47 protein-coding genes and 3 pseudogenes (2 of these 50 cut by a window edge) are annotated in these 56,920 nt (G+C 64.3%); 33 read left to right on the top strand and 17 right to left on the bottom strand.

The window, feature by feature from the left end:
• A protein-coding gene (locus ACIPZ5_RS13190; RefSeq protein WP_343600261.1) for a cation transporter crosses the window boundary here: on the bottom strand, nucleotides 1-40 show its 5' portion. The gene continues 158 nt to the left of window position 1, outside the view; 40 of the gene's 198 nt are visible here — the first part of the coding sequence; it begins with the start codon at nucleotides 38-40; its stop codon lies beyond the left edge, outside the window.
• A 146-nt stretch (nucleotides 41-186) separates the two neighbouring features.
• Between ACIPZ5_RS13190 and ACIPZ5_RS13185 the strand changes: the two genes are divergently transcribed.
• The 5 genes and pseudogenes from ACIPZ5_RS13185 (at nucleotide 187) to ACIPZ5_RS13165 (ending at nucleotide 5,579) form a co-directional block, all read left to right on the top strand.
• On the top strand, nucleotides 187-573 hold the full coding sequence (locus tag ACIPZ5_RS13185; RefSeq protein WP_343600259.1) for a hypothetical protein: 387 nt from the start codon (nucleotides 187-189) through the stop codon (nucleotides 571-573).
• A 57-nt stretch (nucleotides 574-630) separates the two neighbouring features.
• Complete coding sequence (locus ACIPZ5_RS13180; protein WP_343600257.1) at nucleotides 631-3,030, top strand: heavy metal translocating P-type ATPase; 2,400 nt, start codon at nucleotides 631-633, stop codon at nucleotides 3,028-3,030.
• Nucleotides 3,027-3,431: a Cu(I)-responsive transcriptional regulator gene (gene cueR, locus ACIPZ5_RS13175; protein WP_343600255.1), complete on the top strand. Its 405-nt coding sequence runs from the start codon at nucleotides 3,027-3,029 to the stop codon at nucleotides 3,429-3,431. The genes ACIPZ5_RS13180 and cueR overlap by 4 nt, the downstream gene beginning before the upstream one ends.
• Before the next feature lie 204 nt (nucleotides 3,432-3,635).
• Nucleotides 3,636-4,721, top strand: a pseudogene (locus tag ACIPZ5_RS13170) (cache domain-containing protein); the annotation flags it as partial.
• A 90-nt stretch (nucleotides 4,722-4,811) separates the two neighbouring features.
• A complete protein-coding gene (locus ACIPZ5_RS13165) occupies nucleotides 4,812-5,579 on the top strand; it encodes a methyl-accepting chemotaxis protein (protein ID WP_400809058.1) in 768 nt (255 codons plus the stop codon).
• Between the two features lie 150 nt (nucleotides 5,580-5,729).
• Here ACIPZ5_RS13165 and ACIPZ5_RS13160 read toward each other — a convergent pair whose 3' ends face one another.
• Both ACIPZ5_RS13160 and ACIPZ5_RS13155 read right to left on the bottom strand, forming a co-directional pair.
• Entirely contained in the window at nucleotides 5,730-6,509 is a 780-nt protein-coding gene (locus ACIPZ5_RS13160; RefSeq protein WP_400809031.1) for an AraC family transcriptional regulator, read from the bottom strand.
• 122 nt (nucleotides 6,510-6,631) lie between these two features.
• On the bottom strand, nucleotides 6,632-7,909 hold the full coding sequence (locus ACIPZ5_RS13155) for an acetyl-CoA C-acetyltransferase (RefSeq protein WP_343598328.1): 1,278 nt from the start codon (nucleotides 7,907-7,909) through the stop codon (nucleotides 6,632-6,634).
• A gap of 118 nt (nucleotides 7,910-8,027) precedes the next feature.
• Between ACIPZ5_RS13155 and ACIPZ5_RS13150 the strand changes: the two are divergent.
• The 8 genes and pseudogenes from ACIPZ5_RS13150 (at nucleotide 8,028) to ACIPZ5_RS13115 (ending at nucleotide 14,126) form a co-directional block, all read left to right on the top strand.
• Nucleotides 8,028-9,378: pseudogene (locus ACIPZ5_RS13150) on the top strand (3-oxoacyl-ACP reductase).
• Nucleotides 9,379-9,380: 2 nt separating this feature from the next.
• Nucleotides 9,381-10,232: a MaoC family dehydratase gene (locus tag ACIPZ5_RS13145; protein ID WP_400809028.1), complete on the top strand. Its 852-nt coding sequence runs from the start codon at nucleotides 9,381-9,383 to the stop codon at nucleotides 10,230-10,232.
• Between the two features lie 64 nt (nucleotides 10,233-10,296).
• On the top strand, nucleotides 10,297-10,602 hold the full coding sequence (locus tag ACIPZ5_RS13140; RefSeq protein WP_343598322.1) for a MazG-like family protein: 306 nt from the start codon (nucleotides 10,297-10,299) through the stop codon (nucleotides 10,600-10,602).
• Entirely contained in the window at nucleotides 10,599-11,348 is a 750-nt protein-coding gene (locus ACIPZ5_RS13135) for a methyltransferase (protein WP_261942551.1), read from the top strand. Before ACIPZ5_RS13140 ends, ACIPZ5_RS13135 begins: the two co-directional genes overlap by 4 nt.
• A 23-nt stretch (nucleotides 11,349-11,371) precedes the next feature.
• Nucleotides 11,372-12,007, top strand: coding sequence for a DUF4136 domain-containing protein (locus ACIPZ5_RS13130; protein ID WP_261942550.1), 636 nt, complete (start codon nucleotides 11,372-11,374; stop codon nucleotides 12,005-12,007).
• Between the two features lie 19 nt (nucleotides 12,008-12,026).
• Nucleotides 12,027-12,596, top strand: coding sequence for a DUF4136 domain-containing protein (locus ACIPZ5_RS13125; protein WP_261942549.1), 570 nt, complete (start codon nucleotides 12,027-12,029; stop codon nucleotides 12,594-12,596).
• Nucleotides 12,597-12,756: 160 nt separating this feature from the next.
• Nucleotides 12,757-13,227 carry an A24 family peptidase gene (locus ACIPZ5_RS13120; protein WP_261942548.1) on the top strand — a complete coding sequence of 157 codons (471 nt, stop codon included), beginning with the start codon at nucleotides 12,757-12,759 and terminating at the stop codon, nucleotides 13,225-13,227.
• 113 nt (nucleotides 13,228-13,340) lie between these two features.
• Nucleotides 13,341-14,126: a response regulator transcription factor gene (locus tag ACIPZ5_RS13115; protein WP_400809024.1), complete on the top strand. Its 786-nt coding sequence runs from the start codon at nucleotides 13,341-13,343 to the stop codon at nucleotides 14,124-14,126.
• A gap of 135 nt (nucleotides 14,127-14,261) precedes the next feature.
• Here ACIPZ5_RS13115 and ACIPZ5_RS13110 read toward each other — a convergent pair whose 3' ends face one another.
• A complete protein-coding gene (locus ACIPZ5_RS13110) occupies nucleotides 14,262-15,923 on the bottom strand; it encodes a ShlB/FhaC/HecB family hemolysin secretion/activation protein (protein WP_400809022.1) in 1,662 nt (553 codons plus the stop codon).
• Between the two features lie 92 nt (nucleotides 15,924-16,015).
• Complete coding sequence (gene pbpC, locus ACIPZ5_RS13105; protein WP_400809020.1) at nucleotides 16,016-18,370, bottom strand: peptidoglycan glycosyltransferase PbpC; 2,355 nt, start codon at nucleotides 18,368-18,370, stop codon at nucleotides 16,016-16,018.
• Between the two features lie 77 nt (nucleotides 18,371-18,447).
• Here pbpC and ACIPZ5_RS13100 point away from each other — a divergent pair, with 77 nt between their 5' ends.
• Nucleotides 18,448-18,741 carry a hypothetical protein gene (locus ACIPZ5_RS13100; protein ID WP_343598313.1) on the top strand — a complete coding sequence of 98 codons (294 nt, stop codon included), beginning with the start codon at nucleotides 18,448-18,450 and terminating at the stop codon, nucleotides 18,739-18,741.
• Nucleotides 18,742-18,810: 69 nt separating this feature from the next.
• On the opposite strand, the gene ACIPZ5_RS13095 is transcribed toward ACIPZ5_RS13100, so the two are convergent.
• Nucleotides 18,811-23,706: an alpha-2-macroglobulin family protein gene (locus ACIPZ5_RS13095; protein ID WP_400809017.1), complete on the bottom strand. Its 4,896-nt coding sequence runs from the start codon at nucleotides 23,704-23,706 to the stop codon at nucleotides 18,811-18,813.
• 265 nt (nucleotides 23,707-23,971) lie between these two features.
• Here ACIPZ5_RS13095 and ACIPZ5_RS13090 point away from each other — a divergent pair, with 265 nt between their 5' ends.
• The 4 genes and pseudogenes from ACIPZ5_RS13090 to ACIPZ5_RS13075 form a co-directional block, all read left to right on the top strand.
• Nucleotides 23,972-25,327, top strand: coding sequence for an MATE family efflux transporter (locus tag ACIPZ5_RS13090; protein ID WP_400809014.1), 1,356 nt, complete (start codon nucleotides 23,972-23,974; stop codon nucleotides 25,325-25,327).
• A 100-nt stretch (nucleotides 25,328-25,427) separates the two neighbouring features.
• Complete coding sequence (locus ACIPZ5_RS13085) at nucleotides 25,428-25,814, top strand: polymorphic toxin type 44 domain-containing protein (protein ID WP_400809011.1); 387 nt, start codon at nucleotides 25,428-25,430, stop codon at nucleotides 25,812-25,814.
• On the top strand, nucleotides 25,792-26,223 hold the full coding sequence (locus ACIPZ5_RS13080) for a hypothetical protein (RefSeq protein WP_400809008.1): 432 nt from the start codon (nucleotides 25,792-25,794) through the stop codon (nucleotides 26,221-26,223). The genes ACIPZ5_RS13085 and ACIPZ5_RS13080 overlap by 23 nt, the downstream gene beginning before the upstream one ends.
• A gap of 41 nt (nucleotides 26,224-26,264) precedes the next feature.
• Nucleotides 26,265-26,486 (top strand): annotated as a pseudogene (locus tag ACIPZ5_RS13075) (MATE family efflux transporter); the annotation flags it as partial.
• Between the two features lie 108 nt (nucleotides 26,487-26,594).
• Here the strand turns inward: ACIPZ5_RS13075 and speA are convergent.
• The 4 genes from speA to ACIPZ5_RS13055 all read right to left on the bottom strand — a co-directional run bounded on the left by speA (nucleotide 26,595) and on the right by ACIPZ5_RS13055 (nucleotide 30,928).
• A complete protein-coding gene (gene speA, locus ACIPZ5_RS13070) occupies nucleotides 26,595-28,508 on the bottom strand; it encodes an arginine decarboxylase (protein WP_261942542.1) in 1,914 nt (637 codons plus the stop codon).
• Between the two features lie 152 nt (nucleotides 28,509-28,660).
• The gene (locus ACIPZ5_RS13065) at nucleotides 28,661-29,032 is read right to left on the bottom strand and encodes a translation initiation factor Sui1 (protein WP_027920822.1); all 372 of its coding nucleotides are present in this window, start codon (nucleotides 29,030-29,032) and stop codon (nucleotides 28,661-28,663) included.
• A gap of 289 nt (nucleotides 29,033-29,321) precedes the next feature.
• A complete protein-coding gene (locus ACIPZ5_RS13060) occupies nucleotides 29,322-29,858 on the bottom strand; it encodes an NUDIX hydrolase (protein WP_261942541.1) in 537 nt (178 codons plus the stop codon).
• Nucleotides 29,859-29,860: 2 nt separating this feature from the next.
• Nucleotides 29,861-30,928 (bottom strand): DUF2333 family protein, encoded by a 1,068-nt coding sequence (locus tag ACIPZ5_RS13055; protein WP_343598305.1) that lies wholly within the window; start codon nucleotides 30,926-30,928, stop codon nucleotides 29,861-29,863.
• A 246-nt stretch (nucleotides 30,929-31,174) separates the two neighbouring features.
• Between ACIPZ5_RS13055 and ACIPZ5_RS13050 the strand changes: the two genes are divergently transcribed.
• The 6 genes from ACIPZ5_RS13050 (at nucleotide 31,175) to accC (ending at nucleotide 39,184) form a co-directional block, all read left to right on the top strand.
• The gene (locus tag ACIPZ5_RS13050) at nucleotides 31,175-32,554 is read left to right on the top strand and encodes a diguanylate cyclase (protein WP_343598303.1); all 1,380 of its coding nucleotides are present in this window, start codon (nucleotides 31,175-31,177) and stop codon (nucleotides 32,552-32,554) included.
• 105 nt (nucleotides 32,555-32,659) lie between these two features.
• Nucleotides 32,660-34,621, top strand: a complete 1,962-nt coding sequence (locus tag ACIPZ5_RS13045) for a methyl-accepting chemotaxis protein (protein ID WP_400809003.1) — start codon at nucleotides 32,660-32,662, stop codon at nucleotides 34,619-34,621.
• Between the two features lie 217 nt (nucleotides 34,622-34,838).
• Nucleotides 34,839-36,620: a protein-disulfide reductase DsbD gene (locus tag ACIPZ5_RS13040; RefSeq protein ID WP_400809002.1), complete on the top strand. Its 1,782-nt coding sequence runs from the start codon at nucleotides 34,839-34,841 to the stop codon at nucleotides 36,618-36,620.
• A 179-nt stretch (nucleotides 36,621-36,799) separates the two neighbouring features.
• Nucleotides 36,800-37,252: a type II 3-dehydroquinate dehydratase gene (aroQ, locus tag ACIPZ5_RS13035; protein WP_027920816.1), complete on the top strand. Its 453-nt coding sequence runs from the start codon at nucleotides 36,800-36,802 to the stop codon at nucleotides 37,250-37,252.
• A gap of 100 nt (nucleotides 37,253-37,352) precedes the next feature.
• Complete coding sequence (accB, locus tag ACIPZ5_RS13030) at nucleotides 37,353-37,811, top strand: acetyl-CoA carboxylase biotin carboxyl carrier protein (RefSeq protein WP_400809000.1); 459 nt, start codon at nucleotides 37,353-37,355, stop codon at nucleotides 37,809-37,811.
• A 17-nt stretch (nucleotides 37,812-37,828) separates the two neighbouring features.
• On the top strand, nucleotides 37,829-39,184 hold the full coding sequence (gene accC, locus ACIPZ5_RS13025) for an acetyl-CoA carboxylase biotin carboxylase subunit (RefSeq protein ID WP_085676829.1): 1,356 nt from the start codon (nucleotides 37,829-37,831) through the stop codon (nucleotides 39,182-39,184).
• 84 nt (nucleotides 39,185-39,268) lie between these two features.
• On the opposite strand, the gene ACIPZ5_RS13020 is transcribed toward accC, so the two are convergent.
• Complete coding sequence (locus ACIPZ5_RS13020; RefSeq protein ID WP_400808997.1) at nucleotides 39,269-39,766, bottom strand: hypothetical protein; 498 nt, start codon at nucleotides 39,764-39,766, stop codon at nucleotides 39,269-39,271.
• Between the two features lie 208 nt (nucleotides 39,767-39,974).
• Between ACIPZ5_RS13020 and prmA the strand changes: the two genes are divergently transcribed.
• From prmA to ACIPZ5_RS12980, 8 genes are all read left to right on the top strand, one after another.
• Nucleotides 39,975-40,853: a 50S ribosomal protein L11 methyltransferase gene (prmA, locus tag ACIPZ5_RS13015; RefSeq protein WP_261942531.1), complete on the top strand. Its 879-nt coding sequence runs from the start codon at nucleotides 39,975-39,977 to the stop codon at nucleotides 40,851-40,853.
• A 42-nt stretch (nucleotides 40,854-40,895) separates the two neighbouring features.
• Complete coding sequence (locus ACIPZ5_RS13010; RefSeq protein ID WP_343598294.1) at nucleotides 40,896-42,215, top strand: DUF3426 domain-containing protein; 1,320 nt, start codon at nucleotides 40,896-40,898, stop codon at nucleotides 42,213-42,215.
• 206 nt (nucleotides 42,216-42,421) lie between these two features.
• Entirely contained in the window at nucleotides 42,422-43,435 is a 1,014-nt protein-coding gene (gene dusB, locus ACIPZ5_RS13005; RefSeq protein WP_400808995.1) for a tRNA dihydrouridine synthase DusB, read from the top strand.
• Nucleotides 43,432-43,752 carry a DNA-binding transcriptional regulator Fis gene (gene fis / locus ACIPZ5_RS13000; protein WP_008093076.1) on the top strand — a complete coding sequence of 107 codons (321 nt, stop codon included), beginning with the start codon at nucleotides 43,432-43,434 and terminating at the stop codon, nucleotides 43,750-43,752. Before dusB ends, fis begins: the two co-directional genes overlap by 4 nt.
• A gap of 80 nt (nucleotides 43,753-43,832) precedes the next feature.
• Nucleotides 43,833-45,440 (top strand): bifunctional phosphoribosylaminoimidazolecarboxamide formyltransferase/IMP cyclohydrolase, encoded by a 1,608-nt coding sequence (gene purH, locus ACIPZ5_RS12995; protein ID WP_343598291.1) that lies wholly within the window; start codon nucleotides 43,833-43,835, stop codon nucleotides 45,438-45,440.
• A gap of 182 nt (nucleotides 45,441-45,622) precedes the next feature.
• Nucleotides 45,623-46,918 carry a phosphoribosylamine--glycine ligase gene (purD, locus tag ACIPZ5_RS12990; protein ID WP_343598289.1) on the top strand — a complete coding sequence of 432 codons (1,296 nt, stop codon included), beginning with the start codon at nucleotides 45,623-45,625 and terminating at the stop codon, nucleotides 46,916-46,918.
• 144 nt (nucleotides 46,919-47,062) lie between these two features.
• Nucleotides 47,063-49,834, top strand: coding sequence for a response regulator (locus tag ACIPZ5_RS12985; RefSeq protein WP_343598287.1), 2,772 nt, complete (start codon nucleotides 47,063-47,065; stop codon nucleotides 49,832-49,834).
• Between the two features lie 108 nt (nucleotides 49,835-49,942).
• Nucleotides 49,943-50,539 (top strand): MarC family protein, encoded by a 597-nt coding sequence (locus ACIPZ5_RS12980; RefSeq protein ID WP_313712455.1) that lies wholly within the window; start codon nucleotides 49,943-49,945, stop codon nucleotides 50,537-50,539.
• Here the strand turns inward: ACIPZ5_RS12980 and ACIPZ5_RS12975 are convergent.
• The 6 genes from ACIPZ5_RS12975 to cobG all read right to left on the bottom strand — a co-directional run bounded on the left by ACIPZ5_RS12975 (nucleotide 50,536) and on the right by cobG (nucleotide 56,419).
• The gene (locus ACIPZ5_RS12975) at nucleotides 50,536-51,234 is read right to left on the bottom strand and encodes a hypothetical protein (RefSeq protein WP_400808991.1); all 699 of its coding nucleotides are present in this window, start codon (nucleotides 51,232-51,234) and stop codon (nucleotides 50,536-50,538) included. The two genes, ACIPZ5_RS12980 and ACIPZ5_RS12975, sit on opposite strands and share 4 nt — an antisense overlap.
• Before the next feature lie 29 nt (nucleotides 51,235-51,263).
• The gene (locus ACIPZ5_RS12970) at nucleotides 51,264-51,944 is read right to left on the bottom strand and encodes a hypothetical protein (protein ID WP_400808989.1); all 681 of its coding nucleotides are present in this window, start codon (nucleotides 51,942-51,944) and stop codon (nucleotides 51,264-51,266) included.
• 102 nt (nucleotides 51,945-52,046) lie between these two features.
• Entirely contained in the window at nucleotides 52,047-53,753 is a 1,707-nt protein-coding gene (gene cobJ, locus ACIPZ5_RS12965; RefSeq protein ID WP_343598281.1) for a precorrin-3B C(17)-methyltransferase, read from the bottom strand.
• Complete coding sequence (locus ACIPZ5_RS12960; protein WP_400808986.1) at nucleotides 53,741-54,469, bottom strand: precorrin-2 C(20)-methyltransferase; 729 nt, start codon at nucleotides 54,467-54,469, stop codon at nucleotides 53,741-53,743. Before ACIPZ5_RS12960 ends, cobJ begins: the two co-directional genes overlap by 13 nt.
• Entirely contained in the window at nucleotides 54,469-55,095 is a 627-nt protein-coding gene (locus tag ACIPZ5_RS12955) for a precorrin-8X methylmutase (RefSeq protein ID WP_313712460.1), read from the bottom strand. Before ACIPZ5_RS12955 ends, ACIPZ5_RS12960 begins: the two co-directional genes overlap by 1 nt.
• Entirely contained in the window at nucleotides 55,088-56,419 is a 1,332-nt protein-coding gene (gene cobG, locus ACIPZ5_RS12950; RefSeq protein ID WP_400808984.1) for a precorrin-3B synthase, read from the bottom strand. Before cobG ends, ACIPZ5_RS12955 begins: the two co-directional genes overlap by 8 nt.
• Before the next feature lie 243 nt (nucleotides 56,420-56,662).
• Between cobG and cbiE the strand changes: the two genes are divergently transcribed.
• On the top strand, nucleotides 56,663-56,920 hold the 5' portion of the coding sequence (cbiE, locus tag ACIPZ5_RS12945) for a precorrin-6y C5,15-methyltransferase (decarboxylating) subunit CbiE (RefSeq protein ID WP_400808983.1). Its footprint extends 954 nt past the window's final position; 258 of the gene's 1,212 nt are visible here — the first part of the coding sequence; the start codon lies at nucleotides 56,663-56,665; its stop codon lies off the right edge, out of view.

The following is a 56,920-nucleotide window of genomic DNA, read 5'->3' as shown; positions in this document are numbered from 1 at the left end:
AATGGCCACAGGTCATGCCTTGAACATTGAACACTTGCATGGGTACTGCCTCCTTCAGGGTTTTACGCAGTTTCAAGCTTGCCATCGGGGCAAGGTCAAGTTCTGCGTGAAACGGCCGGGCTGGAAATCCGCGCGGACCTCGGCCAAGCTGCGCCTTTGACGATTTGTGCAAGCAGGAGATTCTTCATGTTCAGGACAGCAGTGGGTGTTGTCGGGCTGTTGGCCGCCTTGGCCGCAGTGCCACCGGCCAGCGCCGAGGGCAACTCGGACTACAGCGTGCTGATCATTTCCCGGGAACGCCTGGAAGTGGCCACCAGCTGCGAAATCGGCGTGTACCTCAACGATCAGCTCTCCGGCCGCGTTTTCCAGGAACAGTCCACGTCCTTCAACCTGCCGCCCGGCCCAATCGACGTACGCCTGCGCCTGCTGCCTGGGCAAATGCCAGGCTGCGCCCCCGGCATCGAGGACCAGCGCAGCACGCAGCTCAACCTGCAAGCGGGGCAGATCACCAAGTACCGCATCGCCATGGGCCACAACGGCCTTGAATTGAAGCGAGCCGGCCTGGGCTATTGACCTTCCCCGCGTGGCAAGGTTGATGCTGATGCTCAAGCCCTGCCAAGGAGGAGCGCCATGCCCACATCTACCACGTTCGACCTGCCCATCTCCGGCATGACCTGCGCCAGTTGCGCCGGCCGTGTGGAGCGCGCCCTGCGAAAAGTCAGTGGCGCTGATCAGGTCAGCGTCAACCTCGCCACCGAACAGGCCAGGGTCCAGGCCCCGGCCGACAGCTTGCCAGCCCTGGTCGAAGCCGTGCGCAGCGCCGGCTATGGCGTGCCAACCCGAACCGTCGAACTGCAGATCGGCGGCATGACTTGCGCCAGTTGCGTCGGGCGTGTCGAGCGCGCACTAGGCAAGCTGCCGGGCGTCGAACAGGTCAGCGTCAACCTGGCCAGCGAACGTGCCCACCTTGAAGTGCTGCAGGCACTCGATGACGCGCTGCTGATTGCCGCTGTGGAAAAGGCCGGCTACAGCGCCAGCCTGCCGCAAGCAGTGAAGGATGATCAGCAAGATGCCCAACGGCGCCTGCGCAACGAGCGCCTGGCCGTCGCTGCCGCGCTGTTGCTGGCCCTGCCCTTGGTGCTGCCGATGCTGGTACAGCCGTTCGGCCTGCACTGGATGCTCCCCGCCTGGGTGCAGTTCGCGCTGGCCACCCCGGTGCAATTCATTCTCGGCGCACGCTTCTACAAAGCCGCCTACAAAGCCGTGCGTGCCGGGGCCGGCAACATGGACCTGCTGGTCGCCCTGGGCACCAGCGCGGGTTATGGCCTGAGCCTGTACCAATGGGCCAAGGCCCCGGCCGGCATGGCACCCCATCTTTACTTCGAGGCTTCGGCGGTGGTCATCGCCTTGGTATTGCTGGGCAAATACCTCGAAAGCCGAGCCAAGCGCCAGACCGCCAGCGCCATCCGCGCCCTCGAAGCGCTGCGGCCGGAACGTGCCGTGCGCGTCATCGACGGCCGCGAAGAGGACGTGGCGATCGCTCAATTGCGCCTCGGCGACCTGGTACTGGTCAAGCCCGGCGAGCGCTTCCCGGTCGATGGCGCAGTGGAAGAAGGCAGCAGCCACGCCGATGAAGCGCTGATCAGCGGCGAAAGCCTGCCAGTGCCCAAGCAGCCCGGCGACAGCGTCACCGGCGGTGCCATCAACGGCGAAGGCCGGCTGCTGGTGCGTACCCAGGCGCTGGGCACCGAGACCGTGCTGGCCCGGATCATCCGCCTCGTCGAAGACGCACAAGCCGCCAAGGCACCTATCCAGAAACTGGTCGACCGGGTCAGCCAGGTGTTCGTGCCCGCAGTGCTGTTGCTCGCACTGCTCACCTTGATTGGCTGGTGGCTGGCCGGTGCGCCACTGGAAACCGCGTTGATCAATGCAGTGGCCGTGCTGGTGATCGCCTGCCCTTGTGCACTGGGCCTGGCCACGCCAGCGGCGATCATGGCCGGTACCGGTGTCGCTGCCCGCCACGGCATCCTGATCAAGGACGCCGAAGCGCTGGAGCGTGCCCATGCGGTCAATCGTGTGGTGTTCGACAAGACCGGCACCCTCACCTCTGGCAGCCCGCGTGTGGTCCATAGCCAGGCAGTGGTCGCTGGCGACGCCGACCTGCATCGCCTTGCCGGCGCCCTGCAACGCGGCAGCGAGCACCCATTGGCCAAGGCCGTGCTGGATGCCTGCGCCGAGCAGGGCTTGGACGTCCCCGCCGTCACTGACAGCCAGTCGCTTACCGGCCGCGGCATTGCCGGGCGCGTGGAAGGCCGCGAATTGGCGCTGGGCAACCGCCGCCTGCTCGACGAAAGTAATCTGCAACCCGGTGAACTGGCCGCCAAGGCTCAAGCCTGGGAAGCCGAAGGCCGCACGCTGTCGTGGCTCATCGAACGCGGTGCAGCGCCCCGCGTGCTCGGCCTGTTCGCCTTCGGTGACAGCCTCAAGCCCGGCGCCGAGCAGGCGATTGCCGCCCTGCACGCCCGCCACATCAGCAGCCACCTGCTGACCGGCGACAACCGCGGCAGTGCCAAGGTGGTGGCCGATGCGCTCGGTATCGACGACGTGCACGCCGAAGTGTTGCCGGCCGACAAGGCCGCCACCGTGGCCGCCCTGAAAAAGGACGGCGTGGTGGCGATGGTCGGCGACGGCATCAACGATGCCCCGGCTCTGGCCGCCGCCGACATCGGCATCGCCATGGGCGGTGGCACCGACGTGGCCATGCAGGCAGCCGGCATCACCCTGATGCGCGGCGACCCACGGCTGGTGCCCGCGGCGCTGGAAATCAGCCGCAAGACTTATGCGAAAATCCGCCAGAATCTGTTCTGGGCCTTCATCTACAACCTGATCGGCATTCCCCTGGCCGCACTGGGCTATCTCAACCCGGTACTGGCCGGCGCCGCCATGGCGCTTTCCAGCGTCAGCGTGGTCAGCAATGCCCTGTGGCTGAAGACCTGGAAACCCACCAGCACTTCGCAGGAGGCCCCATGAACATAGGCCAGGCTGCCCGCCGCAGCGGGCTCAGCACCAAGATGATCCGCTATTACGAATCCATCGGCCTGCTCAAGCCAGCCACCCGCAGCGATAGCGGCTACCGCTTGTACCAGGCCGAGGACTTGCACAGCCTGGCCTTCATCAAGCGCTCCCGTGACCTCGGGTTTTCCCTGGAAGAAGTGGGCAAGCTGCTGACCTTGTGGCAAGACCGTGGACGCGCCAGTGCCGACGTCAAGGCGCTGGCCACGCAGCATATCGATGAGTTGAATCGGCGCATCGAGGAGCTGGTGAGCCTGCGTGACACCCTGAGTGAACTGGTTGCCCACTGCCAGGGGGATGACCGCCCGGATTGCCCGATTCTGAAAGACCTGGCCAATGGCGCAGGATGCTGCCATTGAAAGGCCGCGGTTCAGAGGTTGTGGCGTACTGATTTCAGCACGCCACAGCAACTTGGTATGCCATATTAGCCCAAAGCCGACCGAATAGTCGCCAAATGCGACCTCGCCCAATAAATACGGGCACTTTCGCTAAAAATCGCCCGGATGCTGCCGATGTAGTGGCTACCTGCCTCGCCTGCAAAAAAATAATTTCCGGGAGCGTCGATGAACATCAAACAGAAACTGACATGGGCCTTCGCGATCATCGCGGGCTTGCCCATCGTCCTCGTGGCCACCTTGGTGGTGATCAACCTGCGCGGCGAAGCTCGTGACGGTTTCCTCGACAGCAGCAGCCGGGAAATCCGCCAGGTCAGCAACGCGATGAACATCTTCTTCCAGGGCATCGACCAGAATGTCGACTACCTGGCCTCCCAACCGATGGTGGCTGCCACGGGCAACAACCTGAACAAGTTCATGAGTGCCAATCCGTCCTACGCGCTGGGCGATCAGGACAAGCAACTCCTGGAATTCTTCACTCGGCTGGCAGAAACTCATCCAGGCTATGCCTACGTAGCCTACGGGGTGAATGATGGTGGCTACGTCGGCTGGCCGGCCGGGCAGAAGTTCGTCAACTATGACCCGCGCCCACGCCCGTGGTATCAGCTGGCCATGGCCAACCCCGGCAAGACCGTGCGCACCGGCGCCTATTACTGGGCTGCCGACGACGCTGTGCTGATCAGCACCGTGCGCGCCGTCGCCAACCAGCTCGGCAGCCCAGGCGGCGTGGTCAACATCGACGTGTCGCTCAAGGGCCTCACCGAGATCGTCAAGCAGATCAAGCTGGGCGAAAGCGGCTACCTGATGCTGGTGGAAAACAACGGCAACGTGATGGTCGACCCACGCGATGCCAGCCACAACTTCAAGCAGCTGGCCAGCTTCGGTGATGGCTATGCCGAACTGGCCAAGGCCGGCAAGGGCCTGGTCGAGGTCGAGATCAACGGCGAGCGCTACATGGCCAACGTCTACCCTGACGAGAAGCTGGGCTGGACCTTCATCGGCCTGATCCAGCAAGGTGAAGTGATGCAGACCACCACCCGCCTGACCTGGCTGATCGGCGCCATCGCGCTGGTGCTGGCGGCACTGTTCGCCGTGGTCGGTACGGCCTTCGCCAAACTCATCGTGCGCCCGATCAACAGCGTCACCAGCGGCCTGGAAGACATTGCCCAGGGCGAAGGCGACCTGACCCGCAACCTCGACGTGCGCGGCCGCGACGAAACCGCGCAACTGGCCAACTGGTTCAACCAGTTCCTGGGCGCCATCCGCAGCCTGATCCAGCATATCGGTTCGGCCGCCAGCAAGATCCTCAGCACGTCCAGCAGCTCCACCCGGGTCTCCAGCGACATGGCCGAGGCGGCCGGGCGCCAGCGTGAAGCCGTGGACATGGTTTCCACCGCCTTCCACGAAATGGTCGCCACCGCCAACGAAGTCGCCCGTTCCTGCAGCCAGGCCGCGCAATCGGCCGACAGCGGCCAGCAACAGGCCCGCGAAGGCCAACAACAGATCGACGCAGCAGTCAGCAGCGTCGACCGCCTGAGCCAGGAAATCGAGCAGTCGGCCCAGTCGATCCAGCAGCTGGAGCGCGACAGCAACGCCATCCAGTCGATCCTCGGCACCATCCGCTCGATTGCCGAGCAGACCAACCTGCTGGCACTCAACGCGGCCATCGAAGCGGCCCGGGCCGGTGAGCAGGGCCGTGGCTTTGCCGTGGTAGCCGATGAGGTGCGGGCCCTGGCCAAGCGCACCGCCGACTCCACTGCCGAAATCGATGGTTTGCTGGGCAACCTGGCCACCCGCACCGCCGAAGTGGCCGAGCAGATGCATGCCAGCCTGGAAGTGTCGCAGCAATCGGTCAACCGCATCGGCCTGGCCCGTGACAGCTTTGGGCAGATTCGCGAGTCGGTGGACATCATTCGCGACATGAACACGCAGATCGCCACGGCAGCAGAAGAGCAGCACCAGGTGGCAGAGGACATCAACCGCCATATCAGCCAGATTCACGGCGATGCGCAGCTGGTGGCGGAACTGGCCCAGGCGGCGCGTCAGGACTCCGAGAGCCTGGCTGGGCTGTCCAATGAACTGGATTCGCTGGTACGCCGCTTCCGCACCTGAGTCCTTCTGTACTGGCCTCTTCGCGGCGGTTCGGCGCCCCGACAAGCCCGCTCCCACAGAAAAGTCACTGCCCTCAGGCCATGTGATATCCCTGTGGGAGCGGGCTTGTCGGGGCGCCGAACCGCCGCGAAGAGGCCGGTACAGGCAACATCAGAGCTTCAATTCTCCAGGAGTCGCCCCGAACAACTGCTTGAAGGCTGCGATGTAGGCCGAAGTTGAATCATAGCCACAGCCCAACGCCGCTTCGGTCACGCTGTCCCCCGCCTCCAGCAACGCCAGCGACGACAACAGTCGCATGCGCTGGCGCCAGTTACGAAAACTCAACCCGGTCTCGCGCTGGAACAGCCGCATCAAGGTCTTTTCCGAGCAGCCCAGCTGCACCGCCCACTGCTGCAATGTCTGCACCTGGTCCGGTTCGGCAATCAGCCCATTGCACAAGGCCAACAGCCCCGGATGCCGCGGCAGCGGCAGAGAAAACCCTACCTCGGGCAAGGTGCGCAACTGATCGAGCAACACGGCCACCAGGCGGCCCTCGACACTGTCGCCCTCGGCATATTCAGCCGGGAACAGGCAGAACTGCTTGATCAATTCCCGCGCCAGCGCTGTCACTTCCAGTACCCGGCATTGCGCCGGTGCCCACTGGCAAGCATCACGGCGGATGTACAGGCTGCGCATTTCGGCCTGCCCTGAGGTGACCACCTCATGTTCGGCACCGGCCGGTATCCACACGCCCCACTGCGGCGGGGCGAAGTAGCTGCCATCGTCGGTATAGACCCCTAAAACACCACTGATGGCGTAGGAAAACTGCACCCAGTCGTGGCTATGGCGAGTCGTCCAGGACCCGGCGCCCAGACTTTCGGCGCGGGCATATAGAGGCCTTGGCAGTTGGTCCAAGGCAGGAATGGCACGGGGATGTCCGATCGTCGGCATAGCGAAATCTTATAGTTCTGAGCAGACAAGCCTAACAGAGATCTGCGACACCTTCTTCGCGGGCAAGCCCGCTCCCACAGAATATCGCGGTGCTCTTGAGACCTGCGCTTGTGCTGTGTGTCTTACCGCTCGACGATCACCGTCACCCCCTGACCACCCGCCGCGCAGATCGAGATCAGCCCTCGCCCCTTGCCTGCCTTGGCCAGCAGTTTGGCCAGATTGGCCAGAATCCTCCCGCCAGTAGCCGCGAAAGGATGCCCTGCCGCCAACGAGCTGCCTTTGACGTTGAGCTTGCTGCGGTCGATGGCCCCCAGTGGTGCCTCGAGCCCCAGCTTCTCCCGGCAGTACTCGGCGTCCTCCCACGCCTTGAGGGTGCACAACACCTGTGCTGCGAAGGCCTCATGAATTTCGTAATAATCGAAGTCCTGCAAGGTCAGGCCATTGCGCGCCAACAAGCGTGGCACTGCGTACACCGGCGCCATCAGCAACCCCTCACGACCGGTGACGAAATCCACGGCGGCGGTTTCGCCATCGACCAGGTAGGCCAGCACCGGCAAGCCCTGCTGCTGTGCCCATTGTTCGCTGGCCAGCAGCACCAGCGAGGCGCCATCGGTGAGCGGCGTGGAGTTGCCCGGCGTCAGCGTGCCCAGGCCGCTGCGGTCGAATGACGGCTTGAGCCTGGCCAGTTGTTCCAGGGTCAGGTCAGTGCGCAGGTTGTTGTCACGGGTCAGGCCCAGGAAGGGCGTCAGCAGATCATTCTGCCAGCCCTCGCTGTACGAGGCCGCCAATTGCTGGTGGCTGTGCAGCGTCAGCGCATCCTGCTCGGCGCGGCCAATCGCCCAGGTTTGTGCCATGCGTTCGCAATGCTCGCCCATCGACAGCCCGGTGCGGGGCTCGCCATTGCGCGGCAGTTCGGGTATCAGGTGGCCCGGGCGCAATTGCAGGAACGGCTTGAGCCGCTCGCCCAGCGTCTTGCCGCGGTTGGCCTGCAAGAGGATACGCCGCAGCCCTTCGTTGACGCCGATGGGGGCATCGGATGTGGTGTCCACGCCACCGGCGATGCCACAGTCGATCTGCCCGAGGGCAATCTTGTTGGCCACCAGCAGCGCCGCCTCCAGCCCCGTGCCGCAGGCCTGCTGGATGTCGTAGGCCGGCGTTTGCGGCGCCAGGCGCGAGCCGAGCACGCATTCGCGGGTCAGGCTCATGTCCCGCGAATGCTTGAGCACTGCCCCTGCCACCACTTCGCCCAGGCGCAGCCCGTGCAGGCGATAACGCTCGATCAGGCCTTCCAGGGCGGCGGTCAGCATCGCCTGGTTGCTGGCACTGGCGTAGGCACCGTTGGAGCGGGCGAAGGGGATTCGGTTGCCGCCCAGGATCGCGACCCGGCGAGTTGAACGCATGCGCTTGTTCCTCCTGAAACCATTTGATCCGTACAGCCTAGGTGTTTTTGCCGCATTCGAACGACCTTGCCACAAACTTGGTCCACACTTGCAAGCTTGCCTTCAAGGAGACCCGCACATGAGCGATCGCTATCTCGGCTTTGCCAACTCCAACCTCGGGCGCCGCCTCGTCGATACCCTTGGCTTGCCGCGCCCGGCGCCGCTGGAGCGCTGGCAGGCGGGCCGCCTGCGCCCGGTGGAGGGTGCGCTGGTGCTGGGTGGAGGGCCACTGGCGAATCAGGTCGAAGCCATCGCCCCGCGCCTGACCGAAGCGCTGTACAGCTTCAATGGCGACGGCCTGCAGGCACCCGCCTGGGTCGCCGGCCTGGGGCCGAAGCTCAAGGCCGTGGTGTTCGACGCCAGCCATCTGTCCGACAGCGACCAGCTGAAGCAGTTGCGCGAATTCTTTCAGCCTTTGTTGCGCAGCCTTGCACCTTGTGCCCATGTGGTGATCCTTGGGCGTGCACCAGAATCCCTCGAAGACCTACTCGCCAGCGTCGCCCAGCGCGCCCTGGAAGGCTTCAGCCGTTCTCTGGCCAAAGAGCTGCGCAACGGCGCAACGGCGCAGTTGCTGTATGTGGGAGCGGGCGCGGACGAACAGCTCGAAGGCGCCTTGCGCTTCTTCCTGTCCCCCAAAAGTGCCTTTGTTTCCGGCCAGGTCCTGCGCTTGCAGGCCTGTGCCGCCCAGGTCGATGACTGGACCCGCCCGCTCGGTGGCCGTCGCGCCCTGGTCACCGGCGCCGCGCGTGGTATCGGCGCCGCCATTGCCGAGACCCTGGCGCGCGATGGCGCCGAAGTGATGCTGCTCGACGTGCCCCAGGCCCAACAGGAGCTGGATGCCCTCGCCGCACGCCTGGGTGGCAAGGCCCTGGGCCTGGACATCTGCGCCAGCGATGCTGCAACGAAACTGCTCGAAGCCCTGCCCGACGGCATCGACATCGTCGTGCACAACGCCGGCATCACCCGCGACAAGACCCTGGCCAACATGACGCCGGAATACTGGGATGCGGTACTGGCAGTCAACCTCAAGGCGCCCCAGGTGGACTCAAGCCCTTTACGATAGCGGCGCGCTTGGCGACAACGCACGGATTACCCTGCTGGCGTCGGTCAGCGGCATTGCCGGCAACCGCGGCCAGGCCAACTATGCCGCGAGCAAGGCCGGCCTGATCGGCTTTGCCGAGGCCTGGGCGGCAAAGCTTGCCGAGCGCGGCGCCAGCATCAATGCCGTGGCCCCCGGGTTCATCGAAACGCACATGACCGCCGCCATGCCCATCGGCCTGCGCGAAGCCGGGCGACGCCTGAGCTCATTGGGCCAGGGCGGGCGCCCGCAGGATGTCGCCGAAGCCATCGCCTGGCTCAGCCAGCCGGGCTCCGGCGCAGTCAATGGCCAGGTGCTGCGCGTCTGCGGCCAGGCCTTGATGGGAGCCTGAACATGAGCCGCCAATGGCAAGACCTGGACAGCCCGGATTCACGCGCCAGCCTCTACCTGCGCGCCGCCAGCAAACGCAAGATCAGCGGCGATAACCTGCCCACCGGCGGCCTGCGCAGCTTCATCCGCGTGCCGCCCGGCAACCTGGCTGCCTACCGCCGGCTCTGCCACTTCACCGACGATGGCCGCTTGCCCGGCACTTACCCGCACGTGATGGCCTTCACCCTGCAGTTGCAACTGCTGACTGCGCACGACTTTCCCTTCCCATTGCTCGGGCTGGTTCACCTGCACAACCGCATCGATGTGCTCCGCCCACTGGGCGGCATCGACGGTCTGCGCTTTGCGGTGTATGCCGACAATCTGCAGGCGCATGCCAAGGGCGGCACCTTTGACCTGGTCACTGAAGCCGAGGATGGCCTTGGCCTGCTCTGGCGGGAGACCAGCCGCATGCTGGTGCGTGGGCTGAAGCTCGATGGCCAGTTGGACGATAGCGAGGAGCACGAGCCTGGCGCCCTGGCGGAAGTCACCCGCTGGTACGCCGACGCTGATATTGGCCGGCGCTACGCCAAGGTTTGTGGCGACTACAACCCGATTCACCTGAGTGCCGTCAGCGCACGCCTGTTCGGCTTCCCCAAGGCCATCGCCCACGGCATGTGGAGCAATGCCATGGCGTTGGCGGCCTTGCGTACGCACATGCCAAACAGTGGCTTTCGCTTCGAGGTGAACTTCCGCAAGCCGGTGCGCTTGCCCTCGGAGGTGGTCCTCAGTGCCAGCGAGGCTGGGCCGGCTGGTGAATTGCGGCTGGACGGGCATGGCGGGTTGCTGCACATGGTCGGGCGCTGGGCCGTGCTCTAGCGCCCTGATTGCACTTGCTTTGCATCGGGCCTGCGCAGAAGCTATGCAGCATTAGGAGAGCCAGATGAACCTGCAAGAACTCACCGAACGCCTGCATCAGATCCGCGACAACAACGATTGGCGCGGCTTCCACAGCCCGAAAAACCTGGCCATGGCCGCCAGCGTCGAAATGGCCGAGCTGGTGGAAATCTTCCAGTGGCTGAGCGAGGACCAATCCCGCCATCTGCCCGCCGATCAACTGGCCCACGCTGGCCAGGAAGTCGGCGATGTCATTCTCTACCTGTTGCTGCTGTGCAGCGAGCTGGGCCTGGACATGGAGCAGGTGGTGCGGGCCAAGCTGGCCGACAGCGAGAGGCGTTTCGCCCGATGAACGACCGTCACTTCGATGAACTGGCCACACGCTTTGCCGAGAAGATCTACGGCGGCGCCAAAGGTGCAATCCGCCTGGCCGTGCTCCAGGCCGACCTGGCCGACGCCCTGCCCGATCGACCGCTGCGGGTGCTAGACATTGGCGCAGGCCTTGGCCACATGGCCTTGTGGCTGGCCGAGCGCGGGCACGCAGTAACCCTGGCTGAACCCGCCGCACCAATGCTTGAGGGTGCCCAGGCGCGCTTCGCAGAAGCGGGTCAATCGGCAACGTTCATCCAGGCCCCTTGGCAAGAGCTGCTTGGCCAACTCACCGAGCCCTATGACCTGGTACTGTGCCACGCCGTGCTGGAATGGCTGGCCGAGCCACAAAGCATCCTGCCGGTGCTGCATCAGCTGACCGCCCCAGGTGGCAGGCTGTCGCTGGCGTTCTACAACCGCGACGCGCTGGTCTACCGCAACTTGCTCAAGGGCCATTTCCGCAAGCTGCGCAGCAACCGCCTGGAAGGTGAAAAGCAGAGCCTGACCCCGCAAAAACCGCTTGATCCACGGGAACTCAAGGCGCAACTTGAAGTGATGTGGCAAGTCGAAAGTGAGAGTGGCGTGCGCGTTTTCCACGACTACATGCCCAAGGAATTCCAGGACAAGGCCGAGCTGCTCGACCTGCTGGAAATGGAACTGGCCCACCGCCGTCACCCAAGCTTCGCCGGGCTCGGCCGCTACCTGCACTGGATGTGCCGCCCCCGCTGACTGCGCCCCTCCAGGAGGGATACATGCCGTACCGTCTGTTGTGCCTGGCCCTGCTGCCGCTCACCCTGGCCGCCTGCCAGGCCAGCAACCCCTACGTGGCCAGCAGCCGCCCGCTGCCGCCGGCCCCTGCGCAAGCGGCCAACACCTTCGACGCCAGTGCCTACCCGGCACCGCCACGCGATTACGGGCATTACCGCAGTTGGAGCTGGCGCAACGGCCAGCTGCCAAGCGGCAATGCCGACGCCGACCCGGCGCAGATTGCCGACGCCGTCAGCGGCGCCCTTGACCAACACGGCCTGCGCCCTGCCCGGGGCACCACCGGCGACTTGCTGGTGAGCGCCGACATGCGCCTGGAGCGGCGCTTGCGCCAGGTGCGTGACTATGACTCTTACGATCCCTATTACGGCCCGTATCCCTACGGCGGTGTCGGCTTTGGCGGCTACCGCAACGGTTACGGCGCCTACGGCAGCGTGCCGGTCGTACGCACCTACGAAGTGGAGGTGATGGTGGTGCGCATCGACCTGTTCGATGCCCGCAATGGCCAGCCGGTGTGGAGCGCCAGCGCAGAAAGCGGCAGCGACAAAGGCTCGCCGCGCGATCGCGAGACCGCCCTGCGCGAATCGGTTCACAAGGCACTCAGCGGCTATCCTCCCAGTTAACGCCCAACGGAGAACCATCATGTTGCGCCGCCTCGTTCTACTGTCATTCGCGCTGCTGCTCGCCGCCTGCTCGAGCAACAACGTTCAGCAGGATTTCGACGCCAGCCGCGATTTTGCCGCCTATCGCAGCTGGGCATGGCAGGAACCGGGCCTGCAATACCGCCCGGACGATCCGCGCATCAAGAGCGACCTGACCGAGCAGCGTATCCGCGCGGCGGTCGCCGACCAGCTCGACCAGCGCGGCCTGCGCCCTGCCCAGGGCAATGCCAGGCCTGACGTCACCGTCCGCGCCTACCTGATCGTCGAACAGCGCCAGCAACAGATCACCACCAACTATGGCGGGGCCTGGGGCGGCTACTGGAATGGTTACTGGGGCGGGCCGATGTACAACGAAACCCGCAGCGTCGACTACAAGGTGGCAACCATCCAGGTCGACCTGTTCGATGGCCATGACGGCAAGCTGGTCTGGCGTGGCAGTGCCGAACAGATCATGAACAGCTACCCGCCTAGCCCCGACGAGCGTAACAGCGCAATCCAGAAGACCGTTGCCCAGGTGCTCGGCAACTACCCACCGGGCCGGGTGAAATAAACCCTGCCTCTTCGGAAGCGGCCTGATTACGACACCAGGCCGTTTCCGCGCCGACTTTTTGCCAGGCTGCCATGCCCGTTCGTCAGATCGCGTCTACCCTGATTAGGAAACCTGACTGACCGGGTAGAAGTGTTCAACGAATGGGAAAGGCGGCCTGCCGATGCAAAGCATTGTTCTCCTGATGTGGCTTGCCTTGTGCACTGAACAAGATATCCGCGAGCGCCAGATCGCCAACGTGCTGACCCTGGGCTTCGCCGCTGGCGCCCTGGTCTGGCTGTTCGCCACTGGCCATAGCTGGATCGGCGCCGATGCCAGCGACGCCGGCTGGGCCTTGGCGATCGTCATGCTGCTGACGCTGCCAGGCTACATGCTGGGCCGCTTCGGTGCCGACGACGTCAAGCTGATGGGCGCACTGGCCCTGGCGACCAGCCCGCAATACGTGCTCGGTACCTTCATCGGTGCCGGCGTCAGCGTGGTGCTTTGGCTACTGACCCGCCGGCGCCTGTGGACGCTGCTAAACCCCAAGGTGAAGAAGCGCCTGGCCACCCTGACCGAAGAGATGGGCGACAAACAAGCCTTCGTCCCCTATGTCTTGGCAGGGTTTCTGCTCACGGCCGTGTGGATCCAATAGCGACTCCTGGTGTCGGATGACTTGTACAAACCTTGTACAGAATCGCGAGCAGCGTCTATTTTTAAGCTGCCAGAGCGTCTGGCCCGGGAGCAGGGCCGCTTACGAACAGGGAGTTGATCGTGACTATTTCTTTCAGTGAGGTAAAGGTTCTGGTCGTAGACGACCAGCCGCTGATCGTCGAGCAGTTGTGTGAATATCTCGAAAGCCAAGGCCACCACTGCGTTGCGGCCCATTCCACTGATGAAGCGATCGAACGCTTCATCGCTGATGCAGCCATCGGCCTGGTGTTGTGCGACCTGCACATGCCCGGCCGCGATGGCATCGAGCTGGTTCGGGCGCTGAAGGACGTTGCCGGGCGCCAGCGAATGTTCGAAGCGATCATGCTCACCGGGCGCGCCGAGAAGCAGGACGTGATCCGCGCCCTGCGCGAAGGCTTCGCCGATTATTACCAGAAACCCATGGACTTCGAAGAACTGCTCGAGGGCGTGCGCCGCCAGGAGCAGGTGTTGCTGGAGCGCAAGACCAACATCCAGGACCTGGGCAACCTCAACCAGCGCCTGCAAGACCTGGCGGGCTCCATCGACGAGCTCTACCAGGACCTGGAAAAGGCCCGCGGCCAGGGCGTTCACCGCCGCGCCACCGACGTCGTCGAAGAAACTGAAGGCGAGCTCCCGGCGGCCTTCGAGAAACTCTCGCCACGACAACTGGAAGTCGCCAGGCTGGTGAGCAAGGGCAAGACCAATTACCAGATTGCCTGTGAACTGGGGATCACCGAAAACACCGTGAAGCTGTATGTGTCGCAGGTGTTGCGTTTGACCCACATGCACAACCGTACACAGTTGGCGCTGGCGTTGACACCGAGTTCATCGCCTGTACATCAGCGGTTCACCACACATTGAGCTCCTCTCGGCTTTCATGACCGCCGCCGGCCTCATCGCCGTCAAGCCAGTGCCCGCCGGGATAACGCTGGCATGGTGGTTGGGGGTTCCCTGTGGGAGCCGGCATGCAGGCGGTGAGGCCGGTTCAGCGAATCTTTACTCCAGCAAATAGCTGAAGCTCATCACCCAACGCGGCCGTCGGCTCTTGCTATCCAACGCTACATCCGCCAGAGGTTTGGCCACCTCAAATGCCACATTGCCGTATCGCCCATCCCCAAGCCGCACCCCCAATGCTGCCGAACGCATCCTGGCATCTTCGAATGGCCCACCGTTGTACCAGGCCTGCGCAGCATCCAGCAGCGCATACGGCTGCACCAGCCGCACCCAACCAGCGCCAGGCTGGATGCTGTAGTTCAGCTCATACGCCGCCCCCCAACCTTTGTCCCCTGCGGCCTGGTCCTGCGGGTAGCCATGGCCGAAGTGCTGCCCGCCAAATACCGCACGCTCACTGTCGGGCAGCCGATCATCGGTCCAGTACAAGGCGCCTGACAGCACGCCCTGCCAGCGCTGAAACAGCCGGTCGCTCTGCAACCCGGCAACACGAAAGCGCAAAAAGTCCATGTCGTAATCGGCATCGCTGCGTGCGCCAAGGTAATCCAGCCCCTGATACACACCGGCGCTGACCATGCGCAGCCGGCCGGCCTCGACCTTGCGCCAATCGCCTTCGAAGGACAGCGCACGTACATAGGTGTCATTGCGCCCCAGGCCAGCGCCGAGATCTTCGTTATGCTCACTGACCGAATAGACGTGCCCCGTCACCGCCAGCCATTCATCGGGCGTGACGATCACTGGCTGGGCAAGCCCGATCGCATAACGCTCGCTCTCAATCTTCTGAAGCAATTGCGAACCATGCTCCAGGCGCACGGGTGTGCGCGGCTCGCTGCGATAGCGAGCAGCCGAGAGCAGCAGTTGGCTGCCCTGCGTATCCAGGTGCTGGCTGTAATCGAGGCGCTGGTATTCGCTGTGGTCGTCACCGGGCGGTAGCAGCACGCTGGCCGTCAACTGTTCGGCAACGCAGGTCTGGGCATTGCTGACCACCTTGAACAGCCCCTGCAAGCCGTCGCGGCTACCGTCGCTGAGCGTCATCGCCGCATCGAAGGGCGTGCGCCAGGCATTGACGGTAAGCCGCGTGGCGCCCTCGCGGCGCTCGATCTGGGTCAAATCAGCCTGCAGCGTCACGCCGGGGATGCGCTGGGCCAGGCCGATGAACCGGTCGAGTGTCGCTCGGGTCAATGGGCGTTCCGCCCGCAAGCGCTCCAGCAGTTGGTCGAGGTAAGCACCAGCGGGGCCGATATCCCCTTCACGCCGGACGTCGTGAACATACCCCTCGACCAGCACGACATGCACGCGGCCCTCGGCAAAGTCCTGATCAGGCAGGTAAGCCTGCGACAGCAGGTAGCCGTCGCGCTGGTAGCGCTGGGTCAGGCGTTCGGTGAATTGCTGAAGCTCGCCGACACTCACTTCGCGGCCAATCAAGGGCTGGTAATGCTCGCGCAACTCGCTCAGCGGATAGACCGTACCGCCCTCGAAACGCACCTTGTGCAACACGAAGCGGGCCTGCAGGGGCAGCGTGTCGATCGCAGCCCCGGGCGGCGCCAGGTGCAAGCGCGGGGCTGGTGGCCGATAAGCCTCGATAGGCAGGTTCGCGCTGGGCAAGCGGCGTTCGTATTCGTGACCATCGAGAAACACCGGCAAGGGCTCGGCGATCACCAGGCTGGCCCAGGGCGACAGCAACAGGGGCATCAGCAGAAGACGCATAGGACGCTCCACAATCCCTTGGGTACCCGGGCGTCGGCCGGCCTCACCCGTCACTTGCAAGCGTAGGTGTTGCCCCGGTAAACGTCGAACGCCTATTCGTTGACCTGAAACGCCACCCGCGCCGTTTCTCCGCTTTCGTCCAGGGCACTGAGTTCGAACTGCCCGGCCTGGTCGAAACGCACCAGCACGCTGCCTTGTCCTTCACTTTCGCCCAGCGGCTGGCCGTTGAGGAACCACCAGCGCCGCCCGCCGCCGCCGAGGGCAGAAACGTACAGCTGCAGGGGTTCGCTGCTGGTGGCCGGGCGCCGCAGGTTGTCACCGGGGCGAACGCCGACGATGGACAGCGGCGGCGCGCTGGCCGGCACCTGTGGCGGGCAGGCCGGGTCCACCGCTGGCAGCCGCGCCGAACGCCGCTCGACGCGTGGCAGCCAAGGCTCCAGTGGTGCCGGCCACAAGGCGATGTCGAGCGCCTTGGCGCCCGGGCAACTGCCGTCCACGCGCAGCCCCTGGGCATTGACCCAGATGCTCTCACGCAGCCCCAGGCCGAGGGGCTGGTCGGCGGCCTGCAACGTGGGCGGTGTAGTGCCATCGAGGGTCCAGGCAAAGCGCTGACGCCGGCAGTTCGGGTCCTGTCGGTTCATGGGCTGGCCCAGCGGCCAGCAGATCGCGGCCACCCCCACACTGCTGGGTACCTGCTCTGCCGGGGCACGGATACCGCGCTGGCTGTCGCGATTGCTCAGCAAGTCATGCACCTGCAGCATCAGCGGTGCTGCCGAAGCCAGGCCGAACTGCCCGGGCACCGGCGTGCCATCGGGGCGGCCAATCCACACCCCGATCAGGTAGCGTGGCCCTACGCCAATCGACCAGGCATCACGAAAGCCATAGCTGGTACCGGTCTTCCAGGCCAGTTGCGGTCGCTGTACCAGTTCGGCATGGGGGTCGCGGTCGGGGCGCGCCTGGCCACTGAGGATGCGCCGGATGATCCAGGCCGCACCCGGCGACATGAGCCGCCGCTCCAGCAGCGGATCCTGCGGTTGCAGGCGCACCTGCGCGCTGTTGCCGCCCCGGGCCAACGCCGCGTATCCGCCGACCAGGTCTTCCAGACGGCTACCGGCACCACCCAGTATCAATGCCAGGTTGGGCTCGGCCAGTGGCGGCAGCGCCAGCGGCACGCCGGCCATGCGCAACTGCGCGGCGAAGCGTTTGGGCCCGTAGGCTTCGAGCAACTGCACCGCCGGCAGGTTGAGCGAAAGTGCCAGCGCCGAACTGGCGGACACCGGGCCGCTGAAGCCCATCGAGAAATTACCGGGGCGATAGTCGCCGTAGCGCCGCGGCACATCCTGCAGCAGCGATTCGGAGTGGATCAGGCCATCATCCAGGGCCAGACCGTAGAGAAACGGCTTGAGCGTCGAGCCTGGCGAGCGCAACGAGCGAACCATGTCGACATGGCCGAAACGGCGCTCGTCGCTCAGGTCGATCGAGCCCAGGTAAGCGCGTACCGCCATGGTCTGCGCCTCGACCACCAGGATCGCCGCAGAGGTGCGCTCCGGCAGGCGTGTACGCCAACCCAGCAGCAGGTCCTCGAGGCGCCGTTGCAGCGAGGCATCGAGGGTGGTGCGAATCAAGGTCGGGCTGCCTGGGGTGTTCAGCCGGCGCGCCAGCAGGGGCGCCAGCGCGGGTTCCTGACGGGGGGCCAGCAGCAAGGGTTCCTCGGCAGCCTCCTTGAGCTGTTGCGCCGGCCACACCTGAGACTCGCCCAGGCGCTGCAGCACCTTGTCGCGCGCACGCTGGGCACGGGCCGGGTGGCGGTCCGGACGCAAGCGGCTCGGTGCCTGCGGCAATACCGCCAGCAAGGCAGCCTCGGCGGGCGTGAGGTGCTGCGGCGATTTGCCCAGATAAGCCCAGCTGGCCGCCGCCACGCCCTGCAAGGTGCCGCCGAACGGGGCACGGTTCAGGTAGATCTGCAGGATCTCGCGCTTGGACAGGTGCCATTCCAGCTGTGCGGTGCGCCACAGCTGCCGCAGCTTGCCGCCCAAGGTGCGGTCATGTGGGTCGAGCAGGCGCGCCACCTGCATCGACAAGGTACTGCCGCCAGACACCACCCGCCCGCCGCGCAGGTTGAGCCAGGCCGCGCGTGCCAGGGCCAGCGGGTTGACCCCTGGGTGGCGGTAGAACCAGCGGTCCTCGTAGGTCAGCAGGGCCTGCAGGTAAAGCGGCGACACTTGTTCCGGGCTGACCGGATAGCGCCACACGCCATCGGCATCGGCAAAGCGCCACAGTGGCGTGCCGTCTTCGGCCAGCACCACCCGCGCCAGGTCATTGCCCGGCATCGGCAGTGGCCAGATGCGGTCGGCCAGCCACAGCAGGCCGAACAGCAACAGCACGGCGATCACGGCAGCGCGCACAAGCCTGCCCGCTCGGGTACGTGGCCGCGCTAAGCTTGGCATCGGGAACCGACCTGGCCAGGTAATGGCCAAAGGCTTGGGAACGGCAACCGTGCCGATTCGTTCATCAGGAAGCAACTATGCATGTAGAAGGTTTTTTCGAGTGGCTTGGCCAGGCACTGGGGTCGTTGATCCGCTTCATCGTCGACGCCCTGAGCGGCCTGTTCAACCTGCTGGCCAACGCCGGTGGCAATTTCATCGATGGCCTGGCACGCACGCTGGGCATGGACACCTCGCTGCTCAGCATCCTCGCCCTGATCATCGGCCTGATGCTGCTGTACTCGGCAATCCGTGCCTTCATGCGTGCCTCGATCATCCCAGGGATCATCTGGCTGGTGCTGGGGCTGTGGGTGATGAGCTGGGTCATCCACTGATGCATGGCTCCCGCAGCATCCTGTGGGAGCCGGCTTGCCAGCGATGAAGCCGGCACAGCCACTGCAGCATCAGCGCGCTTTTACCGTCATCTCTGCTTGCCCGTCCCCCACCGCCTGCAGGTTCGGCCGGTACATCGACTCCACCTGTGGCGGTGGTACCCGGTAGGTGCCCGGGGTCACCGCCCGCGCCAGGTACAACAGGTGCGTGGTGCCATAGCCATCGAGCTTGAGCGCCGCCACGTAGCGGTCATCACGGTACTCCTGGTGCACCACGCTGGCGTTCTGCATCGACTCGCGCCATTGCTTCACCGCGCTGCTGGCGTTGTCCAGGCTGGCCGCGCTCTGCGCCAGGTTCTGGTTCTCCAGTTCCAGGCCCGCTGGCAGCAAGTCGACCACCAGGGCATCCGGTACGCGTTCGCTGGCCTTGAGCGCCAGGTGCACCAGCACCAGGTCGCCGCTGCGCAGATTGTGCAGGTCCAGCGGCTGGCCGTTCATGCCCAGGTAATCACGGCGGATCTCCAGGCCGTTGCCACCGGCGGCAGGCGCCTGGCGTGGGTAGCCGGAAAGGGTCAGTTGCTGGTAGAGGGTTTCGCTGCCCTCGTTCTGCACGCTCAGCGGCGAGGCCAGCAACGGCCCCTCGAGCTTCATGCCCGCCTCCACGTTATTGAACTCGCGCACCTCACCGGCACTGTCCAGGCGTGCCTTCCACGGTGCTTCCGGCTTGCCCAGCAGGCCACGGCCGGCCAGGTACAAGGCATTACGCTCCTGGGTCGACAACCAGCGGTTGGCCGCCAGCTCGTCCGACAGGGCGAACAGCCGCTGGTCGACCTGGTTGCTGGCCAATTTGCTCTCCTGCAGCAGCGCCAGGATCAGCGCCTGGTCGCGCAGGCTGCTGCCGTAGTCGGCCATCCAGCCCTTGCTGCGGCTGATGCCCAGGCCCGCCTGCAGCGCCTGCTCGGCGCGCGGCTTGTCGCCCATGGCGTCCAGCGCCACCGCCAGTTGCACCAGCGGCAGGCCGGAGCGGGCATCGGCGCGGCGCTCGAACAGGCTGCGCAGGGCGCCCAGCGGTGCCTGCTGGCTGCGCGACAGCACCAGCGCGGCGTAGGCTTGCACCGCAAAGCGGGTGTGCTCGGCGTTCTCGCTGTAATCGACCTCGATCAGGTTGCGTTCCTGCAAGTAACGCAGCAGGCGCTCGCTGGCCTTCTTCAGGGCCTCGGCCGGCACGCCATAGCCCTGTTCGCGGGCACGCAGCAGGAAGTCGGTGACATAGGCGGTCAGCCAGTATTCCTCTTCACTGTCCGAGCTCCACAGGCCGAAGCTGCCGTTGTAGCGCTGCATGCCCAGCAGGTGCTCGATGCCCATCTCGATCTTGCGCTTGCGTACCTCGGCCGGCTCACCCTTGATACCCAGGCGCTGGAGGCTCGCTGCATCGGCGTACAGTGATGGATAGAGACCGCTGGTGGTCTGCTCCAGGCAACCGTAAGGGTAGGCTTCGAGGGCGCGGATCTGCTCGGCCAGGTTCAGCGGTGGGCGGCTCGACAGCGCCAGGCTGGCTTCCAGGCCCGCGGGTTCGAAAGCGGCGAGGTCGCTTTCCGGCAAGGTCCATGGCTGGTCCTTGAGGGCCACGCGGTAGTGCTTGAGCATCGCCGGATAAGCCGGGCGCACGCCCAGGGTCCATTCGCGTTCGAAGGTGTTCGCCGGCTCGCCAGGCAGTTGCAGGCCGTTGACCCGCACCTGCACCTTACCCTGCCCCAGGCCACCCAGGGCCTGCACCGGGATCAGCAGCGTGCGGCGCTGGCCTTCGGCCAGGGCGATGTCCTGCTGGGCGCTGGCCGTCAGGCTCAACTGGCCCTCGGTGCGGATCTCTACACTCAACTGCTGGGCTCGACCCGACAGGTTGGCCAGGTCCAACGCCAGGTTGGTACGGTCACCACCTGCCAGAAAGCGCGGCGCCGACAGTTCGGCGATCAGCGGTGCAGCCACCACCGTCTTGCCCTCTGCCATGCCGAAGTGCTCGTCGGTCCAGGCCTGGGCCATCAGCCGCAACTCGCCATTGAAATCGGGAATATCGACCGTCGCCTCGCCTTCACCCTGATCGTTCAAGGTCACCGGGAGGCTTTGCTGGGCGACGATGGTCACCGTGGTGTTGGGGCGCTTGCCGCCCTTGGCCATTGCCGCGTCACCACCGAAGGCCAGGCTGGCCAGGCGGCCTTGGCCGGCTTCGATCAGCTGGCCGTAGATGTCCAGCTGGTCGGCACCATAGGCTTTGCGGCCGAAAAGGCTGGCGAACGGGTCGGGGGTCTTGTAGTCGGTGATGTTGAGGATGCCCACATCGACGGCGGACAGCAGCACATGCACCTGCTTCGGCACGCTGCCGTCAGCATTGGCGGCCTTGATCTTCACCGTCAGCGGCTGCTTGGGCCGCATCTTCTCCGGCGCCTGCAGGCTGACCGCGAGCTTGCGTTCGGCACGCGCCAGCGGCAGGTGCAGCACGCCGACGGCGCGCTTGGGCGTGGCATTGGCCTTGCGCTCACCCGGGCGGATCACCAGCGCGCTGATGTACAGGTCGTGGCGCGCCCACTGCTTGTCCAGCTGCACGTCGAAGGTCTTGCCCTCGGCGGGCACCTCGATTTCCTGCCACCACAGCGGGCCATCGCTGGACTCGATCATCAGGTAGCCGCTGCCGGCCGCTGGCGGGGTCACGGTGACCTTGGCGGTGGCGCCATCGGCATAGGCCGGCTTGTCCAGCGCCAGCTTCACCTGGTCCGGGCGCACGGCGCCGCCTTCGGCGTTGTCCTGGGCGCGATAACCGGCCCAGAAGCGTTCGCTGGAAACCAGCCCGGTCTCTGGGTCTTCCACCTCGACGCGGTACGGCCCCCATTCAACCTGGAAGCTCAGCTTGGCGGTAGAGCCGGCCTTGACGCTGAGGGTTTCCTCACTCTGGGTGAGGAACTTCTCGTTGTAGTTGTAGCTCCAGCCATCGCTCTGCGAGTAGTTCCAGTAGTAGTCGCGGCGCTCGCGGATCAGCCGCACTTTCAGGTCGTTGGCGGCCAGCTTGTTGCCAGCGCGATCGGCCACAAGGAACTCGAATTCCACCGGGCCATCGCTGTCGGTTTCCTCACCGTCGAACAGGCCACGCAGGCCAGGCAGGCGCTCGGCTGGCCAGATCGGCTGTTCGAGGCGGCGGGTGATCGGCCGGCCACCGGACTCCTGCAGGCTGGCCTGCACGGTCAGTTGCAGCGGCGAACGTGCTTCGGCCCAGTGGCTCTCGATATCGATCACTGCCTTGCCGGCCTGGTCGAGGGTGACTTCGTCGAGTTCCAGGTCCTGGGTCAGTTCGGTTTCGGTGACTGAACCGAACTGGTAGCCCGGCAGTGCCGGCACTGCCTCACGCAGTGGGCGCACATAGGCCTGGCCACTCAGGCGATTGCCGGCAGCCGGCGCACCGTAGAGGTAACGACCATTGACCTGGATGCGCGCATCCTCCTCTGGCGACAGCGGCGTATCGCTGCCCTTGAGTTCCAGCGCCAGCCGCTCGGGGAGGAAGTCTTCGACCAGGAACTCGTACACTTGCTTGCGACCGCCGCCCAGGTCGAGCAGCAGTTGCCAGCGGCCGGGCGGGGCCTCCGTGGCCAGTTGCAACTGATACTGGTACAGGCCGTTGGCGTCGGCCTCCCAGACAAACTTGCGGCTGACCTGCTCATCCGGGCGACGCACTTCCACGCTGACCGGCTGAGCCTTCACCGGCTTGCCATCCTGGTCGCGCAGCAGGCCGTTGAGCAGCACCGTTTCACCCGGGCGATAGAGGTCACGCGGGCCGAAGATGAAGAATTGCAGCGGGTTGGCCTGGGGGCCGGTGATGTCGAACTCGGCCAGGTCCAGGGCAGCGGTGTTCAGGCGCAGCAGGGTGGTGTGCACGCCCTGGGTGGCGATCAGGGTGTCGGCCTTGGCCGTGATCGGCAGCTGGGCATGGCCGGCGCCATCGGTCTTGGCCTGGGCCAGCAGCTTGCCCTTGTCGTCATGCAGTTCGAGGTTGACGTCCTTGAGCGCCTTGCCGCCTTCCAGGGCCTGGGCGAACACGTCCAGGCGGTCACGGTAGCGGTGCGCGGACACGCCGATGTCGCTGAGGGTGAACAGCGTCGCCGGCTGTGAATAGTCATAGGTACCAGAGGCGCGCATCACGGCCAGGTACACACCCGGCTCCTGCAGCGGCTTGATCCCGGCGATCGGCAGCAGCACGGTCTCGCGGGTGTTGCGCGCCGGGTTCAGGTCGAAACGGCCGCTGTAGACCAGCTCGGCCATGTCCAGGGTTTCCTTGGACTGGTAGTAGTACAGGCTGCTGTTGCGGCCCCAGTTGGCCAGGAAAGTCGAGAGCATCTCTGGCTTGACCCGGAAGAACTCGACATCGACCTTGGGAACGTTCAGCGCAATCACCGGCAGGCCTTCGGCCAGGCGGGTGGGCAGCAACGAACCGCGGCTGGCAAAGCCAACGGTGGGTTGCATGTCGCGGGTTTCCAGGCGGCTCACCGAGTCGCTGTCGAGCGTTTTGCCGTTGACCGCCAGCAGGCCCTTGTCGACGGTCAGCACCAGCTTGCGCTGCGGCTCCAGGTGGCGCAGGCGCAGTTCCATCTGGTTGTCGGAGAGTTCCCAGGCACCGTCGACCTTGCCTTTGACGGTATCGACCAGGTGCACCTTGGTGGCGAAGTCCTGCTTGGCGTCCAAGGGTGCCGAGAAGCTGATCGACAGGGTACTGGCGCCATCGAGCTGCACTTCCGAGACATCCAGCACGCTGAGCTCACGCCCCTCATAGCGCTTGGCAAGGACGGCAGGGTCCTCGCGTTTGGGCGCCGGGGCCTCGGCCACAGCGGCCGGTTTTTCGGCAGGCGCGGGTTTGTCCGGTGTCGAGGAATCACAGGCACTGAGCAGGGCCAGCGCGCAGGCCAGCAACAATCCTTTGTTGAACATGGAGTGGTAACTCTTTGGCAGCGTGTACGTGAGGGCAGCAACTATAGCGCAACGGCGGGCCCGGCACTTTCGTCGATGCGGCAAGTGAGACCAGGTTCGCGTGAATTGGTTGCCTAGCCGCTACAATGCGCCGAGCCAAATACTGGGGGCGCTCTGCACCCCTTCGCGGGCAAGCCCGCTCCCACATCATGGACTGCGCTTTACCTGTGGGAGCGGGCTTGCCCGCGAAGGGGCGCGAAGCGGCCCCACAGCCTCAGGAATTGCAATGTCGCAACTGACCACCGACTGGCAGCACCGCCCCACTCACCGCAAGGTCTGGGCGCTGGCCGCGCCGATGATCCTTTCCAACATTTCGGTACCGCTGGTGGCCCTGGTCGACAGCACCGTGATCGGCCACCTGCCCCATGCCCACCAGCTCGGCGCAGTGGCCGTGGGCGCCACGCTGTTCACCTTCATGGTCGGCCTGATGGGTTTCCTGCGCATGGGCTCCACGGGCTTCGCCGCCCAGGCCGCCGGGCGTGCCGACGGCGCGGCGCTGCGCCAGGTGCTGGTGCAGGGCCTGCTGCTGGCCGTGGCCTTTGCCCTGCTGATCGGCCTGCTTGCCCTGCCCTTCAGCCAGCTGGCGCTGCACGCCATGCAGCCGAGCGAGGCGTTGCAGCAATCCACCGAGGGCTTCTTCCACACCCGGCTGTTCGGCCTGCCGGCAGCACTGGCCAGCTATGCGCTGGTCGGCTGGTTCCTCGGCACCCAGAACGCACGGGCGCCGTTGGCGATTCTGCTGACCACCAACCTGCTGAACATCGCCCTCAACCTGTGGTTCGTGCTGGGCCTTAACTGGGGCGTGCTAGGTTCGGCACGGGCCTCGGTGATCGCCGAATGGAGCGCCGCCCTGCTCGGCCTGGCCCTGACCCGCCCGGCCCTGCGCGCCTACCCCGGGCAGATCGCCTGGGCTGCGCTCAAGCGCTGGCAGGCCTGGCGGCCATTGCTGGCAGTGAATCGCGACATCTTCCTGCGCAGCCTGGCGCTGCAGCTGGTGTTCCTGCTGATCACCGTGCAAGGCGCACGCCTGGGCGAAGCCACGGTGGCGGCCAATGCCCTGCTGCTCAACGGGCTGCTGCTCACTGCCTACGCCCTCGATGGCCTGGCGCATGCCGTGGAGGCGCTCTGTGGGCATGCCATTGGTGCGCGGGATCGAGACACCTTGCGCCGCTCGCTGGTGGTGGCCTGTGGTTGGTCGCTGATCACCAGCGTGGGGTTTGCCGGCGTGTTCCTGCTCGGTGGGCACCTGTTCATCGACCTGCAGACCGATATTGAAAGCGTGCGGGCGGCGGCTTATCCGTACCTGCCGTATCTGGCGCTGCTGCCGTTGATTGCGGTGTGGAGTTATTTGCTCGACGGGCTGTTCATCGGCGCGACCCGAGCGCGGGAGATGCGCAATGCAATGTTGCTGTCGGTGCTGATTGCGCTGCCTTTGGGGGTGCTCATGAGTGGGTTTGGCAACCATGGGTTGTGGTTGGCGTTCCTCGGGTTCATGGCGCTGCGGGCGGTGACGCTGGGGTGGGTTGGATGGAAATTGAACATGCAAGGCAAGTGGATAGGGGAGCAGGAGAACACAATATGAAAGAATTGCTCAGTTGACTGGACTAGATGGCTCAAGCCAAAAAAGACCTCTGCCCACGGAGGGGTAATCACCTTAGCCATGCCATGAGCAGGGAGCCATCATGTACCCACCACCCGCACCTTCTGGCGTCTGTGTAATAAGCAATATGCATGCTGCCAGTCGAGAGCGTCATTACTTCAAAAATGGTGGAACCGGCTTTTTAATATCATGGTTCTATTCCAAGGTTCGAAATCGAGGTGACTGGGATTACAAGCAACAAGGAAGGGAGTATGAGGCATTGGGAAATTTCAATTACGGCGCAGCTGGAACTGCTGCTGGTCTCTCGGAAGAGTTCTTGTTGAGAGGTGCCGGGTGGGCTCAAAGCCGTGCAGGCACCAGTAACTCTACATTTGGCTCATGGTGGGGAGACCCGCCTTACGGTGACGATCCCGAAGATCAGGAATGGATCAAGGCAGGTATCAGATATGCGAAGACGTTCGGCTACTAAATGGCTGATAGCCGCCCTGTTTCTGCTCTCCCTCGGACAATCCCTATGGTTTCTCACCTCGAGCTCCAAACCTGTGTTGACCAAGGTTGTTTCTGTCACCCCTATTGGCAAACACAGCGCAGTCTATGAAGTGCTAAGTAATGACGGTGGCGCGACGGTGCCGCTGATTTATTTGTACTTTGTGGCTGAACAAACTCAGCGAGAGGAGCAGGTACTACCGAATCTAGAGCGACTTACACCTTTTCTGGTGACACGGCAATCTGGCGCGATAGAGCACGTTGAGGGTTTGAAAATAGCGGCCCGAACTCAGGATACGGTGTACAGCTACTCGAGCACATCGATTCTCAAAGAGAATGGTGCTGTTGTGCCAATCACTATCGAGCTCACGGCAACAGCTCAGCCAAAGTAGAAAAAGAAGGGGCCGCATAGCGGTCCCACTTTCAGTCAGGAAGTTACTTGCTCGACGGGCTGTTCATCGGCGCGACCCGGGCGCGGGAGATGCGCAATGCAATGTTGCTGTCGGTGCTGATTGCGCTGCCTTTGGGCGTGCTCATGAGTGGGTTTGGCAACCATGGGTTGTGGTTGGCGTTCCTCGGGTTCATGGCGCTGCGGGCGGTGACGTTGGGGTGGGTTGGGTGGCGGTTGAAGCAGAAGGGTCTGTGGGTTGTCTGAGCTCTCGGAGCGCATGCCTTGCGTTGTTGGGGGCGGCACAGATCGAGCGCCGCCCGCGCGGCGCTCGGTCTCATAGGCGCTGAAGGTGCCCCGGCGGACACCTAGCGGTCAGGACGAGAGGTAGGACGAGCGCGTCAGCCCCAGGCGCAACGCATCGAGGAACTGGGTCCGCTCGCGCGCGCTGATCTTGGCGCTGGCCACCTTGTCACGGTAGTGCGTCATCAACTCCTCCGGCGACAGGTGCACGTAACGCAGCATGTCTTCGATGGTGTCGTGGGTCTCGATACCGGCGTGGTACACGCTGCCATCGGCGTTCTGGTAGATGTTCACCGAGTCGGTGTCACCGAACAGGTTGTGCATGTCGCCGAGAATTTCCTGATAGGCACCGACCAGGAACACGCCCAGCAGGTAGTCCTCACCTTCGTTGACCGCGTGCACCGGCATGCTGGTCTCGATGCTCTGCTCGTCGACGTACTGGTTGATCTTGCCGTCGGAGTCACAGGTCAGGTCCTGCAGCACTGCGCGGCGCATCGGCTCCTCGTCCAGGCGGTGCAACGGGATGATCGGCAGTACCTGGCCGATGGCCCAGGTGTCCGGCAGGCTCTGGAACACCGAGAAGTTGCAGATGTACTTGTCGGCCAGCTTGTCGTTGAGCTCATCCAGTACCTGGCGGTGCGAGCGCTGGCGGGCCTTCAGCGAGTTGTGCAGGCGGCGGCACACGGCGAAGTAGCACTGCTCGGCCAGGGCCTTCTCGGCCAGGCTGATCTTGCCATCGGCGTACTGCGCGGCAACGTCGCCCAGGTAGTGGGTGGCGCGCCAGTAGGTCTCGGTGACCATCTCGATGTCGGTCGGGCCAAGCAGGTCGACCAGCCATTGTACGGTTTCCGGCAGGGCTTCCTTGTTCTCGATGGTCGGCACGTCGTCGTTGTGCTTCTCGACATCGGTCACCTGGATCACCAGCATCGCGTGGTGCGCAGTCAGCGAACGGCCGCTCTCCGAGAAGATGTGCGGGTGCGGCAGGCCCTGCGCGTCGCAGAACTCCTTGAGCATGCCCACCACCACGCCGGCGTAGTCATCCATGTCGTAGTTGATCGAGCTGGCGTTGCGCGAGTGGGTACCGTCGTAGTCCACGCCCAGGCCACCACCGACGTCGATATGGTCGACCGGCAGGCCCAGCGCGCGCAATTCGCCATAGTAACGGATGGCTTCCTTGAAACCGTGCTGGTAGTCGGCCAGGTTGGCGATCTGCGAGCCCATGTGGAAGTGCAGCAGGCGGATGCCCTGGTCCAGGCCGGCATCGCGGAAGCGCTGCACCACCGAGATCAGCTGGGCAGCGGACAAACCGAACTTTGACTTCTCGCCCCCGGTGTCAGCCCACTTGCTCGAAGCCAGCGACGACAGGCGCACGCGCAGGCCGACCTGTGGCTTGACCTTGAGCTCGGCGGCCTCGTCGATCACCAGGGCCACTTCCGACTCTTTCTCGATGACGATGAACACGTTGTGGCCGAGCTTCTGGCCCATCAGCGCCAGGCGGATGAACTCGCGGTCCTTGTAGCCGTTGCAGACGATGGTGCCGCCCTTCGGCGCCAGCGCCAGTACTGCCAGCAGCTCAGGCTTGGAACCGGCTTCCAGGCCGATCGAGACGTTCTGCGTGGCGATGATGTTTTCCACCACCGCTTCCTGCTGGTTGACCTTGATCGGGTACAGGGCGGTGTACTGGCTCTGGTATTCCAGGCGCGCGATGTTGGCATCGAAGGCACCGGTCAGCTGGCGCACGCGGTCCTGAAGGATATCGGGGAAGCGCACCAGCAACGGCAGCGACAGGCCGCTCTGGCGCAGCTCGTCGACCTGCTCGAACAGGTCGATCGGCGCGCTGCTGGGGCCGTTGGGGCGCACTTCGACGCGCCCGGCTTCATTGATGGCGAAATAACCAGCGCCCCAATGGCGGATGCCATAAACACTGCGGCTGTCGGCCACGGTCCATTGGCTACCATCGTCTTTGCGTGTGCGTCGTACGGACATTCAAGTCCCCTATAGATAAGTCCAAGACACTGCCCCACAAGGAGGCGGGCGCAGTGTAAAAGCCGAAAATGACGATTCGTCCGTGCCCTGGGGTAGACCCTGGTCACGGGAACGAGTTTAGAAAGCGTTGGGCAAAAAATCGCGGGGGCGCATCAGCCGCCGGACTTTTTCGCCTTGAAGCCCTGTTTGATCAGCTCGGCGATCAGCAGCTCGACGTGATCGCCCTGGATCTCGATGACCCCATCCTTCAGCGCACCGCCGGTACCGCAACGGCGCTTGAGGGTGGTGGCCAGCTCCTTGAGCTGGTCGAGCGGCAGCGGCACGCCGGTGACGGTAGTCACGGTCTTGCCACCACGGCCTTTGCTTTCACGGCGCACACGGGCGATGCCATCACCTTCGGGGATGACTTGCTGCTTGCAGGTGCAGGCGTCCACCGGCTGGCCACAGTCGGGGCAGTGCCGACCGGCATCGGTGGAGTAAACGAGACCGCCAAGGGCGGCGAAGGAAGAAGCTTTCTTGGCCACTTTTGTTCCTCTGTGCTGAGGACAAAAACTGGTCGACGGGAGCCGACCGCGAAGCCCCACTCTGGCAGGGGCGGCGCTACCACCGCAAGATCCTGCGGCAGCCCGAAAAGGGCGCGCAGTGTAACGATAAATCTGGCTGTTGCTAAGTACTGGAATGCGCCATTTTTCGAATGTTTTGCGACCCCTTCGCGGGTAAACCCGCTCCCACAGGTACCGCGCAGCTTCCACGGCCTGTGAAATCCCTGTGGGAGCGGGTCTACCCGCGAAGGGGCCGGCATGGCCCACGCATCTATTCGAGGCTTGCTTTATAGCGCTGCAACGCCGCCAACGAGTCCGGGCAATACGGCTTCGTCAGGCTTTCTTGCTCAGCCTGTTCCAGGCCAATGAAGCGCGCCTCGATCACTTCTTCCGGCTGCAGCCGCAACGGCGCATCCGAAACTGCCGAGTACACCGCACACCACAAGCGGTTATCCGGCTGGTCGAAGTAGAACCGTTCATGAAAGCGCAACTCCACCCCGTCGATCCCCAGTTCCTCGGCCAGCTCACGCGCCGCCGAATCAGCATACGCCTCCCCCGCCGTCACCATGCCGCCTGCCGCCACATCCCAATACCCCGGGTACAGCGCCTTGCTCAGGGTGCGCCGGTGCACGCACAGCTCACCGGCGCTGTTGAACAGCAGGATGAACGTGCAACGCCCGATCAGGCCGCGCTCGCGCAGTTCGGCGCGGGGCAAGGCCCCCAGCACCTGGTCGGCTTCGTCCACCCAGGTGACCAGTTCGCGGTCGGAAGCCGCCCGGTGGGCGGCCTCGTTTGGGCTGATAGCCATCATCAACCCTGCGACAGCAGCTGACGCAGGTCGATGACCGCGGCGTTGGCCCGGGAAATGTAGTTGGCCATGACCAGCGAATGGTTAGCCCACATGCCGAAGCCACTGCCGTTGAGCACCATCGGGCTCCACAGCGGTTCCTGCGAGGCTTCCAGTTCACGAATGATCTGGCGCACGCTGACCGTGGCGTTCTTCTTCGCCAGCACGTCGGCGAAGTCGACCTCGATGGCACGCAGCAGGTGCGACAGCGCCCAGGCCTGGCCACGGGCTTCGTAGAACACGTTGTCGATCTGCAGCCACGGGGTTTCCACCAGCTCTTCATCTACCTGCGGCGCCTGGCCGGCGACCACCGACTCGGTCTTCAGGGTAGTGTTGAGCTTGACCCGGCCAACGCTGGCCGACAGGCGCTGCGACAGCGAACCCAGGCGGGTGGCGACGTCACCCAGCCAGTTGTTCAGGTTGTCGGCACGAGTGTAGAAGATCGCGCCCTTGTCGCCGGCAGCCAGACGGGTCTGGTAGCGGGTCAGGGACTTGATGCCCTCTTCGAACTCCGACTCGCTCGACGGCAGGATCCAGCTCTTGTTGTCGAAGTTGAAACGCGGCTCGGCTTTGGCCAGGTCGGCGTCTTCGGTGGACTGCGACTGCGAACGGGCGAAGTCCTTGCGCAAGGCACGGGACAGGTCGCGCACCTGGACCAGCACGCCATATTCCCAGCTCGGCATGTTGTCCATCCACAGACCTGGCGGGAAGCGGTCGTTGGAAATGTAGCCACCCGGTTTGTTCAGCAAGGTGCCGGCCACGGTCTTGAGGGTTTCGATCGTTGTGTAGCCCACCACCATCTGCTGGCCAGTGCGCTCGGCTGCGGCCTGAGCGTTCTGCTGCACCGGGAAGAGCTTCGGCTCCTGGCTCCAGTACCAGCCCAGGCCGATACACACCAGCAGGTACAACCCGATCAGAGTCCCCAGGGCACGGCTCCAGAGGCCGCCAAGGTAGCTACGGGCGGCGGCGCCACGGCCATCGACACGCTCGCGGGGCTCGGCTTTGGCCTCGCGGTTTTTCCAGTCCAGCATGGCTTTGTCCTTAATCAGTCACGACGGTTCAGGGCTTGGACCACAGGCCTGCGCCAGGGTGCCACGGCAAGCCCGCGTCGCAGCACTATAAAGCAGACACCGCCGTACGCATAAGCGACCAATGAGTCAGTAACTGAATATTCGTTCGCAAGCCTTTGTTGACGCCGGGCACGTGCGAATGGAAAAAGGGGTGCTAGCATACAGCCATCATCGAACCTGCATAGCCCACTAACAAGTAGCCAGGACATGACCCAAGCCGCAGAGCCGAGCCAGGAGCGCCTCTCGCAGGAGCTCGAACAGCTGTTGCAGCGCCTGTCGCGTACGCGCCTGCGCCACGGCGACCTGCCCGATCAGCTGGAGTTGCCGCCTGCGCGCAAGCCGGTGTACCTGCTGCTGCACGACCATGAGCGCGCCGAACGCCTCGCCCAGCAGCTGGAGTTCTTCGGCCTGAGCGCGCAGCCGCAGCCCTGCGCCAGTGCGTTTCTGGCGTCACTGGCCGAGCAACCTCCGGCGGCCATCGTCATGGATGTCGACTTCTCGGGCCCCGGTGCCGGCCTGCCGTTGGCGGCACTGGCCCAGCAGGGCCTGGCGCAGCCCATACCGTTACTGTTCTTCAGCCTGCACGAAGCCGATACGCCGACCCGCCTGGCCGCCGTGCGCGCCGGCGGCCAGGCGTTTCTGACCGGTACGCTGGAGGCCTCCAGCCTGCTGGAAAAACTCGAAGTCATGACCAGTACTGCCCAGCAAGACCCCTTGCGCGTGCTGATCATCGACGATTCACGCACCCAGGCCCTGCATACCGAACGGGTACTGGCCAGTGCCGGAATGCTGACCCGCAGCCTGAACGACCCGATCGGCGCCATGGCCGAGCTTGCCGACTTCCAGCCCGACCTGATCATCCTCGACCTTTACATGCCGACATGTTCGGGCCCGGAACTGGCCAAAGTGATTCGTCACAATGACCGTTACGTCAGCGTGCCGATCATCTACCTGTCCGCCGAGGACGATCTGGACAAGCAGCTCGACGCCATGAGCGAAGGCGGCGATGACTTCCTGACCAAGCCGATCCGCTCACGCCACCTGATCACCACCGTGCGCAACCGCGCTGCCCGCGCCCGCCACCTCAAGGCCCGCATGGTCCGTGACAGCCTGACCGGGCTGTATAACCACACCCACATCCTGCAACTGCTCGAAGACTGCAGCTACCGTGCCCGGCGCGAGCGGCAGCCGCTGAGCTTCGCCATGCTCGACATCGACCATTTCAAGAAAATCAACGACCGCCACGGCCACCCCATGGGCGACCGGGTGATCAAGAGCCTGGCACTGTTCCTCAAGCAACGCCTGCGCAAGACCGACTTCATTGGCCGCTATGGCGGAGAGGAGTTCGCCATCGTCATGCCCAACACCTCGCTGAAAGCCGCGCACAAGGTGCTGGACGAAATTCGCCGGCGCTTTGCCGAAATCCTGTACCCGGCGCAGCCGGAGGACCTGCAGTGCACCTTCAGCGCCGGCGTGGTACAGCTGGACGATGAGCTGGATGCGCTGAGCATGGCCAGCACGGCGGATGAGGCGTTGTACCGGGCCAAGCATGCGGGGCGTAACTGCGTGGTCCGCGTCGAGCCGTAACCGTCGCGGGCAATAGCTCATCGCCACCATCGTCATCACCTGGTAACAGATTCGCCATAAATTCAGGCACCTATCTCTCGACTCCCCCGCAGGAAGTTCGCGGCTATGCGCCTGAAGTGGCTGACCAATTTCAATACCCTGTTGCTGGTGACCGTGTGTATCGCCCTGGGTGCGACCTTGTGGTGGTCGCAACGTGCCCTGGAGCGCCCCTACCAGTTGATGGAGCGTTACCTGGGCTTGTCGCAGCAGTTCCAGAACCAGACAGCGCGCAACATCCAGGCTTACCTGGGCAGTGGCGACGCCTTGCGCCACAGCGCTGCCGTCGAGGCCAACCAGCAGCTCGCAGCCTCACTGAGCGGCTGGCCGCCCGCGCTCGCGGCCCAGCTGCGCCCGAGCCTGGACACCCTGCAGGCCTTCACCGCCACTGAACTGCTCGCCGCCGGCAAGCTGGCCGGTGACCCGCAGGCCCTGTTGCTGCAGGCCGAACGCGAGCTGGGGGCCAACTTCGAACAGTTGGCCGCCTATGCCCGCGACAGCGCCAGCAGCGAGGCCAACCGCTACCTGCTGCCACTGCTCGACGCCAGCGTGCACCTGGGCCGCCTGTCGCTGGCCCGGGACAAACTGGTCAGTAGCGGCCGTGCCGAGCTGGCCGACGAAGTCGAGCGCGAATTGCAACTGATCCGCACCCAGGCCCAGGTCATCGACGGCCTGCCACTGCTGGGCGTGACCCGGACCGCCGAATCCAACGCCGACGACTTCGCCGCCATGATGGGCCTGCAATCCCAAGCCAGCGCGCAACAGGAAGACGTGGCAGTCGCCCTCAAGCGCGAGTTGCAAAGCCTGCTCAACCGCTACCCTGCCGAACTGCAACGCACCCGCGAGCAGATCGAGCGCCGCATGGCGCTGGCTGCCAGCACCAACCAGCGGCTGGAAGCCGTGCAACAGGCCATCGCCGCCCTGGAGCCGGAGGTACGCGGCCAGCACGCAGAAATTGCTGGCGAGGTGCGCATCATCCAGGGGCTGATGATCGGCCTGATCCTGCTGATCGCCCTGCTCATCGATACCTTGCAGCGACGCCTGGCCCGCACCCTGACTGGCCTTGCCCCGGCGCTGTCGCGCTGGGCCGAAGGCGATTTTGCCGCGCCAATCGCGCTGGGCAAGACCAACCGCGAGCTACACGATATCCAGGAATCGCTAAACCGCCTGCGCCAGTACCTGGTGGAGCTGGTCGGCACCATCCGCCACAACGCCGAACAGGTCGCTGGCAGCAGCCACGCCCTGGCCGGCATGAGTGCCGCCCTGCATGACGGTGCCGAGCGCCAGGCCGGCGATACCGGGCAGATTCGCGATGCGCTGGGCGAACTGGAAGCCACCATCCAGCAAGTGGCCGGCGACGCAAGCTCCGCTGCCGATGCCAGTCGCGATGCCGGGCGCGCGGTGGAACAGGGCCAGGCGGTGATCGGCCAGAGCCTCTCGGGGCTGCGGGCGCTGGTCGACGAGGTGCAAGGGAATGCACGCATGATCGAACAGCTGGCCGAAGAGTCGGCCACCATCGGCGGGGTGCTGACCGTGATCCGCTCGATCGCCGAACAGACCAACCTGCTGGCTTTGAATGCCGCCATCGAGGCCGCCCGTGCGGGCGAGATGGGCCGTGGCTTCGCAGTGGTGGCTGACGAGGTGCGCTCACTGGCGCAGCGCACCACCGGGGCGACCGGCGAGATCCAGGCGCTGATCGACCGCCTGCAGCAGGCGGCGCGAGAGTCGGTGGCCGGGATGCGTACCCAGCTCGAACATGCCGAAGCCACCGCCAACCAGGCCCAGGCCGCGGATGGCGCGCTGGATGAAATTGTCAGCGCGATCCGCACGATCGCCGACACGGCGGTGCGGATTGCCGATGTCACGGCGCAGCAGAGTGGCGCGGTGAGCGAGATTCGTGATCACAGTGAACGGATTCACGAATTGGGTGAGGACAACCTGCAGCGCATTGGTGAAGGGCGTGAGCAAGGTGAACAGCTGCTGAGCCTTGGTGGGGCATTGAGCAAGGCGGTGCGGGCCTTCAGGGTCTGAGTTCACCAGTTCTGGCCTCTTCGCGGGCAAGCCCGCTCCCACAGGGTTACCGTGGCCTCGAGTGCCGTGGGGTACCTGTGGGTGCGGGCTTGCCCGCGAAGTGGCCAGAACTGGCGACACTCAACCCAGCGGCCATGTGTCGCCCTTTAGCCTCCCACCCTTTCAACCATCACCAACTCCGCTATCATGCGGGCACGTTCCACCTCGCGAGTCCGCCATGCGCCGCCTGTTTTTCCTGCTGTTCCTGCTGCTGGCCAGCCCTGCTTTCGCCTCGGGCCTGCTCGACAACCGCCCCAGCGCCACCCTCGGCGCCGCTTCGCTGTCCAACAACGCCGACTTCCTGCCAGTGCACGAAGCCTTCAAGCTCAGCCTGGTGCAGGCCGACGCGCAGACCCTCAAGCTGCGTTTCGTCGCCACCGACGGTTACTACCTGTACCGCCATCGCTTCAACTTCCGCACGGAGCCGGCCGACATCGCCCTCGGCACGCCAAACATCCCCAAGGGCGAGGCCAAGCACGACGAATTCTTCGGTGACGTCGAGGTGTACCACGGTGTGCTCGACATCGAGATCCCGCGCACCGACGCCCGTGCCTTCACCCTGCTGGTGGGCTACCAGGGCTGCGCCGACAAAGGCCTGTGCTACCCGCCGGAAACCGAGCGCCTGAGCATCGATGGCGAAGGTGCTGCCGCAGGCACCGCCTTGCCTGCGAGCGGCGAACAAGGCTGGAGCTGGAAATCGCTGCTGCTGTTCTTCCTCGCCGGGGTCGGCCTGACCTTCACCCCCTGCGTGCTGCCGATGCTGCCGATCCTCTCCGGCGTGGTCCTGCGCGGGCAGGTTGGTGGCCTGCGCGGCCTGGCCCTGTCGCTGGCCTACGTGCTGCCGATGGCCGCCAGCTTCGCCGTGCTCGGCGCGCTGATGGGCCTGTTCGGCGCCGGGCTGAACCTGCAGGCACGCCTGCAGTCGGCCTGGGTACTGGTACCTTTCGCATTGTTCTTCGTGGTGTTCGCCCTGGCCATGTTCGGCCTGTTCGAGCTCAAGTTGCCGCAGGCCCTGAGCAACCGCCTGAATAACGTCGCCAATCACACCCGGGGCGGCTCGCTGCTCGGTGCCGCGGTGCTCGGCGTGCTTTCCAGCCTGCTGGTCTCGCCCTGTGTGTCAGCGCCGCTGGCCGGCGCCTTGCTGTACATCAGCGCCAGCGGCGATGCCGTGGGCGGCGCGCTCAAGCTGTTCGCCCTGGGCCTGGGCATGGGTGCCCCCTTGCTGCTGATTGCCACGGGTGGCGCGGCCTGGTTGCCGAAGAGCGGCCCTTGGCTGAACACCGTGAAAAACGCCATCGGCGTGCTGCTGCTGGGCCTGGCCATCGGCCTGCTCAGCCGCGTGCTGCCAGGGCCGGCAACCTTGCTGCTGGTCGGCTTCCTGGCGGCTGGCGTGGCGCTGTTCCTGGGTGCCCTGGAGTTCGTGGTCAAAACACCACGCCAACGCCTGGCACAACTGCTCGGTCTGGCATTGCTGGTGTATGCCCTGGCCTGCTGGTACGGCGCCCTGAACGGCCAAGGCGACCCGCTGCGCCCATTGCCAGCCCCCGTCACGGCCAACGCCAACAGCCAGGCGGCGGCCACATCAGGTGCCTGGCAGACCGTGACCACACCGGCCGCGCTGGACGCTGCCTTGGCCGAAGCCAAGGCAGCCGGTCAACCGGTGCTGCTGGACTGGTACGCCGACTGGTGCATCAGCTGCAAGGTGATCGAGCACGAGGTGCTGAACGCGCCACAGGTTCAAGGGCAGTTGAACGCCTTCAAGCTGCTGCGCTTCGACATCACCCAGAGCAGCGCCGAACAGCGCACGCTACTCGACCGCTATCAGCTGTTCGGGCCTCCGGCGCTACTGTTCTTTGCCGCGAACGGCGGCGAAATGACCACCGATCGGGTCATTGGCGAGATAAACGCCGGGGAATTTGCGCAGGTTTTGACGCGCGTGCGCGGCAAACTCGGTCTATAACTTCCCGCGTGCCGGGAAATTTCGCCAAATGAGTGACCGGATTTAATTATTTGGTCACATACTTCGCGCGAACCTCGGGCAACGTGCTGGCTATTGCCGGGAACTGGACACTTGCCGTCGCTTTGCGGCACACTCGCCGCGCTGTGTCGAATTGCCCTACAAATCCAAGGAAACCGCAGATGGCAACCCTACTGGTGCTTCACGGCCCCAACCTGAACCTGCTCGGGACTCGCGAACCGGGCCACTACGGCGCCGTGACCCTGGCCCAGATCAACCAGGACCTGGAGCAGCGCGCCCGCGCCGCTGGCCACCATCTGCAGTACCTGCAGAGCAATGCCGAGTACGAACTCATCGAACGTATTCATGCGGCACGCAACGAGGGTGTGGACTTCATCCTGATCAATCCGGCGGCTTTCACCCACACAAGCGTCGCATTACGTGACGCATTGCTCGCGGTGAGCATCCCATTCATCGAAGTGCACCTGTCCAACGTGCACAAACGCGAACCGTTCCGTCACCACTCCTACTTTTCCGATGTTGCCGTAGGAGTGATCTGCGGCCTGGGCGCCAGCGGTTATCGCCTGGCCCTGGAGTCCGCGCTGGAACAACTGGCTGCCAACGCACAGCCCTGATAACGAAAACCCTGGCCTCAGTGGGCCGGGGTTAGAGAGAAACGTTCAGATACGTTTTTAAATTTCGCCCCCTGACCGAACCTTTGGGAGTTGATGATTAATGGATATCCGTAAAGTCAAGAAACTGATCGAGCTGCTGGAAGAGTCTGGCATCGACGAGCTGGAGATCAAGGAAGGCGAAGAGTCGGTCCGTATCAGCCGCCACAGCAAGACCCCGGCTGCCCAGCAGTTCTACGCACCAGCACCAATGGCTGCCGCACCTGCCGCTGCCCCGGTTGCCGCTGCTCCGGCCGCCGAAGCCACCGCTGCTGCACCTGCACTGAAAGGCACCGTGATCCGTTCGCCGATGGTCGGTACCTTCTACCGCAAGCCTTCGCCGACCTCGCCGAACTTCGCTGAAGTTGGCCAGAGCGTGAAGAAAGGCGACACCCTGTGCATCGTCGAAGCCATGAAGATGATGAACCACATCGAAGCCGATGTTGGCGGTGTCATCGACGCCATCCTGGTGGAAGACGGCCAGCCGGTTGAGTTCGACCAGCCGCTGTTCACCATCGTTTGAATCGCGGAGAGCCAACGATGTCTGGGAAGCTCGAAAAAGTCCTGATCGCCAACCGTGGGGAAATTGCCCTGCGGATCCTGCGTGCCTGCAAAGAGCTGGGCATCAAGACCGTCGCCGTGCACTCCACGGCCGACCGTGAACTGATGCACCTGGGCCTGGCAGACGAGTCGGTCTGCATCGGCCCTGCATCGTCCAAGGATTCCTACCTGCACATCCCGGCGATCATCGCTGCCGCCGAAGTCACCGGCGCCACCGCGATCCACCCGGGCTACGGCTTCCTCGCGGAAAACGCCGATTTCGCCGAGCAGGTGGAAAAGTCCGGTTTCGCCTTCATCGGCCCGAAAGCCGACACCATTCGCCTGATGGGCGACAAGGTTTCGGCCAAGGACGCGATGATCAAGTCGGGCGTGCCAACCGTACCGGGCTCCGACGGCCCACTGCCGGAAGACGAAGAGGTCGCCCTGGCGATCGCTCGTGACGTCGGCTACCCGGTGATCATCAAGGCCGCCGGTGGCGGTGGTGGTCGCGGCATGCGCGTGGTGCACAAGGAAGAGGACCTGATTGCCTCGGCCAAGCTCACCCGCACCGAAGCCGGTGCTGCCTTCGGCAACCCGATGGTCTACCTGGAGAAGTTCCTGACCAACCCACGTCACGTGGAAGTCCAGGTGCTGTCCGACGGCCAGGGCAACGCCATTCACCTGGGCGACCGCGACTGCTCGCTGCAGCGCCGTCACCAGAAGGTGCTGGAAGAAGCCCCGGCCCCCGGCATCGACGAGAAGGCCCGCCAGGAAGTCTTCAAGCGTTGCGTCGATGCATGCATCGAAATCGGCTACCGCGGTGCCGGTACCTTCGAGTTCCTGTACGAGAACGGCCGTTTCTACTTCATCGAGATGAACACCCGCGTGCAGGTTGAGCACCCGGTGTCGGAGATGGTCACCGGTATCGACATCGTCAAGGAGATGCTGAGCATCGCCGCTGGCAACAAGCTGTCGTTCCGCCAGGAAGACGTGGTCATCCGTGGCCACTCGCTGGAATGCCGGATCAACGCCGAAGACCCGAAGAAGTTCATTCCGAGCCCAGGCAAGGTCAAGCACTTCCACGCTCCGGGCGGCAACGGCGTACGCGTCGATTCGCACCTGTACAGCGGCTACTCGGTTCCGCCGAACTACGACTCGCTGATCGGCAAGCTGATCACCTACGGCAAGGACCGCGACGAAGCCATGGCACGCATGCGCAATGCCCTGGACGAGATCGTCGTCGACGGCATCAAGACCAACATCCCGCTGCACCGCGACCTGGTGCGTGATGAAGGTTTCTGCAAAGGCGGCGTGAACATCCACTACCTCGAGCACAAACTGGCCAGCCAGGAGTGATCGCGTTAGCGTGATGCATGAAAACCCCGGCCCAGTGCCGGGGTTTTTATTGGCCCTCACGGCTGGCTCACAATCCTCGCAGCGTCAGATCTCGCTTGTAGGAAGCACCTCCATGGGCTGCTGCTTCCACCACTTGGCCTGTAGGTCGAGAAAAACATCAAGCTCCGTGTTTGCGCCCAGAAACTCACCTAGCTGCTGCAAATGTGCGTTCAGTAATTGCGCAATACGTTTGTCATAGGACGATACGTCGACAAGGTCTTTCGGCCTGCCCTGCCAGTGCCGCAGCAGATAATCTTCATAGGCATGCAGCAACCGGCTGCGCACACTCTCTATAACGATCTCGGCCACGTCATGCTGGTCGATTGCGATTTCAGCCCGCCAGGCTTCATCTTCTCGGTTTAGAGCAGCCCCTCGCATGACGGCAAGCTGGCCAGGTGTAATGGCTACCCCCATCAGCGTTTGAAACTCGACCGCCAGTTGTTCGTCTAGAACTTCCATAAAAGTAGCCTGAGACTGCAGGCTGGCAGTGAAGGCCTCGCTCCATTGGAACAGTCGCTGTTGCAAGTCATCGTTTTCGTACATGTGCAGACACCCGAGTCATTCAAGAGGAGCTACAAATTAGTGTCCTCAAGCGTGCGACAAGGGATAAATACTGCTTGGGCTCCTGTGCAAGCGCTGATCATCCTCCACTGCCTGTCCGGCCTGCTCTACAAACCCCCCGCACTCGCGTAAACTGCCAGGCTTCTCGCAGCCTCGGGCTGCCCCTGTCGATTTACCAAAGGTGCCCGCCATGCCTTGGCTGCAAGTACGCCTGGCCATCAGCCCGGAACAAGCCGAAACCTACGAAGACGCCCTGCTCGAAGTCGGCGCCGTATCGGTCACGTTCATGGACGCCGAAGACCAGCCGATCTTCGAACCCGACCTCAACACCACCCCGCTGTGGTCGCATACTCACTTGCTGGCACTGTTCGAAGCCGACGCCGAGCCTGAAGCGGTGTTCGCCCACCTGCAATTGCTGACCGGCGCCGAGTTGCCCGAGCACCAGGCCGAGGTGATCGAGGACCAGGACTGGGAACGCAGCTGGATGGACGGTTTCCAGCCGATGCGCTTTGGCCAGCGCCTGTGGATCGTGCCGAGCTGGCACGAGGCCCCGGAACAGGACGCGGTCAACCTGCTGCTCGACCCAGGCCTGGCCTTCGGCACCGGCACCCATCCGACCACCGCACTGTGCCTGGAATGGCTCGACGGCCAGCAGCTGCAAGGCACCCAGGTGCTGGACTTCGGCTGCGGCTCGGGCATCCTCGCCATCGCCGCCCTGCTGCTGGGCGCTCGCGAGGCCGTGGGTACCGACATCGACGTGCAGGCCATCGAAGCGTCGCGTGACAACGCCCAGCGCAACGGCATCGCCGACGACAAGCTGGCGCTGTACCTGCCCGAGCACATGCCGGCCATGCAGGCCGACGTGCTGGTCGCCAACATCCTTGCTGGCCCACTGGTTTCGCTGGCGCCGCAGCTGTCCGGCCTGGTCCGCCCAGGTGGCCTGCTGGCCCTGTCGGGCATCCTCGCCGAACAAGGTGAGGAAGTGGCTGCCGCCTATGCCGCCGACTTCGACCTGGACCCGATCGTCGTACGCGACGGCTGGGTGCGCATCAGTGGTCGGCGCCGCTAAGCGGGCCTAGAATAGTTCTCTGCACAGCTCCCGGATTGCCGCATGACCGACAGTTTCGTCACCCAGTGCCCGCATTGCCAGACCAGCTTTCGCGTCACCCATCACCAGTTGAGCGTGGCTCGCGGCGTCGTGCGCTGCGGCCACTGCCTGCAGGTGTTCAATGCGGCCAAACAGTTGCTGGAGCAGAACCGTGCCGGGGCCAGCGTCGCCCCCGTGGCACCACCGCCAGCTGTGGTCGAACCGGTCGCTGCACCTGAGCCGGTCGCCAGCGAGCCACCGCCGGTCGAGAAAGAGGACTGGGCCATCACCGCCCAGGCCCTGGATGAACTCGACCTGGACCAGGAACTCGCCCGCCTCGAACGCCGTGGCGAGCCTGCCGAACCCCACCCGGATGCCAAACCCACCGCGCTGCAGGCCCGTCGTGACGAGCCGGCTGCCGATGAGCATGGCGATGAACTGTTCGGCACCGCCACCGACGACCGCCATGAACCGCTCGCGGCCGAGGACCCGGCACCGGTGCTGCTGGACGAGCAGCCACTGGAGCCGGAGCCGGGTGATCGCACCGAGCCGACCCTCGGTGGCAACCTGGATCTGGATCTCGACGACGAACCGCCTGCGCAACGCGCTGCCGAGCCAGAGCCCCAGCAACGGTTCGACGAACACGATGACGATGTTGTTCACGAAAAGGGCCTGAGCGCCCGTGACGACGACGACGCTGACCTCCATTTGTCAGCTCGCGACGACGACCCGCTCGAACCGCTGCCCGGCGAGCGACTGGAGCCCGGCTTCGGCGCCAAGCCTGAGCGCCCGTCACGCAAGGAGCCGCTGGTCGACGTGGTCGACGACCCGCTGCAGTTGGGCTGGGAGAAACCCCGGCCCAACTGGGGCAAGCGCCTGCTGTGGGGCTTCCTGAGCCTGCTGGCCGCTGGCTTGCTGGCATTCCAGTACGTGTGGTTCCACTTCGACGAAATGGCCCGCCAGGACCAGTACCGGCCGATCTTCCTGCAGCTGTGCCCGATGCTCGGCTGCGAAGTGCCGACCCGCGTCGATATCGGCCGGATCAAGAGCAGCAACCTGGTGGTACGTAGCCACCCGGACTTCAAGGGCGCGCTGATCGTCGACGCGATCATCTACAACCGCGCCCCGTTCGCCCAGCCGTTCCCGTTGCTGGAGCTGCGTTTCGCCGACCTCAATGGCCAACTGATCGCCAGCCGTCGGTTCAAGCCCAGCGAGTACCTGTCGGGCGAACTGGCCGGGCGCGGCGAAATGCCCAGCCAGACGCCGATCCATATCGCCCTGGATATTCTCGACCCAGGCCCCAAGGCCGTGAACTACAGCCTCAGCTTCCGCTCCCCCGAGTAATACCAGCACTGCGGATGGCAACGGCATCGCGCATGCTCGCGGGCAAGCCCCCTCTCACAAGGGGGGGTCGCCTACCGAAGCAAATGTCATAAGCCGACAGCTGTACAGAATTTATCCAAATCCTTCTTTATCCGGTCACCGAGAGCGGGTATCATGCCAACCCTTTTTCGGACTCCAATGATTCGGCCCCACAACAGGGAACACCTATGTCGGCGGTACGCATCGGCCCATACACACTACGCAACAACCTGATCCTCGCACCCATGGCCGGGGTCACGGACCAGCCTTTCCGTACACTTTGCAAGCGCCTGGGCGCAGGCATGGTGGTGTCGGAAATGGTCAGCAGCGACATGAGCCTGTGGAACAGCCGCAAGTCCAGCCTGCGCCGCATCCATGAAGGTGATCCCGAGCCGCGCTCGGTGCAGATCGCCGGTGGTGATGCGCAGATGATGGCGTCGGCGGCGCGGGCCAACGTCGAGGCAGGCGCCCAGATCATCGATATCAACATGGGCTGCCCGGCAAAAAAAGTCTGCAACAAAGCTGCAGGCTCTGCTTTATTGAGAGATGAAGCTCTGGTCGCCGAAATCCTCCACGCCGTGGTTGGCGCGGTGGACGTGCCGGTGACGCTGAAAATCCGCACCGGCTGGGACCGGGCGAACAAAAACGGCCTGAACGTGGCGAAGATCGCCGAACAGGCCGGCATTCAGGCGCTGGCGGTGCATGGCCGCACACGTGCCGACCTGTACACCGGCGAAGCCGAATACGACACCATCGCTGCCATCAAGCAGGCGGTGTCGATTCCGGTTTTTGCCAATGGCGATATAACTTCGCCAGAAAAGGCCCGGGCGGTGCTGGACGCCACCGGGGTCGACGGCTTGCTGATTGGCCGGGCTGCCCAGGGGCGGCCATGGATCTTTCGCGAGATCGAACATTTTTTGGGGACTGGCCAACATTTGCCGGCCCCGCAGTTGGACGAAGTGGAACGCATCCTGCTGGAGCACCTGGCCGCGCTGCATGCCTTCTATGGCGATGTGATGGGCGTACGTATCGCCCGCAAGCACGTGGGCTGGTACCTGGCAACACGACCCGGCGGCAAGGAGTTTCGCTCCCGGTTCAACGCTTTGGAAGACACACAAGCGCAGTGCGCCAACGTTCGCGAGTTTTTCAGCGAACGTCGACAGAGCCTTGAGACAGAGGACGGACAAGGGGTGGCCGCATGACGATGATGACCGAGACATTAGTGAGTGGAACAACGCCCGTGAGCGACAACGCCAACCTCAAACAGCACCTCAACACGCCGAGCGAAGAGGGCCAGACCCTTCGCGACAGCGTCGAGAAGGCGCTGCACAACTACTTCGCACACCTGGAAGGCGCGACCGTCACCGACGTGTACAACCTGGTGCTCTCCGAAGTCGAGGCGCCCCTGCTCGAGAGCGTGATGAATTACGTGAAGGGCAACCAGACCAAAGCCAGCGAGATGCTCGGGCTCAACCGTGGCACCCTGCGCAAGAAGCTCAAGCAGTACGACTTGTTGTAAGCCAGAATCCCAATCAGAAAAGGCGGCCTCTGCGAAGAGACGCCTTTTTTGCTGACTCCACCGCGTTATTGGAACCCGAAATGACCGACCAGACTACCCGCCTGCCAGTCCGCCGCGCCCTGATCAGCGTCTCCGACAAGACCGGTATCCTCGAATTCGCCCGTGAGCTGCAACAGCTCGGTGTCGAGATCCTGTCCACCGGCGGCACCTACAAGCTGCTCAAGGACAACGGTGTGAACGCGGTGGAAGTGGCCGACTACACTGGCTTCGCCGAAATGATGGATGGCCGGGTCAAGACCCTGCACCCGAAGATCCACGGTGGCATCCTCGGCCGCCGCGGCACCGACGACGCCATCATGAACGAACACGGCATCAAGCCGATCGACCTGGTTGCAGTCAACCTGTACCCGTTCGAAGCCACCATTTCCAAGCCTGGCTGTGACCTGCCGACCGCCATCGAGAACATCGACATCGGCGGCCCGACCATGGTCCGTTCGGCTGCCAAGAACCACAAGGATGTCGCCATCGTGGTCAACGCCAGCGACTACGCCGGCGTGCTGGAAAGCCTGAAGGCCGGTGGCCTGACTTACGCCCAGCGCTTCGACCTGATGCTCAAGGCGTTCGAACACACGGCTGCCTACGACGGCATGATCGCCAACTACATGGGCACCATCGATCAGGCCAAAGAAACCCTGAGCACAGAAGCGCGCAGCGAATTCCCGCGCACCTTCAACAGCCAGTTCGTCAAGGCCCAGGAAATGCGCTACGGCGAGAACCCGCACCAGAGCGCGGCGTTCTACGTTGAAGCGAAGAAAGGCGAAGCCAGCATCTCCACCGCCATTCAGCTGCAAGGCAAGGAACTGTCGTTCAACAACGTGGCCGACACCGACGCCGCGCTGGAGTGCGTGAAGAGCTTCGTCAAGCCGGCCTGCGTCATCGTCAAGCACGCCAACCCGTGCGGCGTGGCCGTTGTGCCTGAAGACGAAGGCGGCATCCGCAAGGCCTACGACCTGGCCTACGCCACCGACACCGAGTCGGCATTCGGCGGCATCATCGCCTTCAACCGCGAACTGGACGGCGAAACCGCCCAGGCCATCGTCGACCGTCAGTTCGTCGAAGTGATCATCGCGCCGAAAATCTCCCAGGCTGCCCGCGACGTGGTGGCGGCCAAGCAGAACGTGCGTCTGCTGGAATGCGGCGAGTGGCCAGCCGAGCGCGCTGCCGGTTGGGACTTCAAGCGCGTCAACGGTGGCCTGCTGGTGCAGAGCCGCGATATCGGCATGATCACCGCCGATGACCTGAAGATCGTCACCAAGCGTGCGCCGACCGAACAAGAGATCCACGACCTGGTGTTTGCCTGGAAAGTGGCCAAGTTCGTCAAGTCCAACGCCATCGTCTACGCCAAGCAGCGCCAGACCATCGGCGTCGGCGCCGGCCAGATGAGCCGCGTCAACTCCGCCCGCATCGCCGCGATCAAGGCCGAGCATGCCGGCCTGCAGGTACAGGGCGCGGTCATGGCGTCGGACGCGTTCTTCCCGTTCCGTGACGGCATCGACAATGCGGCTAAAGTGGGTATCAGCGCTGTGATCCAGCCGGGTGGTTCGATGCGTGATGCCGAGGTGATTGCTGCCGCCGATGAAGCCGGCATCGCCATGGTGTTCACCGGTATGCGCCACTTCCGCCACTGATTTACGGCAATCGGCCGCACTGAAGCAGGCATCTGCTGCGTTGGGGCCGGTTCCGCTGATGCTCATTGCCAGAAGGCAACTCCGCTCATCGGAACCGGCCCCGCCTTGCATCTACCTGCTTCATTGCGACCTCGTACAGCGAGAGGCAAGGCCTCTCGTTCGACAGATTTCGAGGTTTTGACATGAAAGTTTTGATCATCGGCAGCGGCGGCCGTGAGCACGCCCTGGCCTGGAAAGTCGCCCAGGACCCACGCGTCGAGAAAGTCTTCGTTGCACCAGGCAACGCCGGCACCGCCATCGAAGCCAAGTGCGAGAACGTCGCCATCGACGTCTGCGCCCTGGAGCAACTGGCCGACTTCGCCGAGAAGAACGTCGACCTGACCATCGTCGGCCCGGAAGCGCCACTGGTGATCGGCGTGGTCGACCTGTTCCGCAGCCGTGGCCTGGACTGCTTCGGCCCGACCAAGGGCGCGGCCCAGCTGGAAGGTTCCAAGGCCTTCACCAAGGACTTCCTGGCGCGCCACAAGATCCCGACCGCCGACTACCAGAACTTCACCGAGATCGAGCCGGCCCTGGCCTACCTGCAGGAAAAAGGCGCGCCGATCGTGATCAAGGCCGACGGCCTGGCTGCGGGCAAAGGCGTGATCGTCGCCATGACCCTGGAAGAAGCCGAAGCCGCCGTGCGTGACATGCTGGCTGGCAACGCCTTCGGCGAGGCCGGTTCGCGCGTGGTCATCGAAGAGTTCCTCGACGGCGAGGAAGCCAGCTTCATCGTCATGGTCGACGGCCACAACGTGCTGCCAATGGCCACCAGCCAGGACCACAAGCGCGTCGGCGACAAGGACACCGGTCCGAACACCGGCGGCATGGGCGCCTACTCGCCTGCCCCGGTGGTCACCCCGGACGTTCACCAGCGCGTGATGGACCAGGTGATCTGGCCGACCGTGCGTGGCATGGCCGAGGAAGGCAACGTCTACACCGGCTTCCTGTATGCCGGCCTGATGATCGACAAGGCGGGCAACCCCAAGGTCATCGAATTCAACTGCCGCTTCGGCGACCCTGAGACCCAGCCGGTCATGCTGCGCCTGGAGTCGAGCCTGGTGCTGCTGGTCGAAGCCGCCTTCGCCAAGGCCCTGGACAAGGTCGAAGCACAGTGGGATCCGCGCCCGAGCCTGGGCGTGGTGCTCGCTGCCGGCGGTTACCCGGGCGACTACGCCAAGGGCGACGTGATCAACGGCCTGGATGCTGCGGCCAAGATCGAAGGCAAGGTGTTCCATGCCGGTACTTCGCTGAAAGACGGCCAGGTCGTCACCAACGGCGGCCGCGTGCTCTGCGCCACCGCCATGGGTGCCAGCGTTGCCGATGCCCAGCAACAAGCCTACCGTCTGGCCAAGGAAGTGAGCTGGAACGGCAGCTTCTACCGCACCGACATCGGCTACCGGGCCATCGCCCGCGAGCGCGGTGAGCACCAGCAATAAGTTGCACCCGGTTGCCGCAGCGCGCCAAATCACTGTGCGCCTGCGGTACCCGGCTTGTCGACAGGGCCCCCTGGGGCCTTGCCTTCGACTTGGCGCGCCGCGCATAGTTAGTATCTGGCACATCGGCTAGGAAGGGATCTCGTAGTGCGTCGGCTTCGGATTGCCACAGCTCTGATCGTCAGCTTGCTGACCTTGTTCTGCCTGTTGCCGGCTTCGGCCGAACAGGGCGGAGGGTGGTCCGTTCTGCTCGATGAACAGGCCAACCTGCAATTGAGCGACGTGCGCTCCGATCGCTACCGCAGCCAATTCAGCCCGATCACCCTTGGCGAGCTCGATGCCGCACCGGCCGAGCAGGCCCTGTGGTTGCACTATCGCCTGGAGCCCGGTGACCAGGAGCAACTGCTGCGCATCTTCGCCCCCGACCTGTCCCGCCTTGACCTCTACGCCCTGGATGGCGACAGGCTGCTGCGCCAACTGCACCATGGGCGCCAGGCCGGCAACGCCAGCCCCACCCTGCGTGGCAGCGACCATGTATTACCCTTGCCCAACAGCCAGCACGCACTGGACATCTACCTGCGCCTGGTCTCTGAGCACCAACTGCGCCCGGCGATAAGCCTGGAGCCCGCAGCGCTAGCCGCCTCCGACCATAGCCAGCCGCTGCTGTTCGGCATGCTGTTCGGCGGCCTGGTGATGCTTATCCTGCACAACCTGATCCGCTTTCTCTATACCCGCTCCAGCACCACCCTGTATCTCGCCCTGTACCACGGCCTGATGCTGCTCAGCGGCCTGATCCTGCTCAACCTCAGCGGCCCGTGGTGGCACCTGTGGCACAGCGCGCAAACCCCGGCGGCCTACCTGACCCTGGTACTGGCCGGGCTGTCGGGGCTGTATTTCACCCAGCATTTCTTCTCACCCTGCAACTCGCCACGGCTCAACCGCCTGCTGCAGGGCGAGATGCTGGTCGCTGCGGTCAGCGGGCTGGTCCTGCTGTTCGTCGATACCTTGCCGCTCAACCTGATGACCTATGCCTTGCTGGCCGTCGGCAGCGTGACCATGCTGCTGGCCAGCAGCTACCACTGGTACAAGGGCTATGCGCCCGCACGGCTGTTCAGCATCGCCATGCTGGTGTTCAACCTTGGCGGCCTGGTGCTGCTGCCCGCCCTGCTTGGCCTGACCCGCACTTCGACGCCTTGGCTGCTGTGCATTCTCCTGGGCATGACGGTCGCCAGCGGCCTGCTGCTCAACCTCGCCGTCAGCGAGCGCCTGCGCCGCATCAGCGAAGAGCGCTTCAGCGCCAGCCGTGCTCTGGCTGCCAGCGATGCCGAGATCAATGCCAAGGCAGAGTTCCTGGCAAAGATCAGCCACGAAATCCGCACCCCCATGAACGGTGTGCTGGGCATGACCGAGCTGCTGCTCGGCACGCCGCTGTCGGTCAAGCAGCGCGACTATGTGCAGACCATCCACAGCGCCGGCAACGAACTGCTGACACTGATCAACGAGATACTCGACATTTCCAAGCTTGAGTCACGGCAGATCGAACTGGATGACGTGCAGTTCGACCTGAACGCCCTGATCGAGGACTGCCTGAACATTTTCCGCGCCAAGGCCGAGCAGCAGAACATCGAGCTGATCAGCTTCACCCAGCCGCAGGTGCCGCGGGTAATCAGCGGCGACCCGACGCGCCTGCGCCAGGCACTGTCGAGCCTGCTGGAAAATGCCCTGAAGAACACCTCCCAGGGCGAGATCCTGCTGGTGGTGGCGCTGGACCAGCGCGGCGAAATCCCGCGCCTGCGCATTGCCGTGCAGGACAGTGGCGAACCGCTGCCTGCTGCCGAGCGCGAAGCCTTGCTGCAGGCCGAACTGCACAGCCACCACTTCCTCTCCAGCAACAAGCTCGGCGGGCACCTCGGGCTGGTCATCGCCAAGCAGCTGATCGGCCTGATGCAAGGCGAATTCGGCATCAAGAGCAGCACCAGCATGGGCAACACCCTTTGGCTGACCTTGCCGCTCGACCCGTCACGCCTGGAGCAGCCACCGGCCGACCTGGACGGCCCATTGCGCGATGCCCGTGTGCTGGTGGTGGACGACAACGACACCTGTCGCAAGGTGCTGGTTCAGCAATGCAGCGCCTGGGGCATGAATGTCAGCGCAGTGCCGTCCGGCAAAGAGGCCCTGGCTCTGCTGCGGACCAAGGCGCACCTGCGCGACTACTTCGACGCGGTGTTGCTGGACCAGAACATGCCGGGTATGACCGGCATGCAGCTGGCGGCCAAGATCAAGGAAGACCCGAGCCTGAACCACGACATCCTGGTGGTGATGCTCACGGGCATCAGCAACGCGCCCAGCAAGGTCATCGCGCGCAATGCCGGGGTCAAACGCATCCTCGCCAAGCCGGTTGCCGGCTATACGCTCAAGACCACCCTGGCCGAAGAACTGGCCCAGCGCGGTCACGAGCAGGCGGTCCCGGCGCCGCTACCGGGCGCGCAAGCCACGCTTGAGCTGCCGAGCGACTTCCGTGTGCTGGTGGCTGAAGACAACAGCATCTCGACCAAGGTCATCCGCGGCATGCTTGGCAAGCTCAACCTGGAGCCCGATACCGCCAGCAACGGCGAGGAGGCCTTGCAGGCGATGAAGGCACAGCGTTACGACCTGGTGCTGATGGACTGCGAAATGCCAGTACTGGACGGCTTCTCCGCGACCCAGCAGTTGCGAGCCTGGGAAACCACCAACCAGCGCCAGCGCACCCCAGTGGTGGCGCTCACCGCGCATATACTGGCAGAGCACAAGGAGCGCGCGCGGTTGGCCGGCATGGACGGGCACATGGCCAAGCCGGTGGAGCTGTCGCAGTTGCGCGAGTTGATCCAGTATTGGGCCAATCAGCGCGAAGCCAAGGCTGACCCTGCGCACACCTCCTGATCTGCGACGCCTGGTTCGGCGCCCCGACTTGCCCGCGAAGTGGCCGGTGACGACAACCTCGATGCGGCTGATACACTTCACCTCACTTTCCCTGCCAGGGGCGACCCCATGCTCCACGAGTTGTTCAGTGTCTACCTGAAGATGCTGGTGCTCTATAGCCCGTTCTTCGTGCTGTCGTGCTTCATCAGCCTGACCCGTGGCCACTCCAGCAAGGAGCGCAAACAGCTGGCCTGGAAGGTGGCCTTCGCCGCGCTGGTGGCCAGCGTGCTGCTCTATCTGTTCGGGCGGGTGATCTTCGGCATCTTCGGCATCACCGCCGATGCCTTCCGCATCGGTGCCGGCAGCGTGCTGTTCATTTCGGCGTTGGGCATGGCTCAAGGCAAGCCGGCGGTACAGGCCGACAACGTGCAGCAGGACGTGACCATCGTGCCGCTGACCATTCCGCTCACGGTGGGCCCCGGCACCATCGGTGCACTGCTGGTGATGGGCGTGGGCCAACCGCACTGGGACGACAAGTTGCTGGCCATCGTCAGCATCGCCCTGGCCAGCTTCACAGTAGGCCTGGTGCTGTACCTCTCGCACGGCATCGAAAAACTGCTCGGTGACCAGGGCCTGCAGATCGTCAGCCGCTTGATGGGGCTGTTCGTCTGCGCCCTGGCGGCGCAGATCATCTTCACCGGGATCAAGGGTTACCTGGTGCCCTAGAGTTCGATATCGAGAATCTGCTGATGCGCTGACGCATCAACGCGCGACTGCACCTTCTGCTTGAACTGGTCACGGAACAACCGCAAGTTGAAGCGTATCAACTCGGCACTCTGCCCCGTCAGCGTCATGCCCAGATCACCTTTGACGAACAGAAAGTGCTTGGTGGTTTCCAGTGCAAGCAGCTGCATCTGATACAACACCATTTCGTAGTGGTCCCCCGAGCGACGGACACAAGGCATCAACTGAAACTGTATCTTGTTGCTTTTCCTCATTCGGGTTTCAATCCGCTTGAGCAGTTCACGGTCCTTTTGCAAGCCCAGCACGAAGTGCTCGGCTTGTTTCAGGTGCTCGGCCGACCCCACCTGCCCAATCTGTTGCAACGCCATGTCGATGACCTGCTCACGCAAGGCAACTGGCCGCTGCGCCTCCGGGGGCGGCGTAGCATCCCAGCCAAGAAAACTCAGCTTGCGCCGGTAATTGTTGAACCAGTCGGTGTTCAGGCCTTCAGCCTTTTCCTCGGTGGCTACTGCATGTGCAAAACGCACAACCAGCAGAATGTCTTCGCGGGCTTCGCTATCGACATTTCCGGCGAACGGCATAAGGCTGGTTTCGACAACCTTGCCACAGGTCATCGCTGAATTCGAATCAGTCATGTGCAAGTTTCCTGAGTGCGCAATCCGGGTTGGGCGGTGCATGGCAGGCAGGCGCCTCCCAACCATGAGGATCAAAGGTCGATTTCGGCCAGAATCTCACGTGCTGCATGGTTGAGCTTCTGGTCGATCAGATCACGTGCACTTTCATACTGACGCTGGCTGAAGCTCAATGATGCGGCACACGCATAAGTCACAGCACCTTGATGCTCCCACTTGCCCAGAAGGCTTTCGCCTTTGCGGTTGGGCAATTCATCACTCTGTAAAGCGCAAACAAGCATGACCACGTCACCACCGGCCGACTGCGCGCACTTGCACACGCTGATACTCACCCGGTCATCTTCGCGGCTTCGGGTATCCAGCAACTTGATGGTCTCGGCATCTTTCAACGCCTCGACAATCGCGCCCCCAAGGTCCTTGAGGCTCTGCTTGATATCACCGGTAGATGCACCGTAGGCCGACTGCAACCCCTGCCCCAGCAGGTTGCTCATTTCCACATATGCCCCGGTTTCAGTGACCTTGTTCACCTCATACTTGAGGGAGGTCCAGCCGGTAGCACTCATGATCCTCAGGTATTCATCGAACCAGGATTCGGTCTGCTGGGATGGATGATGATTTTTGTTCGCGGCCTGGCTGGCCAATGCGTGGCAGCACCTGCTGGCCTCCCGAACGGGTTCGGAAACTTCGTCGGTGAACACGAACAGGTTCTGGTCGGCCAGTAGTTGAAGGGTTTGTTTTTCTGCGTTTTCGGTCATTGCCGTGTCTCCAGGATGATGTGCAGTCGGAGCCTTCGAGCTCCGGCTGCAAACCTACCGGTCACGACACGTGCTGCCTGCCATGTAACGCTTCCTGCCCAGTCAGGGCTTGGCGCCATACCAGCGCGGCGTGTAAGCCCATAGCCCGCCGTCGGCACGCGCGAAGGTACAAGTCAGCGACGAGCCGATCAGCACCATGGTGCGCATGTCGACCATGCTTGGCTGCAGCTCTGCCAAGGTGACGACCCTGAGCGTCTGCCCAGGCCGCCCAATGTCGCGGCCAAGTACTACAGGCGTGCTCCCCTGGCGATGCCGGCGCACCACCTCCAGTGCAACCCCTAGCTGATGCGGCCTGGATTTGGAGATCGGGTTGTAGAAAGCCAGTACCAGATCAGCCTGGGCCGCCAGGTCCAGGCGCTTTTCGATGATCGACCAAGGCTTGAGGTTATCCGACAGCGACATGACGCAGAAGTCATGCCCCAACGGCGCGCCGGCTTGCGCGGCGGTTGCCAGCGAAGCCGATACCCCCGGCAGTATCTGAAGGTCGACGCGGTGCCAGGCGGGATCGCTGGACTCATGCAGTGCTTCGAGCACCGCCGCTGCCATGGCGAATACACCCGGGTCGCCCGAAGACACCACCACCACCGAACGCCCCTGGGCCGCCAACTCGAAGGCATGCCGGGCACGCTGCATTTCTTCACGGTTGTCGGTGCAGTGCTGCACTTGATCGTCACGGAACGGTCCGGCCATGCGCACGTAGGTTTCGTAGCCGAGGATATCCTCGGCACGCGCCAGCTCGGCTTTCACTGCCGGCACCATCAGCTCGGCAGCACCAGGGCCCAGGCCGATCACCGCCAGGCGACCACGCTTGCGCCCCAGGCGTGCCGTATCGACCGGCAGTGGGGCCGATGCAATGACCAGGCCCGACTGCTCGATCAGGCGAGCCCCGGGCAAAGCCTCGGCCGCCATGCTGGTCAGCGTGCCGTTCATTGCCGAGAAACGCAGCACCACGCCCAGTTCTGCTGCGGCCTCGTGCAAGGAAGGCTCGGCCATCGCCTGCTCAGCGACCAACAGGCACGCCAGCGAGGGCTCGGCAATGCCGGCTTCACGCAAGGCGCCACGCACCAGCTCGGCCAGGCCAGGCCCGCCAGCTGCGAGTGCCACGACCACAGAGCGCGGGTGGATCAGCAGTTCGTCACGGCTGGCCACGCGCGCGTCACAACCGACATGAATGGTGCGCCGGGCCGTGTCACTGGCCGGCAGTTGCGCCTGCTCAAGCCAGGGTGCATCACCCTCGACACGCACGCTTTCGCCGGCCAGCAGGTCGGAGACAAAACGCTTGCCCTGCTCGAGGTCCGCCAAGGCATAGCCCTCAGGCGGATTGAGCAGGCAGGTACCGAAGCGCAGCTCGCCACTGGTGGTGATCGCTGCCGCCACACCCAGCGCCTCACCGAGTTCGCGCGCCATGACGTTGACCCCGCTCAGCCCCCCCAACAACGGCACCACCGCGCTACCGTCCTCGGCCACGGCCAGTACTGGCGGCTCCGCACCTTTCTCATCGAGCAGGCTGGCCAGGCTGCGGATGACGATGCCGGCAGCACACAGCGCAATGATCGGGGTCGCCTGCTGGTACAGCATGCGCAGGGTGTCGCCAAACCCGTCGTAATACTGATCGGCGCCCTCGACCCGGCCACGCAGGCCATGAATGATCGCCTGTGGATAGCGCTGCTGGATGCGCTGCGCCGTGGCCAGGCTGCCAGCCCCAAGCATCACGATGGCCGGCGCCTGTTGCCAGTTCAGCCCTGCCATTTTTCCCCCGGCACGATGATCAGCGAGAAGTACGGCGAGGACTGTGGATCCACCTCATCCAGCGGCACGATCTTCTGGTTGGCCATGGTCGCCCGCTCGACATACAGCGCGCGCCCGTCCAGGCCCAGTTCGCCCAGCACCTGACGCACCTTTGGGAAGTTGCGGCCAAGCTTCATGATCACCGCCGCATCGGCGTCTGCCAGCCGGCGCTTGAGCTCTTCTGCGGGTAGCACGCCCGACAATACCGACAGGCTCTGATTGCGATACACCAGCGGCGCGCCCAGTACCGAAGCACCACCGAGCATCGAACAGACGCCCGGGACCACTTCGGCCTGATGCTGCTGGGCAAGGCGGTCGTGCAGGTACATGTAGGAGCCGTAGAAGAACGGGTCACCCTCGCATATCACGGCCACATCGCGGCCGGCATCCAGGTGCTCGGCCACCTGCACCGCAGCTTCATCGTAGAAATCGCTGATCACCTGCTCGTAGGACAGCGGCGCTGGCAGTGCCTCGGTGGTCACTGGGTACACCAGTGGCAGCAGGGTCTGCTCGGCTTGCAGGTGCGCCTCGATGATGCCAAAGGCGTTGCCGCGCTTGCCCTTGGCCACGAAATACGCCACCACTGGCGCCTCGCGCAGCAGGCGCAGTGCCTTGACGGTGATCAGTTCAGGGTCGCCGGGGCCTACGCCCAGGCCCAGCAGTCGTCCGCGCGCCATCACTCCACCTCCGTGGCCAGGGCGTTGACCGCAGCTGCGGCCATCGCACTGCCGCCCAGGCGGCCTTGCATGATCACGAACGGCACGCCGCGGCTGTCGGCGGCCAGCATCGCCTTGGACTCGGCAGCGCCGACGAAGCCGACCGGGAAACCGAGGATCAAGGCGGGCTTGGGCGCACCGGCATCGATCATCTCCAACAGGTAGAACAACGCCGTCGGGGCATTGCCGATCACCACCACGCTGCCTTCCAGATGAGGGCGCCACAGCTCCAGGGCCACGGCAGAGCGGGTGTTGCCGGCATCCTTGGCCAAGCCTGGCACACTTGGGTCGCGCAGGGTGCAGATCACCGGGTTGTTGGCGGGCAGGCGCGCGCGGGTAATGCCTTCGGCCACCATGTGCGCATCGCAGAGGATCGGCGCACCCTTGGCCAAGGCCTCACGACCGGCGCGGCCGGCACCTTCGGAGAACTGCAGGCCGTCGATGGCCTCGACCATGCCGCAGGCATGGATCACGCGCACGGCGAGCTTTTCCAGGTCTGCGGGAATCCGCTCGAGCCGGGCTTCCTCGCGGATGATCCGGAAGGAATTGCGATAGATCTCCTGACCATCGCGGATGTAGTCAATCATCAAGGTGCTCCGTCGGCAGGGCGAGCATGGCGCCTGCTTCATTCAAGGTAAGGTCGGTGGCGCGCAGGGCTCCCAGGCCCGGCAGGTGCGCGTCACGCAGATACAGGTCGTAGCGGCCCGGTGAACGGGCCAGCAAGGTGGCCGGGGCGACATGGGCCACGGCACAGGAACGGGGGCAGCCGGACAGGTGCACACTGCCGGGTGCGCCACTGCCCAGCAGCGCCGCCAGCTCGACGGCATCGGCCTTGGTCTCGGCCTGGGCCTTGGCGCAGCCACTGCTGCCGGTGCAGGCGACCACGCGCGCCAAAGGCTCATCGGCCTGGCAGAGCAGGCCCAGCGCCGCTAGCTCGGCACGGGCCTGCTCAAAGCCGGCAGCGGCGATATTGGTCAACATCAGGCTTTGCCATGGGCTCAGGCGCAGGCTGCCGTCGCCCCATTGGCGGGCCACCTGGGCAGCCCCACGCAACATGGCGGGCGACAACCGGCCCAGCACAGGTGCGACGCCTAAGGCCATGCCCTGCTGCTGAGTCACAGGCCCCAGCCATGGGCTTTGGCTGATTTCGCGCTGCCACTCGAGCACGGCCACATCGCGGCGCACCTGCAGCCCGAGGCCGTTGATGAAGACATCGACCGGGCAGCCTTCGAGCAGCTGGCGCATGCGCGACTGTTCAGGGCTTGCCAGATCGAGGAAGCGATCGAGCACCGCGCGCACCAGTGCCAGCCCCTGCTCCAGTGGCACCGCGCCTAGTACCTGGCCGTCGGCCGGGCAGCTGGCCAGGCCGAATGCCAGCCAGTCACGCTGCTCCAGGCGCAATGCCGAGAGCCACAGGTCGTGGGGGTGTTCGAGCATTGCCACGCCTTCACCACCGTCCAGTTGCACGGCGAACTTGGCCGACAGTTGATGAAAGCGCGGGGTGCCTTGCAACAGGTCGAGAATCTGCTCGGCCAGCGGGCGCACGTCCAGCAACATCTGCGGATCATGCCCGGCCAGGGGACTGAGCATCAGGTTGCGCACATCGTCACTGGCGGCGTCGCGCGGGCCGAGGCCAGCGGCCAGCAGGCAGCCGACCAGGCCGGCGTGGTCATCACCGATGCCGCGAATCTGCAAGTTGCCGCGGTTGGTGGCCTCGATTACCCCACCGGCATAGCGCTCGGCCGCTGCCGCCACCGCGTCAGCCTGGTCGGCCAGCAGCAGGCCGCCAGGCAGCTTGATCCGGCAGATACCACCGTCCCGGGCGCCGACGATGCGCCACAACCCCGGGCAGGCCGAGGGGCGGAGTGTTACAGCGGGCGTGTTGGCTGGCGTCAAAGGGGTGTCCGGCAATCGCTGAAAATGCGCTTGAGTGTAGAAGGCGCGGTATTATGCCTGCTTTGTCCGGCGGCATGAAAAGCCGGTGGTCGAGCTTCGACAGCGATCGAGCAGAAATTCAGCACCGCGTCGCCTGCTTCGCGGGCAAGCCCGCTGCCACAAGTGCTGCACAGGTCTCAAGGACTGTAGCAATCCTGTGGCAGCGGGCTTGCCGCGAAGGGGTGCGAAGCAGCCCCAAAAAACGGCGGAACGAAATACATGACTCCCTGGCTGACAGTAGTAGGCATCGGCGAAGACGGCTTCAGCGGCCTGGGCAAACAGGCCCGGCGCGCCCTGCTGGGCGCCTCGCGGATCATCGGCAGCCCGCGCCAGCTGGCCCTGTTGCCGCGCTGCATCGGCGCACAGCGGCAGGACTGGCCAACCCCGTTCTCCCTCGCCCCGGTGTTGGCCCTGCGCGGAGAGCCCGTCTGCGTGCTGGCCAGCGGTGACCCGATGTTCTATGGCGTCGGCGCCAGC

This window comes from Pseudomonas sp. NPDC089428 (assembly GCF_044749325.1).
Classification (GTDB): Bacteria; Pseudomonadota; Gammaproteobacteria; order Pseudomonadales; family Pseudomonadaceae; genus Aquipseudomonas.
Note: the sequence above shows the minus strand (reverse complement) of the source record. Positions and strands in the feature narration are given on the sequence as shown.

Bases quoted from the DNA above. Each gene is read 5' to 3' on its own strand.
- ACIPZ5_RS12955 (WP_313712460.1), bottom strand. From the start codon at position 55,095: ATGATTGACTACATCCGCGATGGTCAGGAGATCTATCGCAATTCCTTC.
- purD (WP_343598289.1), top strand. From the start codon at position 45,623: ATGAAAGTTTTGATCATCGGCAGCGGCGGCCGTGAGCACGCCCTGGCC.
- accB (WP_400809000.1), top strand. From the start codon at position 37,353: ATGGATATCCGTAAAGTCAAGAAACTGATCGAGCTGCTGGAAGAGTCT.
- ACIPZ5_RS13165 (WP_400809058.1), top strand. From the start codon at position 4,812: ATGGCCGAGGCGGCCGGGCGCCAGCGTGAAGCCGTGGACATGGTTTCC.
- ACIPZ5_RS13085 (WP_400809011.1), top strand. From the start codon at position 25,428: ATGTACCCACCACCCGCACCTTCTGGCGTCTGTGTAATAAGCAATATG.
- ACIPZ5_RS13100 (WP_343598313.1), top strand. From the start codon at position 18,448: ATGCATGTAGAAGGTTTTTTCGAGTGGCTTGGCCAGGCACTGGGGTCG.
- dusB (WP_400808995.1), top strand. From the start codon at position 42,422: ATGTCGGCGGTACGCATCGGCCCATACACACTACGCAACAACCTGATC.
- ACIPZ5_RS13160 (WP_400809031.1), bottom strand. From the start codon at position 6,509: ATGCCGACGATCGGACATCCCCGTGCCATTCCTGCCTTGGACCAACTG.
- ACIPZ5_RS13135 (WP_261942551.1), top strand. From the start codon at position 10,599: ATGAACGACCGTCACTTCGATGAACTGGCCACACGCTTTGCCGAGAAG.
- prmA (WP_261942531.1), top strand. From the start codon at position 39,975: ATGCCTTGGCTGCAAGTACGCCTGGCCATCAGCCCGGAACAAGCCGAA.
- speA (WP_261942542.1), bottom strand. From the start codon at position 28,508: ATGTCCGTACGACGCACACGCAAAGACGATGGTAGCCAATGGACCGTG.
- ACIPZ5_RS13145 (WP_400809028.1), top strand. From the start codon at position 9,381: ATGAGCCGCCAATGGCAAGACCTGGACAGCCCGGATTCACGCGCCAGC.
- ACIPZ5_RS13060 (WP_261942541.1), bottom strand. From the start codon at position 29,858: ATGGCTATCAGCCCAAACGAGGCCGCCCACCGGGCGGCTTCCGACCGC.
- ACIPZ5_RS13055 (WP_343598305.1), bottom strand. From the start codon at position 30,928: ATGCTGGACTGGAAAAACCGCGAGGCCAAAGCCGAGCCCCGCGAGCGT.
- cueR (WP_343600255.1), top strand. From the start codon at position 3,027: ATGAACATAGGCCAGGCTGCCCGCCGCAGCGGGCTCAGCACCAAGATG.
- ACIPZ5_RS13130 (WP_261942550.1), top strand. From the start codon at position 11,372: ATGCCGTACCGTCTGTTGTGCCTGGCCCTGCTGCCGCTCACCCTGGCC.
- ACIPZ5_RS13050 (WP_343598303.1), top strand. From the start codon at position 31,175: ATGACCCAAGCCGCAGAGCCGAGCCAGGAGCGCCTCTCGCAGGAGCTC.
- ACIPZ5_RS13185 (WP_343600259.1), top strand. From the start codon at position 187: ATGTTCAGGACAGCAGTGGGTGTTGTCGGGCTGTTGGCCGCCTTGGCC.
- ACIPZ5_RS12980 (WP_313712455.1), top strand. From the start codon at position 49,943: ATGCTCCACGAGTTGTTCAGTGTCTACCTGAAGATGCTGGTGCTCTAT.
- ACIPZ5_RS13140 (WP_343598322.1), top strand. From the start codon at position 10,297: ATGAACCTGCAAGAACTCACCGAACGCCTGCATCAGATCCGCGACAAC.
- accC (WP_085676829.1), top strand. From the start codon at position 37,829: ATGTCTGGGAAGCTCGAAAAAGTCCTGATCGCCAACCGTGGGGAAATT.
- ACIPZ5_RS13020 (WP_400808997.1), bottom strand. From the start codon at position 39,766: ATGTACGAAAACGATGACTTGCAACAGCGACTGTTCCAATGGAGCGAG.
- ACIPZ5_RS13120 (WP_261942548.1), top strand. From the start codon at position 12,757: ATGCAAAGCATTGTTCTCCTGATGTGGCTTGCCTTGTGCACTGAACAA.
- ACIPZ5_RS13010 (WP_343598294.1), top strand. From the start codon at position 40,896: ATGACCGACAGTTTCGTCACCCAGTGCCCGCATTGCCAGACCAGCTTT.
- ACIPZ5_RS13155 (WP_343598328.1), bottom strand. From the start codon at position 7,909: ATGCGTTCAACTCGCCGGGTCGCGATCCTGGGCGGCAACCGAATCCCC.
- ACIPZ5_RS13110 (WP_400809022.1), bottom strand. From the start codon at position 15,923: ATGCGTCTTCTGCTGATGCCCCTGTTGCTGTCGCCCTGGGCCAGCCTG.
- purH (WP_343598291.1), top strand. From the start codon at position 43,833: ATGACCGACCAGACTACCCGCCTGCCAGTCCGCCGCGCCCTGATCAGC.
- ACIPZ5_RS12970 (WP_400808989.1), bottom strand. From the start codon at position 51,944: ATGACCGAAAACGCAGAAAAACAAACCCTTCAACTACTGGCCGACCAG.
- ACIPZ5_RS13045 (WP_400809003.1), top strand. From the start codon at position 32,660: ATGCGCCTGAAGTGGCTGACCAATTTCAATACCCTGTTGCTGGTGACC.
- ACIPZ5_RS13180 (WP_343600257.1), top strand. From the start codon at position 631: ATGCCCACATCTACCACGTTCGACCTGCCCATCTCCGGCATGACCTGC.
- ACIPZ5_RS12960 (WP_400808986.1), bottom strand. From the start codon at position 54,469: ATGGCGCGCGGACGACTGCTGGGCCTGGGCGTAGGCCCCGGCGACCCT.
- ACIPZ5_RS13090 (WP_400809014.1), top strand. From the start codon at position 23,972: ATGTCGCAACTGACCACCGACTGGCAGCACCGCCCCACTCACCGCAAG.
- ACIPZ5_RS12975 (WP_400808991.1), bottom strand. From the start codon at position 51,234: ATGCACCGCCCAACCCGGATTGCGCACTCAGGAAACTTGCACATGACT.
- ACIPZ5_RS13125 (WP_261942549.1), top strand. From the start codon at position 12,027: ATGTTGCGCCGCCTCGTTCTACTGTCATTCGCGCTGCTGCTCGCCGCC.
- ACIPZ5_RS13080 (WP_400809008.1), top strand. From the start codon at position 25,792: ATGCGAAGACGTTCGGCTACTAAATGGCTGATAGCCGCCCTGTTTCTG.
- pbpC (WP_400809020.1), bottom strand. From the start codon at position 18,370: ATGCCAAGCTTAGCGCGGCCACGTACCCGAGCGGGCAGGCTTGTGCGC.
- cobJ (WP_343598281.1), bottom strand. From the start codon at position 53,753: ATGGCAGGGCTGAACTGGCAACAGGCGCCGGCCATCGTGATGCTTGGG.
- aroQ (WP_027920816.1), top strand. From the start codon at position 36,800: ATGGCAACCCTACTGGTGCTTCACGGCCCCAACCTGAACCTGCTCGGG.
- fis (WP_008093076.1), top strand. From the start codon at position 43,432: ATGACGATGATGACCGAGACATTAGTGAGTGGAACAACGCCCGTGAGC.
- ACIPZ5_RS13095 (WP_400809017.1), bottom strand. From the start codon at position 23,706: ATGTTCAACAAAGGATTGTTGCTGGCCTGCGCGCTGGCCCTGCTCAGT.
- ACIPZ5_RS13040 (WP_400809002.1), top strand. From the start codon at position 34,839: ATGCGCCGCCTGTTTTTCCTGCTGTTCCTGCTGCTGGCCAGCCCTGCT.